This is a genomic window from Salmonella sp. 32010601201800023SM (genome assembly GCF_017572235.1).
Classification (GTDB): Bacteria; Pseudomonadota; Gammaproteobacteria; order Enterobacterales; family Enterobacteriaceae; genus Salmonella; species Salmonella enterica.
The window spans coordinates 1-56,846 of the sequence record NZ_JAGEQS010000010.1 but is presented as its reverse complement, the minus strand read 5'-3'; the positions used below and the strand labels follow the sequence as shown (position 1 = coordinate 56,846).

Sequence of the window (56,846 nt, the reverse complement as noted above, 5' to 3'; positions counted from 1 at the left end):
ACCTGGTCTTTCATCAACGAGATCAAGGGCGAAACGACGACGGTCAATCCATCCAGCAACAACGCGGGGATTTGATAGCACAGAGATTTGCCGCCGCCGGTGGGCATGACGACCAGACAGTCGCGACCGGAGAGCACAGTATCAATAATCGCTTCCTGGCCCGGGCGAAACTGTTGGTAGCCAAAGGTTTCCTGCAAAACCTGTTTGGCCCCTGATTCCAGATTCAACACTTCCGCCTGCGCCACATTAACCCCGTTCACCATAAATCAAAACAGGCGCTATTTTCAGCGCCTGCGAGAGAAACTGCAATGTTTAAAACACAATCCAATCAGAAGATATCGTTAAGCATCACGCCGACGCCGACACGTGTCTGATTAAAATTATAGTCGATCAGCGATTCGCCATAGCCGCTGTACACCTGGGTATAAAGCCGGACATGTTTAGTGACCGGATAGCTTAATCCAACTTCCGCGCCGCCGTAGCCTGTATTCCAGTTGTACTGGCCTTTGGCGCTTAATACCGCCTCGCCCAGGTGATAACCGATTTTAAGCTGGTAATAACCCATATATTTGGTGATGTCCGGATTATCGTCGGTACTGCCAATCACGTACCACGGTTTGACCTCTACCAGCCAGTTACCGTTTTCGGCCATCAGACGGGTATACAGACGGTTCCAGCTACGCGAGGTGGGGTCCGAACGTCCGTTAGAGTCATGGTTGTAGCCCATCTCTACGTCGCGCAGCGTCCAGCCAGCAAAGCGATAATCGGTAGCAAAACCAAGAAAAAGCTGCGGTTCGTAGTTGGTTTCGCGAAACGGCGAAGACTCTTTACTGTTGGAAAGCTGCCACCAGGATTTCTGCGTATAGGAAGCGCCCAGTACCGAGTTCGGCCCCAGTATTCCGCGCCACAGCGGAAACGCCAGGCTCAACTGAAATTTCACTTCATCTTTACGTGCGTTTTCAGACCAGTTGTAGGTACTTATGGCCTCTTTGTTCAGATCGCTGGTGTTCGTGTAGATCAAGTAGTTCGTGTCATAAGGGTAAAGCGTAAAAGGGTTATCATGCTCCTGTAGCATGTTAGCGATGATACTTCCCCGTACTGCAGGCGCATCATGAACCTCTTTTATCGTAGCTTCTTGTGCATATGCCGCTAATGGCAGTAGCGTGGCTGGCAACAACCCTCTCAAAATCGCCCGCATTCTTGACGTTCTCCTGACGAAGTATTTTCAGCTTGAATCATTCTCTGCCAACCATTTTTACATATTTACACACATAGCCGTTAGTTATCCCTTCTTAAAGTAGAAAACAACAATTAAGAAGCATAATATCAACATTTCATTAACCAATGAGGTGTCAGGAATCTATGTCCGCTGTACTTACCGCTGAACAAGCTCTGAAATTAGTGGGTGAAATGTTTGTCTACCACATGCCGTTTAATCGGGCGTTAGGGCTGGAGCTGGAACGCTATGAAAAAGCGTTCGCCCAACTGGCCTTCAACAACCAGCCGATGATGGTCGGCAACTGGGCGCAAAGCATTTTACACGGCGGCGTGATCGCCTCTGCGCTGGATGTCGCCGCCGGACTGGTATGCGTCGGCAGCACGCTAACTCGCCACGAAACCATCAGCGAAGATGAACTACGCCAGCGCCTGTCGCGGATGGGAACGATTGACCTGCGCGTCGATTACCTGCGTCCGGGCAGAGGCAACCGCTTTACGGCCACCAGTAGCCTGCTGCGCGCAGGGAATAAAGTGGCCGTCGCCCGCGTGGAATTACACAATGAAGATCAGCTGTACATCGCCAGCGCCACCGCTACTTATATGGTGGGATAAAAGCAGGTAAACTGTTGTTACACTTCAGATACGAGTTTTCCGGATGGACGCAAAACAAACACGGCAGGGCGTATTACTCGCTCTTGCCGCCTATTTTATTTGGGGGATCGCCCCCGCGTATTTCAAGCTGATCTATTACGTTCCCGCAGATGAGATCCTGACGCACCGCGTGATTTGGTCATTTTTCTTTATGGTGGCGCTGCTTAGCGTCAGCCGGCAGTGGCGACAGGTTAAGCGCTTACTGAAAACGCCAAAGAAGATTTTCCTGCTGGCCCTGTCCGCCGTACTGGTCGGCGGTAACTGGCTATTGTTCATTTGGGCGGTAAATAATCACCATATGCTGGAGGCCAGCCTGGGTTATTTCATTAATCCGCTGGTTAACATCTTGCTGGGGATGATTTTTCTTGGCGAACGCTTCCGTCGAATGCAGTGGCTGGCGGTGATTCTGGCGGTGTGCGGCGTGCTGGTGCAACTCTGGACCTTTGGCTCGCTGCCGATTATCGCGCTGGGGCTGGCGTTTAGTTTTGCGTTTTACGGCCTGGTGCGTAAGAAGATCGCCGTTGAAGCGCAGACGGGTATGCTGGTCGAAACACTATGGCTGTTGCCGGTCGCCGCGATTTATCTGTTTGGCATCGCCGATAGCGCCACCAGCCATATGGGGCAAAACGCACTATCGTTGAACTTGCTGTTAATGGCGGCGGGTGTGGTCACTACGATTCCGCTGCTGTGCTTTACCGGAGCGGCTATGCGTCTGCGTCTTTCTACACTGGGCTTTTTCCAGTATATCGGCCCAACGCTGATGTTTTTACTGGCGGTGACGTTTTATGGCGAAGTGCCGGGCGCGGATAAGATGGTGACATTTGCGTTTATCTGGGTCGCGCTGGCGATTTTCGTGATGGATGCGATTTATACGCAGCGGCGTAAGCATTAAATAATAAAATGGCAGCTATTATCTGGCTGCCATTTTATGTTATTTCTTCTTAGTAAATAGCAATACAATAAATAATATAATATTTGTTACTGGAAACACGCCCAACACACCAATAAACTTATTCCAACCAACAAACGTTAAATAGCGGGCATGGATCTGGCAAAAGCCGAATCCCAACGCTATTCCAATCCCCCTCAAATTTAATGAAGTACAAATCGACAGTACACCGAGCAGGACAATAGCAATCACCCACCATCCAATCCAGGCTTTAATGAATTCGGCTTTAGAAAAAGGGTCTTTACCAAAATAAATTTGCCAGAAATTTTTCTTTTGCATTTTATGAAATCCATTCATTGAAATTGTTAATTACCAGATAATATATTTAATTATTATCGATTGCTGTACAGCGTAATTATCATGACATTAATTACCATTGCTGTCATTAGAAAATTCAGTGTAATATATTTACATGTGAGATCTGAAGTTGGTTATCAATATGGAAAAAATAATATGATTAGGATTATTAAAGATATTTTTCACCCTTCCCCAAGGGATACATTGAAGCGAGCAAAGTTTGTTATTTATACATTATCATCATGGATAATATTATTTACTATAATGCCTAAAAACCAATATCTTAATTTAATATTTATTATTGCCAATACCTATATCCATATTAATATTGGCGCGAAGAGAATCAGAGATTCAGGTTGCAGGGCACTTTATTTCATCGCATTGTCTATAGGTGTAAATGTCTTCTGTACAGTCAGTGTCGCACTCAATGGGGCTGATTGCGATAACATTGGTATACAACTCAATATTGCCTGGGTAATACTCACAACACTACTGCTATCTTTCATCGCTTCTTCAAAACAAGAACTTTCCTCATGATGAAGAACTTCCAACGGACTGGCGGTTAAATCGCCAGTCCGTATATTTTACAGCCAGTTCTTGCGCTTAAAGTACAGATACGGCGCAAGCCCCGCCAGAATCATAAAGATAATCGCGCCTGGATAACCAAAGCTCCACTTCAGTTCCGGCATAAACTCGAAGTTCATCCCATAGCTGGAAGCGACCAGCGTCGGCGGCAGGAACACCACGGAAACCACCGAGAAGATTTTGATAATACGGTTCTGCTCGATGTTGATGAAACCCATCGCCGCCTGCATCAGGAAGTTCACCTTCTGGAACAGCGATTCATTGTGCGGCAGCAGAGATTCGATATCGCGCAGGATCTCACGCGCCTGCTCCAGCTGTCCGCCCGGTAAGCGCGCCTTGCGCACCAGGAAGTTCAGCGCGCGTTGGGTATCCATCAGACACAGGCGTACCTTCCAGCCGATATCTTCCAGTTCCGCCAGCGTGGAGAGCGCTTCGTCGTATTCATCGCCCTGATGCCCTTCCATAATGACGCGGCTCAGTTTTTCCAGATCGCTGTAGATGTTTTCGATTTCATCCGCCAACTGTTCAATTTTAGTTTCGAACAGATCGAGCAGTAATTCATAAGCATTACCGTCGACCATCGCCTGGCTGCGGGCGCGCATACGATACAAACGGAAGGCGGGCAGTTCGCGTTCACGCAGCGTAAACAGACGGCCATCGCGAATAGTGAATGCCACCGTAGAGTTACCGGCATGATCTTCCGCATCTTCGAAGAAGAAGAAGGAGTGGATATGCAGTCCGTCTTCGTCTTCAAAGAAGCGCGCGGATGCTTCGATATCTTCCAGTTCAGGACGCGTCGCCAGACTCTGGCCCAGCTCAGATTGTACGCGCAATCGCTCGTCGTCGTCCGGTTCGACCAAATCGACCCATACGGCATCAATCAGGCTTTGTGACTCCTCGACTTCCAGCCGGGTCAGTCGGTTTTTTTCCAGTTGAAATGCGCTCAGCATGACCGGGACTCCCAATGCGTAAAAATATCGGACAGTTCAGATGGGCACACAGAAACAAATTGGGTTTCAGACCATTAAACAGCCTGACTCAACGCGACGGGAAAAAATGAAAGGTCGCTGACAACCGCTAAGGCTATCAGCAAAAAGGGATAGCCTTAGGAGTTGATCCTGGATGACAGGATAATGAGCCAGTATCTACTGGGTGTGTCCAAGGCGAATGTCCTCTTAGCGTAATCGTGGGCGCATGTTACGCCAGCAAAAATTTGCCGTCAACACGCAACGAAACGCGAAAAAGCAATAATTTCCCCTTATGCAGAAAGGTTAGCAGAGTGAGAGTATTTATCTATGATTTCAGAATATTAACATCAATATATCGCCGGATGGCGGCTTCGCCTTATCCGGCCTACAAATCAAAATGTTAGCCAGCGCGTAGGCCGGATAAGAGGTGCCATCCGGCAATATGAGAGCCGGTCAAACCGTTTCCAGCTTCGCATACGCGGCAACCAGCCATTTGATCCCTTGCCCCTGAAAAGCCACCTGCAACCGGCTATGCTCGCCGCTGCCCTCCAGGTTGACAATAGTTCCCTCGCCGAACTTCGCATGGCGCACGCGTTGGCCGAGTTTGTAGCCTGTGTCGTTTTCCGCCAGCAGCGTTCCCATTCGTTGATGGCTCACCGGACGACTGACGGTGGCGCGCAGACGGACCTCTTCCACGCACTCCTCCGGCAACTCGCCGATGAAACGCGACGGGCGATGGTAGACCTCTTTACCATACAGACGGCGAGTTTCGGCATAGGTTAGCGTCAGTTTCTGCATGGCACGGGTAACGCCGACGTAGGCCAGACGACGCTCCTCTTCCAAACGCCCGCCCTCATCCAGCGACATCTGGCTGGGGAACATGCCCTCTTCCATGCCGACGATAAACACCTGCGGAAACTCCAGCCCTTTGGCCGAGTGCAGCGTCATCAGCTGTACCGCATCCTGCCAGGTATCCGCCTGCCCCTCGCCCGCTTCCAGCGCCGCGTGAGAGAGGAAGGCCTGCAACGGCATCAAATCTTCATCTTCGTCGTTGTAGCTGAACTGCCGCGTCGCCGTCACCAATTCCTCTAAGTTTTCGATGCGCGTCTGGCCTTTCTCGCCTTTTTCTTGCTCATACATGGTGCGCAGGCCGGAATCTTTGATCACCCGGTCAGTCTGCACATGCAGCGGCATGTCGGCGGTTTCCTGCGCCAGAGCGTCAATCAGTTCCATAAAGCGTTGTAGCGCGCTGGCCGCACGCCCGGCCAGGGCTTTTTCCTGTAACAATTCACGGCACGCCTGCCACAATGTTAGCTGGCGATCGCGCGAGGTCTGGCGCACCACGTCCAGCGTGCGGTCGCCGATGCCGCGCGTCGGGGTATTCACCACGCGTTCAAAGGCGGCATCATCGTTGCGATTGGCAATCAAACGCAGATAAGAGAGCGCATCTTTGATCTCCTGGCGTTCGAAGAAGCGCATACCGCCGTAAATGCGGTACGGCATACTGGCCTGTAATAACGCTTCTTCCAGCACGCGCGACTGGGCGTTGCTGCGATAAAGGATGGCGCATTGCGCAAGCGCGCCGCCGTTGTCCTGCCAGGTTTTGATACGGTTAACCACAAAGCGCGCTTCATCCAGTTCGTTGAAAGCGCAGTACAGCGATATCGGTTCGCCGTCAACGCCGTCAGTCCACAGCTTTTTACCCAAACGCCCATTGTTATTCTCAATCAGAGCGTTCGCCGCGCTAAGGATGTTGCTGGTCGAGCGGTAATTCTGCTCCAGACGAATGGTCTGCGCGCCGGGGAAATCATTGAGGAAGCGCTGGATGTTCTCTACCTGGGCCCCGCGCCAGCCGTAGATCGACTGGTCATCGTCACCAACGATCATTACCTTACCAGTGTCGCCCGCCAGCAGACGAACCCAGGCGTACTGAATGTTGTTGGTATCCTGGAATTCGTCCACCAGGATGTTAGTAAACCGCTCGCGATAGTGTTGCAGGATGTGCGGCTTGTTCAGCCATAGTTCATGAGCGCGCAGCAGTAGCTCGGCAAAATCCACCAGACCAGCGCGATCGCACGCTTCCTGATAGGCCTGATACACCTTCTGCCAGGTCTGCTCCACCGGGTTGCCATAGCTTTGGATATGGTGCGGGCGTAGCCCTTCGTCTTTCTGGCTATTGATGTACCACATCGCCTGACGCGGCGGCCACTGCTTCTCATCAAGATTCATCGCCTTAATCAGGCGTTTAAGCAAACGCATCTGATCTTCGCTGTCGAGAATCTGGAAATCCTGCGGCAAATTAGCGTCCATATGATGCGCGCGCAGCAGGCGGTGCGCCAGACCGTGGAACGTCCCTACCCACATTCCGCCCTGGCTGGTCCCCATCAACTGGCCAATACGATGGCGCATTTCCGCCGCCGCTTTGTTGGTAAAGGTCACCGCCATGATGGAGTATGGCGAGTTGTTTTCTACGCTCAGTAACCAGGCGATACGGTGCACCAGCACGCGGGTTTTCCCGCTTCCCGCGCCCGCCAACACCAGCATGTTGCTACGTGGCGCGGCCACCGCTTCGCGCTGTTTATCATTAAGGCTGTCGAGCAGGTAAGAAACGTCCATTGGCACCGCCGCGTAAAAACATGAAAACTAAAAACGCCCGGTGGCGCTTCGCTTACCGGGGCTACTTATCGTAGGGCGGATAAGCATAGCGCCATCCGCCAGAATAACTGGGAATTTATACAGAACTACTGGTGATTATATCAGCGAGGTGAGAGATGCCAACCGCGAAATTTCGATATGCGGCAGTAAACGGCTGTCCTGCGTCCGCATCAGGTCGGCATTTTCAGGTTTAATCCAGCAGGCCTGCATCCCACAGCGAATAGCGCCAGCCACATCGGTAGTCAGATCATCGCCGACATGCAGGATCTCGCCGATCGGCACATGCAGCTTTTCCGCCGCCAGGAAATACATGTCGCTAAACGGCTTGGAACGTCCATCCGGGCCGGCGCGCAGTACAAACTTAAAGTAATCGCCGAGGCCAAACAGTTCCGGCTGGGCATTGCCGTTAGTGATCGCCACCAGCGGCCATTTTTTCGCAAGCTGCTGTAACGTCTCATGGGTAGCCTGCGGAACCTCAATCTGGCTGCGCCATTTGGCAAAATGCATCATCGCCGCATTCGCGCCGGCAATGGCCTCCTGCGCCGATAATCCCGCATCCCGCATGGCCTGCTCTATCGCACGATGGCGCCAGCGGGTAACGTCATGATAGATTTCCGGCTCCGCTTCACGCACCGCCTGCCGTATCCGCTGTAAATCGACGTTTTGAAACGAACGTAGCGACGGGTGATAATTTTGCATAAAAGCGAGCGCTTCCTGCTCAGTACGCAAAATCACCGGACGGTTATCATAAAGGGTATCATCCAGGTCAAAGGTGAGCGCGGCAATACGCCCCAAAGGCCGGTAAAAACGCATTATTTCCCCCGTTTAGCGCGCGGATGCGCCGCGTCGTACACTGAAGCAAGATGTTGAAAATCAAGATGAGTATAAATTTGGGTGGTGGAAAGGTTGGCATGACCCAGCAGCTCTTGCACGCCGCGCAGATCGCCGCTCGATTCCAGCATATGGGTCGCGAACGAATGGCGCAGCTTATGTGGATGCACGTGGCTGTTTAGCCCCTGCTTTATGCCCCATTCGGCGAACCGTTTTTGGACATTGCGCGCGGAGATACGCTTGCCGAGCTTCGACAGGAATAACGCCTCTTCATCGCTGGCGAACAGGCCGCGCAGATCCAGCCAGTGCTCAATCCACGTCACCGCGTTACGGCCAATCGGCAGGCGTCGCTCTTTGCTGCCTTTACCCATTACCCACACTTCGCCGGTATCAAGATCGAGGTGCTTTATATCCAGGCCAACCAGTTCGGATAAACGCAGCCCCGCGCCGTACATGACCTCCAGCATCGCCCGGTCACGTACGGCGAGCGGATCGTTAAGATCGATGTCCAGCAGGCGGTTAACGTCGTCGACATCAATATTTTTCGGCAGATGACGCGGCGCTTTCGGTGCGGAGACGCCCTTCGCCGGGTTAGCTTTCAATTCGCCCTGACTGACTAACCAGTCAAAAAAGCTTCGCAATGCCGAGAGACGTAGCGCCAGACTGGCAGGGCCAAGCCCTTTACGCCGACTGCGCACCGCAAAACTGCGCACAATCGCAGCGTCACATTGTTGCCAGCTTTTCAGCCCGGTTTCTCCGGCTAAAGCGATAATGGCATCAAGCTGACGCTGGTAGTTCTGCAGGGTAATGGGGCTAAGCTGGCGCTCCACGCCTAAATAGCGCAGGAACCGCGAGACATCCTGAGAAAGCGCGACATCCGTCATACGCGTTTAATCCAGCGTTCCAGCAGTTCCGGCAGCATCAGCGCGATCTCCTGTAAAAGCTGCGTCCCCTGCCCCGGCTGATAGTGGTGCGGGTCACGGCTGCTGAAGAGAATCACCCCGAGGTCGCCATCGCTGCCCATCATCGACATAGCTACCGAGCCTACAGCCTTCGCCTCCGGCAAGACCACCAGCAGTTCCGGGCCGTTTAGCGGGCCAAGATAATGCTGCGACTGTCCCAGTCGTTGAATACGCAGCGGCTCGAAGGCCTGACGGTTTAAAGCCAGATGCGTATAGCGCGATGGCGCGCCAAGACGCCACCGATCCGGGAACAAACGCAGCGTCGCGCCGGCAAGCCCCAAATCGCGCGCCCAGCGGTGAAACCGCACCAGCATCTCATCCAGACTATCCGCGGCGACCAGACGGCTTTGCAGATGCAGCAAGCGATAAAACAGGCTTTCATTGGCATGAGCCTGTTCCATCAGCAGCGTCATATTTTCTTCAAGCACATTGATGTGATTACGCGCGCGGGCCATATGCCACTCAACGAGCGAAACCGTTCCCCGCACGGGATGTGGAACACGCATCGCTTCCACGGCATGGGCGTTACGGATAAAAAACTCAGGGTGATGGCGCAGGTAATCGACGACCGCTCGATCGTCCAGTTCCGTGAGCGTTTCCTGTAGTTCTTCCTCTGGTTGCTTCATAAATGGATAAATCCGTCGTAGATATGTGCCGCCGGACCAGTCATGTATAACGGATGACCCGGACCTTTCCAGGCGATATCCAGCCGACCGCCCGGTAATTCCACGCGTACTTCTTCAGCCAGCAGCCCCTGCTGAATCCCCACGGCAACGGCAGCGCACGCGCCGCTGCCGCACGCACGGGTCTCCCCTGCGCCGCGTTCATAGACTCGCAGCCGGATATGCTCACGTCTTACAACCTGCATAAAACCAATGTTGGCACGTTCCGGAAAACGCTCATGGCTTTCCAGAACCGGCCCCAGTGTTTCAACGGCCGCCGTGTCGACGTTATCAACCTGAATGACACAGTGCGGATTACCCATTGAAACCACGCCGCACAATATGGTCTGTTCCGCCGCTCGCATAATATACGTCTTTTCCGCTTTGTTGGCGCGAAAAGGCACCTGCGCGGGTTCAAAGTTTGGCTCCCCCATATTCACCCGCACCAGTTCATCTTCCGTGACGCTCAGTACCATCCGGCCATTCGCGGTACTGACCCGAATGTCGCGTTTATTGGTTAGCCCTTTCAGGCGAACAAATCGCGCGAAACAGCGCGCGCCATTGCCGCACTGCGAGACTTCACTGCCGTCGGCGTTGAAGATGCGGTAATGAAAGTCCAACTCAGGATCATAGGGCGGCTCAACCACCAGCAGCTGATCGAACCCTACGCCCAAGTGTCTGTCGGATAGCCGACGAATCAGTTCCGGCGAAAAAAAGACATTCTGCGTTACCGCGTCGACGACCATAAAATCGTTGCCAAGGCCATGCATTTTAGAGAATTGCATCATTCACTCCGTTCACGCGGGGACAGAAAACTATCCTCATTAATTGACCTGGGACGGGCCATCTCCCGTTGCGCGATCGTTCTTATCGGGCATCGTGGACTGCGTTTGCGAATCGACTTTTTTCGTCGGCGGCGGCGCATTTTTATCGGCTGGCGGGAAATAAAGCGGCCCTTTCAAACCGCAGCCCGTCAGGCTGAACAGAGTCAGAAGTACAGCGAGTGTCTTAAACACGTTTTTCATTATGGATTGCCTGTAAGTTCATGCTTTCTATTTTCTATCATCGCAGGAGAAGGCGTAAAAGCAAGCGTTTAGGGGCTCTTTATAAAATCTGAAAAGCGGCGCGTTGCCATGATTATTGCGCATTTACATCAGGAAACATGCTTTGCTCATCACTTTAGGTTTACGTACCACGTCCGGATGACCTTATGCAATATCGTAATTTGTTTTGCCTTTTTTCGCTTTCACTTCTGCTACCTCCCGCCTGGGGATGCCGGCTGAGTGAATCTCCGCACAATGTTTATCAACGGCAAGGCAGCGGCGTGGTTTATCTCCAGCCAGAAGAGGAGAACAATCTTTCGTTGCCGGAGGTGAATTTCAAACGCCTGCGTCGATTACCCAATTCATTGATTAACCCGGCAACTCAGGGCTGGAACTGGATAGCGCAACCCCCTTCCTGAACCGGGAAATTAACGCCGGAAAAGAGCATGGCTATTTTATGCGTGATAGCCAGCAAGGTCAGGGTATTCAGGTCTTTAGCATCAATGGGCCGCTAAAAGTCACCGAGCGTTTTGCGTATGACAACCGCTAGTTTATACGTGGATTGGCAGCCAGCTTTACCGAACAGCATCCCCCTGCCCGGATAAGACGCATACTCTGAATAGGAACGTCATGTACACCAACAATAAAGACATCATCATCATAACGCAGGCGCAGGAATGCCAAAAATGACGCCGCTAAACCGTTTTGCGCGTTTGAATAAACATCTGAAAAACGCCCTTCGGGGCGTGGGGATCGGTTCATGCATTTACGTCATTGTTGAAAGCGTTATGCACGGCACGATAAACGGTGTTGAAGCTGCCGGAGTCCTGACGATAAGCGCGGTACTCGGTCTGCTTAGCGCTCTTTTGGATATCAAAGCAAAGCCGCGCGCCCCCTTAATCCTGTTGCATTTTCTCCTCTGCGGCGGCTGCGTCGCGCTGATGGTGGCAATGTTGTCGGCTCTGAACCATTTCCCGGTTAACGCGTCCGTCATACTTATCACCAGTGCGCTATTTATCGTCATTTATCTACCGCTGGGTTTTATCCTTTACCGCTCACAACGGTAATTCGTATCGGTTCCAGAAGCTGACGCTTCCCCTTATACTGGCGCTATCACTCAATAGCGGGATAAAACAATGAACGACAGTGAATTTCATCGCCTGGCTGACGCCCTGTGGCTCACCATTGAAGAACGCCTCGATAGCTGGGACGGCGACAGCGATATCGACTGCGAAATCAACGGCGGCGTGCTGACCCTCAGCTTTGAGAACGGCAGTAAGATCATTATTAACCGTCAGGAGCCGCTGCACCAAGTGTGGCTGGCAACCAAACAGGGCGGCTATCACTTTGACCTGAAAGGTGACGAGTGGGTTTGCGATCGCAGCGGCGAAACCTTCTGGGAGCTGCTGGAGCAGGCGGCGACGCAGCAAGCGGGTGAAAAGGTGAGTTTTCGTTGATTTATTTGCCGGATGCGCTTTGCTTATCCGGCTTACTGTAGGCCCGGTAAGGCGTAGCCGCCACCGGGCGAAAATCCTCAGGAGAAATACTGCTGCAATAGCGGCGCGTCATGATCCTGGTTTGCTGGCGGCACGGTGTTGATAGGCTGCGTACGGAATGGGATCACCTGCGCGCGGCCATCGGTTTTCACTATCTGGTAGAACTGCGGCAGGTTGAAGTTGATAAAGCTGGAGCCATACGTGAAGCGATCGTGCGATGACGAATAGAAGCGACTGACGTCGCGCACCAGTTCTTCCTTGCTACCCTCGCAGTGGTGATACACTTCCGCCCGGTTACTTTCATCCAGAATATAAATATTAAAGCCTTTCTCATCGCCCGTTTCTTCAAAGAAGAACTGGATGATCCCTTCGCTGGCGAAGCCATCCACCACTGACGGCAATTTCACCTGGTTGGTTTCCACCTGTACCGACAGCCCGTGCAGCTTGTTATGCGAAATCGCGCCGTAGAATTCGATAGCGTTCTCCAGCTTCTGCACCGAGACATTCAAGCGTTCGAAGAATAGTCCCCACGTCTGCCCGGAAACCCGCAGCGCCTTGAAGCGACCAGTCTCCTGGCGGGTGCTGGAAAGACGTAGCTCGATACATTCGGAGACCAGTTGCTGCACGCGGGTGCGAATCAGACCGCGAAGATGTTGACTGTAGCAGAACACTTCGACGCTATCCGGCGGCGCGGCATCCTGGTGCATTTTCCCCAGAATCGTTTTCAGCGCTTCGATCATCGCCTGCTCGCCGTTAAAGTGCAGAGTACGCACTTCGTTCCACGAGTTGCGATATAACAAGTCGATACTGCCTATCAGACAGTTTTGCTCTTCGCCAAAGCTGAAAACGTCCAGCTTACGGAAGTCAAAATGGACCACTTTATTGCGAAACGCCGCCGTCGGGTCATATTCGAGGTTAACGATAATCGCCAGATGGCGAATTTCACAGGGGCTGTAGAGCGCTTTCGGCGTTGGAGCAGGCAAGCGCAGCGGGAAATGGTGCGAAACATCGGCGACCATCTCCTGCAACTTAGGCAGATCGACAATACCGTTGCCCTTAATAAACAGATGCGTTCGCGACGTCAGCAGGCCGTTGAACCACGCCCACGCGACCAGCTTATTAAGATAACGGTTATATTCCAGCGGCTGATGGCTGATGATGGAATCCATGTTCGGCGCACGGTTGTAGAGATACCAGCCTGAACGGTTGGCGCGTCCCGGCGGCACATGGATAAAGGTTAAATTCGGCTCGGACAGATCCGGCGATATCTGCGGGTTCACCAGCGTGACTTTACCCGGCAACGCTTCAAAAGCCGCGTACAGCTTACGCGTCAGTACGCCGATATCCTGCGGGCTGGCACTCACGCTGAGGTTGTTGCGCCGCGCAAAGCGAATCAGATTACGATAGCTCTGCATCATGGCGTCGAGCAATTCGTTGTGGGCTTCGCGCACCTGATCGATTTTCCAGTTTGCGCGATTATCGAGCATGGTCAGACGCGCGTCGTCCCATCCCCACTCGCTGACTAACTGGCTTAATACTTCCCGACGCCAGCCTACGCAGGCACGCTCGCGACTTAATTTCTCGCACACTTTCAGGTAAAAGCAGCGGCGGACTAAATCCAGCCGCGTCGGATCTTCAATCGCCGTCAGGTATTCAGTGACCCGTTCCAGCATCATGCAGTAGGGATCGAGTCCAAACGATACGATTTCACCGTCATGCAGACGTTGTTTAATATCTTTCGCCAGCAGACGTGGGTTGGGATATTCCCATGAGTAGGCTTCCAGCAGCAGCGTTTTCAGCACCGCTTTGTACGGCGAGTCAATGCTCTTGTATAGCTGCCACAGGCTGGCGCCAAAGTACTCTTCGGCGGAGAGCGAGCTTAAGCCCCCCAGATCCAGCCATTCGTTTGGCGTTAATACGCCCTGCGCGTAGAGCGTCATGACATAGTCGTCGTAATGCTCTTCTTCGTCGCACGGCACCATGCTCCAGAGGATACGCTTCCCGGCCAGGCGCACAGCGGTACGATAAAACTCATCAAGCAACAGGATATGCTGCGTAGAACCACAGTCTTCCCCGCCCAGACTGCCGCTTTCGTTATGGCGGAAACGGTTCTCGTCGATCAGGAAGAAGCTCACCTCAACGCCAAGCGAGGCGGCCCAGCTTTCCAGCAGGCTACACTTACGTTGCAGCAACTGACGCTCTTCGCCGTCGAGCCAGGACTGATGGCACACCCAGATATCCAGGTCGGACGAGCAGCTCTGCCCGACCGAGGAGGTGCTGCCCATGGTGTAAACGCCGGTAATCGGCAACTCGCCCTTCGGCGGATCCTGCGGCGTCATACCGCGGTACAGCTCAAGTTCGTTCAGATAGTGGCGTTGGGTTTCATCAGGCGTGTAGAAGCAAATACCGCTGGGAACGTTACCATCAAGGTAACCCGGCATCAGTGGATGGTGATAGTGCAATAATGTCGGCAGAAGACTGTAAACCTGCTGAAAAGCGGGTCCCATGGCAGCAAGCGCGCGATCCACACGCAGTTGATTTATGGCATCCAGTCTCTGTTTCAGAGTCTCAATATAGAGGTACAAGACGTATCGCCTGATGTTGCTACCCGTCATGGTGCAGGTCAGTACTTGACCGTCGCCATTCGGGATAAACCGTATGTCAAAAATAACCGTTACCCTTTCTCGTCTGCATATTTTTATCTAATACCGACGAAAAAATGGTCTAAAACGTGATCAATTTAACACCTTGCTCATTGACCGTAAAGAAAGATGCGCTACATACAAGTGTAGCACCGTTCGCTGCGTGTAAATTCTTAAATACGGGCTGGCGGTTTCTCGTCATTATTCACTGTCATTGACGACACTGCGCCTTATCCTCTCACTCACGGTGACCGGAAAACTAACATACTCTCTATAAGGATGTTAGGATGGTCAATGATTGATAATGACGGTAACAAGCATGTTAGACAATGTTTTAAGAATTGCCACACGCCAAAGTCCCCTTGCGCTTTGGCAGGCACATTATGTCAAAGACGCATTGATGGCAACCCATCCGGGACTGACGGTAGAACTGGTGCCGATGGTCACACGCGGCGACGTGATTCTCGATACTCCCCTGGCGAAAGTGGGCGGTAAGGGACTGTTTGTTAAAGAGCTTGAAATCGCGCTGCTGGAAAAACGCGCTGATATCGCCGTGCACTCTATGAAAGACGTTCCGGTGGCCTTCCCGGACGGTCTCGGTCTGGTGACCATTTGCGAGCGCGAAGATCCGCGCGACGCGTTTGTCTCGAATAAATATCACAGTCTGGACGATCTGCCCGCGGGTAGTATCGTCGGGACGTCCAGTTTGCGTCGTCAGTGTCAACTGGCGGAACGCCGTCCGGACCTCATTATCCGTTCGTTGCGCGGCAACGTCGGCACACGTCTCGGCAAGCTGGACAACGGCGACTATGACGCCATTATCCTGGCCGTGGCCGGTCTGAAACGCTTAGGTCTGGAGTCGCGCATTCGCACAGCCTTGCCGCCCGACGTTTCGCTTCCTGCCGTAGGCCAGGGCGCCGTCGGGATTGAGTGTCGTCTTGACGACGCGCGAACACAGGCGCTGCTCGCACCGTTGAATCACTCGCAAACCGCGCTACGCGTAACGGCGGAACGCGCTATGAACACCCGCCTGGAAGGCGGATGTCAGGTGCCGATTGGCAGCTATGCAGAAATCATCAACGGTGAAATTTGGTTACGCGCGCTGGTTGGCGCACCGGACGGTTCGGTGATGGTGCGCGGCGAACGTCGTGGTTCTCCCGAGCAGGCGGAGCAAATGGGCATCTCGCTTGCAGAGGAACTGCTGGAAAACGGCGCACGCGCGATTCTGACAGAAGTTTATAACGGCGAGACGCCCGCATGAGTATTCTGATCACCCGCCCCTCTCCCGCAGGGGAAGCATTAGTGAGCCGTCTGCGCGCACTGGGGCAGGTGGCCTGGAGTTTTCCACTGATTGAATTTGTCGCCGGTCGGGAGCTACCCACCCTGGCCGACCGCCTGGCGACGCTGACGGAAAACGATCTGGTTTTTGCCCTTTCACAGCACGCTGTCGCCTTTGCTCACGCCCAGCTCCAGCGGGATGGTCGAAACTGGCCTGCGTCGCCGCGCTATTTCGCGATTGGCCGCACCACGGCGCTCGCCCTTCATACCGTTAGCGGGTTCGATATTCGTTATCCATTGGATCGGGAAATCAGCGAAGCCTTGCTACAATTACCTGAATTACAAAATATTGCGGGCAAACGCGCGCTGATTTTGCGTGGCAATGGCGGCCGCGAACTGCTGGGCGAAACCCTGACAGCTCGCGGAGCCGAAGTCAGTTTTTGTGAATGTTATCAACGATGTGCGAAACATTACGATGGCGCGGAAGAAGCGATGCGCTGGCATACTCGCGGCGTAACAACGCTTGTTGTTACCAGCGGCGAGATGTTGCAACGGCTCTGGTCGCTGACTCCCCAGTGGTATCGTGAGCACTGGTTACTACGCTGTCGGCTATTGGTCGTCAGTGAACGTCTGGCGCACCTCGCCCGGGAGCTGGGCTGGCAAGATATTAAGGTCGCTGATAACGCCGACAACGATGCGCTGTTGCGCGCATTACAATAACTCTCATAATGGGATGCCATAATGACGGAACAAGAAAAATCCTCCGCCGTGGTTGATGAGACCAGGGAGAGCGTGGAAACCACGCCACAGCCAGTTAATACCGAGAAAAAAAGTAAGAACGGCGCCGCGCTGGTATTAAGCGCGGTGGCGATTGCGATTGCCCTGGCGGCAGGTATTGGGCTTTATGGCTGGGGAAAACAGCAGGCAACCGCGCAAACGGAAACCAGCGATGCGCTGGCGACGCAACTAACCGCCTTGCAAAAGGCGCAGGAGAGCCAAAAAGCGGAGCTGGAAGGGATTATCAAAAAACAAGCGGCGCAGTTAGATGACGCGAATCGCCAACAGGCGGCGCTGGCGAAACAGCTTGATGAAGTACAACAAAAAGTCGCCACTATTTCCGGCAGCGATGCTAAAACCTGGCTGCTGGCGCAGGCTGATTTCCTGGTGAAACTCGCCGGACGCAAGCTGTGGAGCGATCAGGACGTCACTACCGCCGCTGCGCTGCTCAAAAGCGCTGACGCCAGTCTGGCGGACATGAATGACCCTAGCCTGATTACTGCACGACGCGCGATTACTGACGATATCGCCAGCCTGTCATCCGTTGCGCAGATCGACTACGACGGAATTATTCTCAAGCTCAATCAGCTCTCTAACCAAATCGATAACCTGCGTCTGGCGGATAACGATACCGATGGTTCGCCGATGGATTCAGACAGCAGCGAGCTGTCCAGCTCGCTAAGCGAATGGCGCGTTAACCTGCAAAAAAGCTGGCAGAACTTTATGGACAGCTTTATTACCATTCGCCGCCGCGATGATACCGCCGTACCGCTGTTGGCGCCCAACCAGGACGTCTATTTACGCGAAAATATTCGCTCCCGCCTGTTAGTCGCCGCGCAGGCCGTGCCACGCCATCAGGAAGAAACATACCGTCAGGCGCTGGATAACGTTTCGACCTGGGTTCGCGCTTATTACGATACTGACGACGCCGCGACAAAAGCCTTCCTGGAGGAGGTCGATAAATTAAGCCAGCAAAATATCACGATGGATCTGCCGGAAACTCTGGGAAGCCAGGCGATTCTTGAAAAACTGATGCAAACCCGCGTGCGTAATCTGCTGGCGCAACCGACAGTCTCTACGGCAGCGCCTGCCACGCAGACAGACGCTCCGGCAGCCGCGCCGCAAGGAGAATAATGATGCTAAAAGTATTATTGCTCTTTGTGTTGTTGCTCGCGGGTATCGTGGTCGGCCCGATGATAGCCGGTCACCAGGGCTATGTGTTAATCCAGACCGATACCTACAACATTGAAACCAGCGTCACCGGCCTGGCGATCATTCTCATCGTCGCTATGGTGGTGCTATTCGCCATTGAGTGGTTACTACGCCGTCTGTTTCGTACCGGCGCGCACACCCGCGGTTGGTTTGCCGGTCGTAAACGCCGTCGCGCTCGCAAGCAGACCGAACAGGCGCTGCTGAAGCTGGCGGAGGGCGACTATCAGCAGGTTGAAAAGCTGATGTCAAAAAATGCCGACCATGCTGAACAACCGGTGGTAAATTATCTGCTGGCGGCAGAAGCGGCGCAGCAGCGCGGCGATGAAGCACGCGCTAATCAGCACCTTGAACGTGCGGCAGAGCTGGCGGGGAACGACACCATCCCGGTCGAGATCACGCGCGTGCGCTTACAGCTGGCGCGCAATGAAAATCACGCAGCGCGTCACGGCGTGGACAAACTGCTGGAGGTCACGCCGCGTCACCCGGAAGTTCTGCGTCTGGCGGAGCAGGCCTATATTCGCACCAGCGCATGGAGTTCGTTACTGGATATCATCCCATCCATGGCGAAAGCGCACGTCGGCGATGAAGCGCATCGCGCCATGCTCGAACAACAGGCGTGGATAGGACTCATGGATCAGGCGCGTGCCGAGCAGGGCAGCGAAGGATTACGCACCTGGTGGAAAAACCAAAGCCGTAAAACCCGCCATCAGGTGGCGCTGCAGGTCGCGATGGCCGAGCATCTAATCGAGTGTGACGATCATGATATGGCGCAGCAGATTATCATCGACGGTCTGAAACGCCAGTATGACGATCGGCTGGTGCTGCCCATTCCTCGCCTCAGAACCAATAATCCGGAACAACTGGAGAAAGTGCTGCGCCAGCAAATCAAGACGGTAGGCGATCGCCCGCTGTTATGGAGCACGCTCGGCCAGTCGCTAATGAAACACGGTGAATGGCAGGAGGCGACCCTGGCTTTCCGCGCCGCGCTGAAACAACGCCCGGACGCGTATGATTATGCCTGGCTTGCCGATGCGCTTGATCGACTGCATCAACCGGAAGAGGCCGCCGCCATGCGGCGCGATGGCTTGATGCTGACATTACAGAACAATCCCCCGCAGTAATTCCCTCTTGCCCGGTGGCGCTTCGCTTACCGGGCCTACCGCCTACACAAAATCATTCGGGATGCATAAAAAAACGCCTGCCCGGTTAAGGGGCAGGCGTCAAAACAGGTCTGTATGACAACATAAAGGGGTGCTTCACTCAACGTTGTGTCCAGGGTGTTTGATGAGGCGTAAGCGACATCTGTCAGTGGACGATAAGCACCGTAAACGGCTCTGCATCATTCCTGAGTTTATGAGGCCAGAAGGCGAACATAAGAGATGGAATGAGCATCTACCCGTACATTATTGCACATAACGTGCCATCTTTGCACCGCTAAAAAACAGGCGCAGGCATTAAAAAAACGTAGAGAATTCACGCGATTGTCATCCCCCCGCCGCTGGCGAGGTTTTAGCGTGTCGCCCGGTGGAGACAGAACAGGATGTTTTTTACAAAGTGATTATAAATCAATAGATTACTCGTCACCGAATAGCGACAAATGAAGCCTGGGATATCGCCAACAAATCATAATGGCAACACGTGCGGGATAAGGGGTTGAAAAGGAACAGAAAACAAAAAACCCCGCCGAAGCGGGGTTCAAAATTGGTCGGCGAGAGAGGATTCGAACCTCCGACCCACTGGTCCCAAACCAGTTGCGCTACCAAGCTGCGCTACTCGCCGATATACTGCTTTTTTGAATTTTTAGTTCAATTCATTGAGTCGTGGTGCGAGGGGGGGGACTTGAACCCCCACGTCCGTAAGGACACTAACACCTGAAGCTAGCGCGTCTACCAATTCCGCCACCTTCGCGTTTCACAACTCTATATTAATGGGGTGGCTAATGGGATTCGAACCCACGACAACTGGAATCACAATCCAGGGCTCTACCAACTGAGCTATAGCCACCACTGAAACTTTTTACGCGGTATTAAACCACCGCAGCTCAAGCACCTAAATAAATGGTACGCCCGACAGGATTCGAACCTGAGACCTCTGCCTCCGGAGGGCAGCGCTCTATCCAGCTGAGCTACGGGCGCTTAGCGCCGTTGCGGGGGTGGATAATACGGACTTCACACCCCGCTGTCCAGTGCCTTTTTAAATAAAATGCGCGTTTGGTTATGCTTTGCGCATTTTGGCGCTTATTCCCCCACCTTGTGGGCGGTTCCGTGACGATTCAGACCGAAAACTTTGTAGACCAGCGTGACGGCCAGCAGGAAGATGACGCCGACAAACAGCGACATGCGCGTATCTTCATTAAAGTACATGCCGATTAAAACGCAAACCAGAAACGCCATCGTCAAATAGTTCGCCCACGGAAACATAATGGAACGAAAAGGATGATCCGCAATCGCTTCTTTATGCGCCCGACGAAAGCGCAGTTGGCTAATCAGAATGACAAACCACGGCACCATCCCCGGCAGTACGCTGGCGCTATAAACGTAAACAAAGACGCGCTGCGGATTGGGGATAATGTAGTTCAGGCAAGAACCTACCAGCAAAATCAAAATAGAGAGCGCCACGCCCGCGACCGGCACGCCGTGGCGAGAGACTTTCGCGACTGCCGCCGGCAGTTGACGGTTTTTCGCCAGCGCGTAAAGCATACGCCCACAGCTATACATTCCGCTGTTACAGCCGGAGAGCGCCGCCGTCAGCACGACAAAGTTGATAATGCCTGCCGCGGCGGTGATGCCGATTTTCGCGAAGGTGAGCACAAAGGGACTGCCGTTACTGCCAATCTCATTCCACGGGAAAATGGTGACGATCACGAAAATCGCGCCAACATAAAAAATCAGGATACGCCACAGCACTTTACCCACCGCGCTACGCAACGTCACCTGCGGATTCTTCGCTTCACCGGCGGTAATACCGATCAACTCAACCCCTTGATAAGAGGCCACCACGATACATAATGCGGTCAGAAAGCCTTTCCAGCCGCCGGCAAAAAAGCCGCCATGCTCGGTCAGATTACCAAAGCCAATCGCCTGGCCGCCGTTACCAAAGCCGAAGAAAATCACCCCCAGGCCGATGATGATCATCACAATAATCGTGGTGACTTTGATCATCGCAAACCAGAACTCGATTTCACCATACAGGCGCACCGCAGCCAGATTCGCCAACGCGACCAGTCCGACGGCAATCAGCGCCGGTATCCACTGCGCCATCTCCGGAAACCAGAACTGGACGTAGACCCCAATGGCGGTAATTTCCGAGATCCCGACCGCCATCCACATAAACCAGTATGACCAGGCGGTAAGATAGCCAAAAAAAGGACTCATATACCGGTGGGCGTACACGGCAAAGGAGCCGGTAACAGGTTCCAGAAAGAGCATCTCCCCCATCGAACGCATGATGAAAAAGACGAACAATCCGGCGATGATATACGCCAGCAGCACTGACGGGCCCGCCCATTTCAGCGTACTGGCGGCGCCCATAAAGAGTCCGACGCCGATGGTGCCCCCGAGGGCAATCAATTCAATATGACGAGCTTCCAGCCCACGCTGTAGCTCCGGTTTTTTCTCTGCCATAAATCCTCATGTCGTGTTTGCAACGGTTCCGGTAGTACCGGTTATTGTTATGGGTACATCGATTGTTGCGAATATTTTCTTAAATTTGGACAAATGGCAAATGGAGCATTAAAAAAATGCACTTATTGTGTAAGAAATCATCGATTATGTTGTAAATGAGCAGCGCCATAAGCACAATCCGCTGCTCAAGTCATCAGAAGGGAGAATTAGAGATCGCCAGTATAGTGCCAGCGAAGGTAGCGCAGCAGACGCATCTGGCGGGTAATACGCTTCGGTTGCGAAAGCAGACGATACAACCACTCCAGCCCCAGGTTCTGCCATATTTTTGGGGCGCGTTTGACGTGACCGGTAAACACATCATAGGTCCCGCCCACCCCCATATATAACGCATGGGGATGCACTTCCCGACAATCGCGCATGAGTAATTCCTGTTTTGGCGATCCCATCGCGACGGTGACAATTTTCGCGCCGCTGACATGGATACGCGCAAATAGCGCCTGACGCTGCTCCGGCGTAAAGTAACCATCCTGGCTACCCACAATATTGACGTTCCACTGCGTCCGCAGTTTTGCTTCCGTCTGCGCCAGCACCTCAGGCTTGCCGCCGACAAGAAATACCGGCGTGCCTTCTTTCCCCGCGCGCGCCATTAACGCTTCCCAAAGGTCGGCGCCAGCCACGCGAGAAACCTGCGCCTGCGGAAATTTTTTACGTATTGAACGCACCACGCTGATGCCATCGGCATATTTAAATTCCGCCGCCGCTATCAACGCGCGGACTTCCGGATTATCTTCCGCCGTCAGCAGCTTTTCGGCGTTGATCGCCACCAACGTGCCTTGCTTCAGTTGACCATCGGCAAACAGATAATTCAGCGCGTGTGACATGTCGCGCCAGCCAATCAGAGGTAATCCACGCAGCGAGTAAAGGGGCGCAGCGGCATTATTGGTCATAGTTTTCCTTCCACCTGTGCCTGAGGGAGCGAAGTTGTACGTTTATGAATCAGTCCGGCGCTATCAAATAACCAGAACAGAAGCTTAGCGACCAGCAGGCTGGCGCCAAAAACCACCAGGAAGAAAACCACGCGCGAAACAAACGAATCCAGCCCTTCTCGCGCCAGCACAATCATATTAAAGATGGCGCCAAAGCAGAAACTGTGCAGAATCGCCGCCTTATAGCGATTGGGCTCCCGGTTACCCAGTTCATACAGCCAGTCGAACCATTTGATAATCAGCCCGACGACGATCGCGCCGAGCGGAATAAACAGCGCCCCGCCCATGACCACCAGCGATCCGATAAGCGTTGGCGATATCGCCAGGCCAGAATGGTTGTTCAGGACTTCCCAGGTGAAGTAATTCGCAGAATTCAGCACGATACTGGGTCGTCCCGGCCATAACCAGGTGGGAATAAAGACGTAGAAATCACGCACGATAGGGGCCAGCCCCTGAAAATCGATATTGTGGTAATTTTGCAACAGCAGCGCCAGATTCTCCCACGGCGAAAAGGTATCGCGCGTCAGATAAAGAAACGTATAGAACGCCTCATCGCCGCTCACATTTAATCCGTAGCGTTTGAGCGCCAGCCAGAACATACCGACAATCCCCAGCACGCCCGCCGCCGCCAGCATCCACAGGCTGATCCAGCCCCGAATAATGCCGATAAACAGGAAGATAGCAAACGCAATAATGATGTTGGCGCGCGTGCCGCCGACAATCATGTAGGTCAACAGGCCAAACGCGACGGTGCTCACCAGAAAAAACAGCCACGCTTTGCTGTCCTGGCGCAGGAAATAGACCACCAGCATCGCCGGAATGAAGAAGTAGAAGAACCGTTTTAACGCCACGCCGGAGACTTCGCTGGAAAATATCTGGCTGTAGGAGTGCAGCCGGAACAGCAAAAAGCCGTTATGCATAAAGAAAATCGCCACGCTCACCAGCGCGATGCCCATCAGGATCACCCAGGTAAGGTGGGTTTCCACCCGGTTCATGGTAAATAGCGGCTTGCGTGGTACATCCACAACGCGTTTGCGTAAACGCGTTTTATAGGTCACGTAATACACGCCGTAGAAACAGGCGGCGGATAATAGAGCCTGCAATAAGATTTCCGGCGGCGCGACGCCAACGTCGAAACGAAATACCAGCACGCTGGTTAGCGGAAAACCAAAAAAGAAGGTCAACAAAAACAGCAACGAAAAGAAAACGTTGAAGTTAAAACGCACGCGGCGGAATTCAAACCAGGTCAGCGTGGCGATAAACAGCGTAGAGAGCAGCCAGACCACCAGCAGCCCGCTGAATTGCATTAAACTCATTCGGCTTCTCCTGCGGCGATTCTCAACGCATTATGCCACGGTTGCAGGTAGTTGGGGCTAAAGAAGGTGATGCCGCTTTTATCTACCGATGCGAGCTGACGCTGCGCCTCGCGCACGACCTGCTCATTAAGATCGTCCGTGGTAAACAGGACGGGCAGATGCTGTTCCGCCATATCCTGCCAGAAAGGATTGTCGCGGTTCAGTACGCACGGGATATCGGCCTGAATTAGCAGACACAACGTCCCGATCCCCTGTTGGCGGGCAAAAATAAAATAACCGAGGTCGCACTGGCGCAACAGCGCAAGATAGGTATCAAATTCCATTTTTTCGCTAAGAATTTGTAGATTTTCGGCGCTAAATAGCGCCAGACCGGCCTGACGAACCTCATCAATATAGTCCTGGTTATTGGCCGGATAGCCCATCGGCACCACCACGTTTACCGTGTCGCCAAACTGCTGATACACCGCCCGTAACGCCGCAATATGTTGGTTACTGCGATCGCCGGAGTTCCCTACCAAAATGGTCAATTTCCCCGCACGTTGGCGCTCTTTTGCCATAGCATTCAGGGAAGGGTCCATGCGCGTCGGGAAATAGAGCAACTCGCCGCGTACGCCCGGGTGCTGGCGCGCAAAATAGCTGAGATCGCCGCGCGTCGCGAATACGCCCCCTACTCGCCCCTGCGCGATACGACGAAGCGGGTAGAAAAGGCGGAATTTCAGCCCGTGGGACACTTCGTAGAGATCCGCGCCCCAGATATGCCAGTAAAACTGAGCAGGCTTAATACCGCCGCTTAACAGCGCCAGCCACAGGCTGGTGTTGAACTGACCGTGAAAGAAGAATCTTTGTCGACGATTTGCTTTCGCTTTGGCGATGACCGCCTGCGCCAGCGCTTTCTTACTGCCATAAAAACGAAGCGAGAGCGCCGGACAGCTTTCCGTGAAGCCGTTATCCTCGCCGGCAACCATAAATTCGCGCGCGTGCTCGCTTGTGGCGGCCAGCGTATCATTGAAAAACCGCAGCACGGTGTGGTTATGGTGAGGGATATCCGATCCCAGGACGTGAATCAGTACAGTCATGCTCGCCTACGCCAGAGTAAAAATACGCCGCAACAAAGTGAAAAATAGACAATATAGGTGGCCATATAAGCCTGTGCCGCACCCAGCGCGCCGTGAGCGGGAATCAGCCAGTGAGCGAACGCCGTTAACAGAATGAACTGGCTAATTTCAGCCAGAATGTAAAATCGCAACGACGCTTTGGCAATCACCAGATAACCGAAAACATAGGCGCCGACTTTCAGCACGTCGCCCACTAACTGCCAGGCGAACAGATCGCGCATCGCGGTGAATTTGGCGGAAAAAAGCAGCCAGATAGCAAAATCGCGCAGTAGCCAGACGGTAAAACTCGCCGCCGCAACCGCCGGTAAAACAAATTTCAGCGCTTTTACCACTTCACGCGTAATGTCCTGTTTTTCCGTCAGGCGTGAGAGCGTGGGTAACAGGTAAACGCTGAAGGAGGCGGTGATAAATTGCAGATAGGCGTCAGAAATGCTGCTTACGCCCTGCCAGATCCCGACATCGCTCCAGCTATAGTGCGCGGCCAGTTGGTTTCGCATCATCACATAGGCAACCGGCATCGTAACGGAGGTAATCAGCGCCATCAGGGTAAATTTACTGAGCTGCCCTGCCAGACCATTGTCCCAGGAGGGCTTGAGATAGCGTAGCGGGACGGTGCCGCGCTTAATCAGTATTATACCGGCTGGCACTACCACTAGCGCCGGCACCAGCGCCAGACCAAGCAGAGCACCTTCATAGCCGCCGACACGGTAGCAGAGATACCAGGCGGCGACGCCCAAAAAGCTGCCGACAATTAACGATAAGGCATTACCCGACGCGTCACGAAAGCCCTTCATTAGCGCCAGCAGCAGGTTCGCCCAGGCGATCCCCATTTGTACCAGCGCAACCAGACGCACCAGCCCTTGATAGTCCGTATGACCGAACAATCCCTGGCTAATCGGCGCCGCCGCCAGCAAGAAGACCAGCGCCAGCAGCGTAGAGAACCCCAATACCATCGCGGAGGAGGTTCCCACCACGGTACGTAACTGCGCCGGGTTATCATGATGTTGTGCGACAAGTTTGGTAACGCCGTTAAATATCCCGGCGCCAGCCAATACGCCCAGCACGGTAATCATCTGGCGGAAGTTACCCGCTTGTCCGACGCCCGCCGGACCAAAAGAGACGGCCAGTAGTTTCACCACCAGCAGTCCGGCGCCAATTTTTACCAGCGTACTGACCGCCGTCCACAGGGAGGCTTTAGCAAGCGACATATCAGGAGAAATAATTTAGCAAGGTAGTAATCACCGTTCGTTGATCGACGGGCGCAAGGTTATAAAACAGCGGCAGACGCAGCAAACGTTCGCTCTCTTTTGTGGTGTAGACATCGTCCCCGATAAACTCGCCGAATTTATCGCCCGCCGGACAATCATGCAGCGGAATGTAATGGAATACCGCCATGATTTCCGCCTCTTTCAGGAAATTAATCAGCGCGCTGCGATCGGCGATATCCCGCAGTTTGATGTAAAACATATGGGCATTATGCCCGCAGTTTTCCGGAATAGAAGGCAGCTCGATACGCCCGGCGCGCGCCAGCGGCGTTAACGCATCGTAGTAAGTCTGCCACAGCGACAGACGCTGTTGATTGATACGATCGGCGGCCTCCAGTTGCGCCCACAGGTAGGCAGCCTGCAGATCGGACATCAAATAACTGGAGCCGATATCCCGCCAGGTGTATTTGTCCACCTGACCACGGAAGAACTGGCTACGGTTGGTGCCTTTTTCGCGGATGATCTCCGCGCGTTCAATCAGCGTACGATCGTTGATCAGCGTCGCGCCGCCTTCGCCGCCAGCGGTGTAATTTTTGGTTTCATGGAAGCTAAAACAGCCGATGTGACCGATCGTCCCTAATGCGCGCCCTTTGTACGTGGACATCACACCCTGGGCGGCATCCTCGACAACGAACAGATTATACTTATCCGCCAGCGCCATGATGACGTCCATTTCACAAGCGACGCCAGCGTAGTGTACCGGCACGATAGCGCGGGTTTTATCAGTAATCGCCGCCTCAATCAGCGTTTCGTCAATATTCATCGTATCCGGACGAATATCGACAAATACAATTTTCGCGCCGCGCAGGACAAAAGCGTTAGCGGTGGAGACAAACGTAAAGCTCGGCATGATCACTTCATCGCCGGGCTGAATATCCAACAACAGGGCCGCCATCTCCAGAGACGCGGTACAGGAAGGCGTCAGCAACACCTTCGCGCTGCCGAAATGTTGCTCCAGCCACTGCTGGCAACGACGCGTAAAGCCGCCGTCGCCGCACAGTTTGCCGCTGCTCATTGCAGACTGCATGTATTCGAGTTCGGTTCCCACCACCGGCGGCGCATTAAAAGGAATCATGTTGTCACCTGTATAACCAGTACGCAGTGCTTTCGATATTGGCACCGCTTTGTATGTAACGTTTAAGCGCGGCGGTGTTGCCCAACTGGGTCGCCACCCGCAATGTTGCTTTGCCGCGACTCTGCGCCCAACAGATCGCCGCCTGCATAAGTTCCGCTCCCGCGCCGCGTCCGGCCAACAGGCCAATGCGCGCGTCGGTATCATTCAATTCCCGCAGCGAGACGTAACCGCGGATAGCGCCTGTCTCCGTGCGAAGCACCAGGCATTGGTGATCAAACGTGCCGCGTACCGCATTCTCAATCCACTGGGCGTAAAAACGGGCGCTGGCGTCGGGCGCATACCACGGCGCGCGAAAACGACTCTGCGTAAACGCCTCTCCGGCCAACTGACGCAAAGCAGGAATGTCCGTAAGGTGTGCAATTTCCGCGCCATGCTGGTCGCGATGCCCTTTTACCGGCAACGCAAAATCCACCTCGCCTTCAACCAAAGAGAATCCCAGCGATTGCAACGCCGACAGCCAGGCGATGTTTTCAGCCGGCACTTTTACCTGCACGCGTTGCCACGCCTGCAGCGCTTCTGGCGTTAATTCGGGCGCTGAGGCATCGATACGCACAATGCCGCTATTCACGCCAAAAAACGTATTTTCCCAGAGTAACGGTTCAATACTGGCGCGGACGGGCACGGAGCAACTCCAGTAAATATTGGCCATAGCCGGTTTTTTCAAGCTGACTGGCGGCGCGTTTCAAACCATCATCATCCAGCCAGCCGTTGCGCCAGGCAATCTCCTCCAGACAGGCAATTTTGAAGCCCTGGCGCTTTTCCACCGTCTGCACAAAAGTGCTCGCCTCAATCAGACTGTCGTGGGTGCCCGTATCCAGCCAGGCGAAGCCGCGGCCCAGCAGTTCAACGGTCAGCTTACCTTCCTCCAGATACATCTGGTTGATAGAAGTGATCTCCAGCTCACCACGCCCGGACGGTTTCACGCGCTTCGCATACTCGACGACCTTGCTGTCATAGAAATAGAGGCCGGTGACCGCCCAGTTAGATTTAGGCTGTTTCGGCTTTTCTTCCAGCGAGAGCGCGCGAAAATCATCGTCAAACTCCACGACGCCAAAGCGTTCCGGGTCCATGACCTGATAGCCAAATACTGTGGCACCTTCGGTACGCGCCGCGACCTGACGGAGTTTGGGGCTAAAGCCCTGACCAAAAAAGATATTGTCGCCCAATACCAGGCATGAGGGTTCACCGTTGAGGAACGTTTCGCCAATGATAAAGGCCTGCGCCAGCCCATCCGGGCTGGGCTGCTCGGCATAATGTAAATCGATACCGAATGCTGCGCCGTCGCCCAACAAACGCTGAAAGTCGCGTTTATCCTCCGGCGTGGTGATGATCAAGATCTCACGAATGCCCGCCAGCATTAGCACCGATAACGGATAGTAAATCATCGGTTTGTCGTAGACGGGCAGAAGCTGCTTTGATACGCCGCGCGTAATGGGATGCAACCGGGTACCGGAACCTCCCGCCAGAATGATGCCTTTCATTCGTTTCTCCTCCAGGAGTAAGAACCTGTCGTTTAGCGTTTCAGTCCTAAGCGTTCGCCCTGATAACTGCCATCCTGCACGGGTTTCCACCAGGCCTCATTGGCGAGATACCACTGAACGGTTTTTCGCATCCCGCTTTCGAAGGTTTCCTGCGGCGTCCAGCCCAGCTCGCGGGCGATTTTCGACGCGTCGATGGCATAGCGTAAGTCATGGCCGGGTCGATCGTCGACGAAGGTAATCAGATCGTGATAATTCGCCACACCCTGCGGTTTTTGCGGGGCCAGTTCCTCCAACAGAGCGCAGATCGTCCTGACCACATCCAGATTTTTACGTTCGTTATGACCGCCGATATTATACGTTTCGCCCACCGCACCGTTCGTCACCACGTGATACAACGCACGGGCATGATCCTCTACATACAGCCAGTCGCGAATTTGCTGACCGTTGCCATAGACCGGCAATGGTTTACCCGCCAGCGCGTTCAGAATCATCAGCGGGATCAGTTTTTCCGGGAAATGGTAGGGCCCGTAGTTATTAGAGCAGTTGGTGACAAGCGTAGGCAGACCGTAGGTACGTAACCAGGCGCGTACCAGATGGTCGCTGCTGGCTTTGGAGGCGGAATAAGGGCTGCTTGGCGCATATGGCGTGGTTTCGGTGAAGAAATCGTCTGCAGTATGCAGATCGCCATACACTTCATCGGTGGAGATATGGTGGAAGCGGAACGCCGCTTTAGCGTCCGCGTCAAGCGCGGACCAGTAAGCGCGAGCGGCTTCCAGCAAGGTGTAAGTACCAACGATATTCGTTTCAATAAACGCCGCCGGGCCGTCGATGGAACGGTCTACATGGCTTTCCGCCGCCAGGTGCATCACGCTATCGGGCTGATACTGCTGGAAAACTCGCTCCAGTGATGCCCGATCGCAGATATCCACCTTCTCAAAGGCGAAACGGTCGCTTTGCGTCACCGATGCCAGAGACATCAGGTTGCCCGCATAGGTGAGTTTATCCACCACCACCACCGCGTCTGCCGTTTCATGGATGATATGCCGCACCACCGCAGATCCGATAAAGCCTGCGCCGCCGGTCACCAGAATGCGTTTCATCAGCGCCAGACTCCTTTGGTATCAACCACATAACGTTGATGAACCGCATCGCCGGGAATCGCTTTAAATTCGTCGTGATCGACCAGCATCACCAGCACATCGGCGGCGGTCAGCGCCGCGTCCAGTTTCGCCAGCGTGCAAAGTCCGTCCAATTTTTTCGGCAACTGACGGATATTCGGTTCGACGACCAGGGTTTCGCCGCTGTGCCAGCGGGCGATACTTTGGGCGATCCCCATCGCCGGGCTTTCGCGCAGATCGTCGATATTCGGCTTAAAGGCCAGCCCAAAACAGGCGATTTTCACTTCGCTGGCGCGTTTATCGGTGGCCGCCAGGCAATCTGCGACCGCGGCTTTTACCTGATCGACCACCCAGTGCGGTTTGCCGTCATTCACTTCACGCGCGGTGCGAATCAGTCTCGCCTGCTGCGGATTTTGCGCCACAATAAACCACGGATCGACCGCAATGCAGTGCCCGCCAACGCCTGGGCCCGGCTGCAAAATATTGACGCGCGGATGGCGGTTCGCCAGACGGATCAATTCCCAGACGTTAATCCCCTGTTCGGCGCAAATCAGCGACAATTCATTCGCAAAGGCGATATTCACATCACGGAAGCTATTTTCTGTCAGCTTGCACATCTCTGCGGTGCGCGAGTTGGTGACAACGCATTCGCCCTCAAGGAAAATTTTGTACAGCGCGCTGGCGCGAGCCGAACATACTGGCGTCATACCGCCAATCACACGGTCATTTTTAATAAGTTCCACCATCACCTGACCCGGCAGCACACGCTCCGGACAATAGGCAATATTCACGTCGGCCTGCTCGCCCGCCTGCTGGGGAAAGGTCAGATCCGGGCGCATCCCGCCCAGCCAGCCAGCCATTTGCTCCGTTGCGCCGACCGGCGATGTTGATTCCAGAATCACCAGTGCCCCTTTTTTTAATACCGGCGCAATGGATTTCGCCGCGGCTTCCACATAGGCCATGTCAGGGTCGTGATCGCCTTTGAATGGCGTCGGCACGGCAATCAGGTACGCATCGGCCTCGACAGGTGTCGTCGTCGCACGCAGAAAGCCGCCTTCCACCGCCATCTTCACCACATTGCCCAACGCCGGCTCCACGATGTGAATTTCACCGCGATTTATGGTGTCTACAGCATGTTGGTTGATATCCACGCCGATAACCTGCTTCTGGCGGGAAGCAAAAGCGGCCGCAGTCGGTAATCCGATATACCCCAGCCCAATAACAGAAATGGTCGTAAAACTCATAACGATACCCGATAACTTTTTAACGCCTGTAAAATGCGCGTGCATGATTGCCCGTCACCATAAGGATTATGGGCGCGGCTCATGGTTTGATATTCATTTTCGTCGTGCAGCAGACGCATAACTTCCGCCACAATGCGCCGGGAGTCCGTGCCGATCAGTCTTACCGTACCAGCGGTAATGGCTTCCGGACGCTCTGTGGTTTCACGCATGACCAATACCGGCTTACCTAATGACGGCGCTTCTTCCTGAATACCGCCGGAATCGGTCAGAATGAGCCAGGCGTGATTCATCAGCCAGACAAAAGGTAAGTAGTCCTGCGGCTCAATCAGTACCACGTTTTCAACATGGCCGAGGATACGGTTGACAGGTTCGCTGACGTTGGGATTGAGATGCACCGGATAGACAATTTGCACATTCTGGTTCGCGGCGGCGATTTCCGCCAGCGCCTGGCAGATATGCTCAAAGCCCTGACCAAAGCTTTCACGCCGATGACCGGTCACCAAAATCATCTTCTTATTCGCGTTGAGGAAAGGATACTGCTCGGCCAGTTCAGCCTGTAATGTATCGCTCGTCAGAACGCGATCGCGTACCCAGATCAGCGCGTCAATAACGGTATTGCCAGTGACAAAAATGCGCTCATCCGGAATGTTCTCCCGCAACAGATTCTGCCGCGAGTTTTCCGTCGGCGCAAAGTGGTACATCGCCAGATGTCCGGTCAGCGTGCGGTTTGCCTCTTCCGGCCAGGGGGAATAGAGATCGCCGGTTCGCAACCCGGCTTCTACGTGCCCTACCGGAATTCGTTGATAGAAAGCCGCCAGACTGGTAGCAATCGTAGTGGTGGTATCGCCATGAACCAGCACCACATCAGGTTTAAAATCTGCCAGGATCGGCTTTAATCCCTCCAGAATTCGGCAGGTAATTTCCGTCAACCCCTGTCCCGGCTGCATAATGTTGAGATCGAAATCAGGCACAATAGAAAAAAGAGTTAATACCTGATCAAGCATCTCCCGATGCTGCGCAGTAACGCATACTTTGGCCTCGAAATGAGGATCTTTTTCCAGCGCATGGACCAGAGGCGCCATCTTAATGGCCTCCGGTCGTGTACCAAATACAGTCAGTACTTTCACATCGATTCTCTTCGAATAGACAGTAGGGGCCCAGCCCCCTACTGCAGAGGTGTTGCTAAATCGTGCGGCGACGGGTTAAGGCAACGCCCGCACCGATTAGCGCCCCAACGATACCCCACATAATCATCAGGAAGGCTCGGCGTGGGCTATCACGTTTTACCGGTTCTTCCGGCGTACGCAAATAACGATAGGTCTGAAAACGAGGGTCCAGGGTCGGCCCCACATTAAGCGTATTCAACATTGCCCGATTTTGAAAGTAGTCCAAATCGAACGCAGGGCCAACCGCTTGCAGATTTTCAAGACGCGCCTGCAACATAGGGCGACCGAGTAAAAAAAGCTCTGAGTCCGGTAATTCATCTGCCGGGACATCCGTCGCGCTACGAGAAATATTATGTTGTTCCGCAATTTTGAGCGCCTGCTCAATACTGTTTACACGACGCGAATAGATCGCTTTCGCAACCTCTTCCTGCCGTTTGACCTGGGCTTTCATCTGCACGGTACGCGCAGCCCAGGCACCTTTTAATTCATCATTCAGATGGCTCGCCGCCCGCTGGCTGGCGAATGCAACATACTGACGCAGCAAATTATTGGCGTCCGGCGCAGTTTCAGCAATCAGCTTCACATTGTCGTTGATGGCGCGTGTAAAATCGCCGGGCGTAAACTGTATGTTATTGATCAGTTCATCAAGCATCGCCGCATCAGCTTTGCTATTCCCGACCATTCGCTGCTTGTAATAGTCCGTCTGTAACCAGAAATCGCGACGCGTATCCCAGGAGGCAAGTTGCATGATGAACTCTTTATACGCTTCATCCATCACCGAGGGCTTATCGGAAGAAGCAGGATCGGTCTTAATATCCAGGTTGCGCAGAAACTGCTGCTGGGAGTAATAACCGCCCAACATATTTACGGTTGGGCGATCGGTGATCGCCGTCGCACTCCACTCCTGACGAGCAAAAAAGGTATAGGCTAACGCGATAAGGGCAAATAGCAGGCCAATGCCGATAATCCAGAATTTGCCAGCCCATAAAGTACGAAACAACCCGCGAATATCCAGTTCATTTTCAGCGCTCACCGCGCGTGCCCCCGGTAATGGTTGTGTCATCGTATCCTCATTTACTTGGTTAAGTTTGGCCGGTTCTTACGGTGCCTGCGCAGGCGACGCTTCACACGCTTAATAAATCTCGCCACCTTCCAGGCCCGCTTAATGCAGTAGCCATAGAGGAAGAATGCTAGCAAAAAGAGCACCAACATAACCCATTCAGGAACAAAATGAGAATATTCTGCCGCTACGCCGACTCCCGCCAGAATGGCGGCGGCAAGCGTAATCAGTACAAACGCCTGACGAGAGGTAAATCCGGCGCGCATGATAAGATGGTGAATGTGCTGACGATCAGGGGAAAAGGGACTCATTCCTTTACGCAGACGGCGATACATAATCGCCACCATATCCATCAGCGGGATAGCGATAATCCATAGCGCGGTAACCGGACTGATAGGGTGAGTTTTCCCCTGCGTCGTTTCCAGTAAGATCCAGATAACGGTAAACCCAATCAGAGTACTACCGGCATCGCCCATAAAGACTTTATAACGCCGCCCCAAAATACCGAGATTAAGCATAATGTAAGGCAGAATCGCGGCGATCATGGCGAAGCACCATATTGCCAGGCTGGTTTGACCGTCAAACCATAAAATCAGCCCCATCGCCGCGAATGAGACGCTGGATAGCCCGCCCAACAGGCCGTCAATACCGTCCACCATATTGAAAGCGTTGATCGCCGCCCATACGGCAAACAGAGTAAGGAAATAACCGAAGGGACCGAGCACCATCTCCCAGGAGCCAAAGATATAGCCGAGGCTGCTAAGATAGAGCTTACCGAATACCATCATAATGATACCGATCGCGGCCTGTATGGTCGCACGGATCTTTACGCTGATATCAAAACGGTCGTCCAGCGCACCGATAAAAACCAGTACGCCCGCACAAGAAAGATAAAGCGACGCATGAGGAATATAGTGATCAACAATTCCGAATGTGAAGCAAATCCCTGCGTAAACCGAAATCCCTCCAACCAACGGTATCAGCCCCTGGTGGCGTTTACGAAAGTTGGGTTTATCCACTAAACCGATTTTTTTTGCAACTTTACGCGCAAAAAACAGGAACAGTGTCGTGAATAAAAAAATACTGATGAGATCAGTACTCACGGTCAGTAAATTCACAATGCGTGCTCTCAGATAAAATTAGTACCAGAAGTATAACCATGAAGACCTTTATTCAGAAGGGAAACCCTGCTCTGAATCAGGCAGAATTGTTTAAATATCAACCACACGATACCGATAACGAATGGATGGCGAAGCCCGGACCCGGTTTATCATCGTTTTGTAAATGTGTCGTTAAGATTACAGATATAAAACAAAAACGCCACGTAAAAACGTGGCGTTTTCAGGTAAAGACCAGGTTATGAGCGCTTCATCATCTCGAAAAAGTCGTCATTAGTTTTGGTCATCGCCAGTTTGTTAATGAGGAATTCCATCGCGTCAATTTCACCCATCGGATGGATGATTTTACGCAGGATCCACATTTTCTGCAGCTCTTCCTGAGTGGTGAGCAGCTCTTCTTTACGGGTACCGGAACGGTTGTAGTCGATAGCCGGGAAGACACGTTTTTCAGCGATCTTACGCGAGAGATGCAGCTCCATGTTACCGGTGCCTTTAAACTCTTCGTAGATAACTTCGTCCATCTTGGAACCGGTATCGATTAGCGCCGTCGCGATGATAGTCAGGCTACCGCCCTCTTCCACGTTACGCGCCGCACCGAAGAAACGCTTCGGACGATGCAGGGCGTTAGCGTCCACACCACCGGTCAGTACTTTACCGGACGCCGGCACCACGGTGTTGTAGGCACGCGCCAGACGGGTGATGGAGTCGAGCAGGATGATAACGTCTTTCTTGTGTTCAACCAGACGTTTCGCCTTCTCGATAACCATTTCGGCAACCTGAACGTGGCGGGATGCCGGTTCGTCAAAGGTAGACGCAACCACTTCGCCTTTCACCAGACGCTGCATCTCGGTTACTTCTTCCGGACGTTCGTCGATCAGCAACACCATCAGCACGCAGTCTGGGTGGTTATACGCGATGCTCTGCGCGATGTTCTGCAGCAGCATGGTTTTACCCGCTTTCGGCGGCGCGACAATCAGACCGCGCTGGCCGCGACCGATCGGCGAAGCCAGATCCAGAACGCGCGCCGTTAAGTCTTCGGTAGAACCGTTACCACGCTCCATACGCAGACGAGAGTTTGCGTGCAGCGGGGTTAAGTTCTCAAAGAGGATTTTGTTACGGGCGTTTTCCGGTTTGTCGTAGTTAACTTCGTTAACTTTCAACAGCGCAAAATAGCGTTCACCTTCTTTCGGCGGGCGAATCTTACCAGAAATGGTATCACCAGTGCGGAGGTTGAAACGGCGGATTTGGCTGGGGGAAACGTAGATATCATCAGGACCGGCGAGGTAGGAGCTGTCTGCAGAACGGAGGAAACCAAATCCATCCTGCAATATCTCCAGCACACCGTCGCCAAAGATATCTTCGCCACTCTTTGCGTGCTGCTTCAGGATGGCAAAAATAATGTCCTGCTTGCGCATACGGGCCAGGTTTTCCAGCCCCATACTTTCGCCGAGAGTGATCAGCTCAGAAACCGGCGTATTCTTTAATTCGGTAAGATTCATAATGGTGTGAGTTCTTAAACTTGGGGTAAATCTCGAACTTAATGTTGTGAATGGTATGGCAGGGTCATCCATGCCTGTTTACGGCTATCAACTCATGTCTGTTCGCTGTCTGGTCACAGGAAAGTACGCAGAACTGAAACGACAAGACGGAATGAGCGAAGAGCCAGGAATCTTTCCACTTCTCGTGCGAGAAAAAACGGGAAGTGACGGATAAAACCAGATTCAAACTTAATAAGGTATGTTTAATTCGAAGTCAATACTAACTTAGCACGACTCAGACCGGGCGTCCAGAGATCCTGACAATTTAAGAATAACGTAAGGACAACAGACGCCACGAAACTGCCTGATACCTTAATCATTCGTCGAATGACAGACGCCTGACCATACAGCGCCTTTGTCATTCGACGTATAAAAGGTATTACGCCAGATTGGCGTCGAGAAACTCTTTCAACTGACCTTTAGACAGTGCGCCTACTTTGGTTGCCGCCACTTCGCCGTTTTTAAACAGCAGCAGAGTCGGAATACCGCGGATGCCATATTTAGGCGCAGTACCTGGGTTCTGGTCAATGTTCAGTTTGGCAACGGTCAATTTGCCCTGATATTCGTCAGCGATTTCATCCAGAATCGGAGCGATCATTTTACACGGCCCGCACCACTCTGCCCAGAAATCAACGAGGATAGCCCCGTCCGCTTTGAGTACATCCGTGTCAAAACTGTCGTCAGTCAGGTGAATAATTTTATCGCTCATATATAACTCCACAGGAATAAGCCTGGCGTGTTGGTGTAGCATTAACCAACGAGGTGCTGATGTTAACTTCGCCAACAAAGGTTGACTTTATTTCACCGGATACGCTTTCGTAAAGCAATAGTAAGCTGATATTCTACCACACTATGAGCAAAACACATTTAACAGAACAGAAGTTTTCCGACTTCGCCCTGCACCCACAGGTGGTTGAAGCCCTTGAAAAAAAAGGGTTTTATAATTGTACGCCCATTCAGGCACTGGCCCTTCCGCTAACGCTGGCGGGTCGTGACGTTGCAGGGCAGGCGCAAACCGGTACCGGGAAAACGATGGCGTTTCTGACGTCAACGTTTCATTATTTACTTTCTCATCCCGCGATCGACGATCGCAAGGTGAACCAGCCGCGCGCGCTGATCATGGCGCCGACGCGTGAATTAGCCGTACAAATTCACGCAGACGCGGAGCCGTTGGCGCAAGCGACAGGCTTAAAATTAGGCCTGGCTTACGGCGGCGATGGTTACGACAAGCAGCTTAAAGTGCTGGAAAGCGGCGTTGATATTCTTATTGGTACGACGGGCCGACTGATCGACTACGCCAAACAAAACCACATTAACCTCGGCGCCATTCAGGTCGTCGTACTCGATGAAGCCGATCGCATGTACGATTTGGGCTTTATTAAAGATATCCGCTGGCTGTTCCGTCGTATGCCGCCGGCTGCGCAGCGTCTGAACATGTTGTTCTCCGCCACCCTGTCTTATCGGGTTCGCGAGCTGGCGTTTGAACAGATGAACAACGCCGAATATGTTGAAGTGGAACCGGAGCAAAAGACCGGCCACCGCATTAAAGAAGAGCTTTTCTACCCCTCTAATGAAGAGAAAATGCGTTTACTGCAAACGCTGATCGAAGAAGAGTGGCCGGATCGCGCCATTATTTTCGCCAACACCAAGCATCGTTGCGAAGATATCTGGGGACATCTGGCGGCAGATGGCCATCGTGTTGGTCTGCTGACCGGCGACGTCGCGCAGAAAAAGCGCCTGCGGATTCTGGATGAGTTCACCCGCGGCGATCTGGATATTCTTGTGGCGACCGATGTCGCGGCGCGCGGGTTGCATATCCCCGCCGTAACGCACGTCTTTAACTACGATCTGCCAGACGATTGTGAAGACTATGTTCACCGTATCGGTCGTACCGGTCGCGCTGGCGCCAGCGGACATTCCATCAGCCTGGCTTGCGAAGAGTATGCGCTGAATCTGCCCGCCATTGAGAGCTATATCGGCCACTCGATTCCGGTCAGCAAATACAATCCGGAAGCGCTCATGAACGATCTGCCCAAGCCGTTGCGTCTGACGCGTTCGCGTCCTGGCAATGGTCCGCGTCGTGCTGGCGCTCCGCGTAATCGTCGTCGTTCAGGTTAAGAAAAGTTATGCCATACACAAAATCATTTAGCCTGTATCAAGGCGGCAAGAAAACAAATCCCGATGAGCGTACTTTAGTAAATGATTCAGGGGAGTGTACGCAGCCAACACGGATACAGGTTGAAGGATGAAGTGTATGAATTCCACCTCGTTGTATGCCGCCATTGATCTCGGTTCCAATAGTTTTCATATGCTGGTCGTGCGCGAGGCGGCGGGAAGCATCCAGACGCTGACCCGAATAAAACGCAAGGTGCGTCTGGCCGCGGGTCTGAACAACGACAACCACCTTTCAGCCGAAGCGATGGAACGCGGCTGGCAATGCCTGCGTCTGTTTGCTGAACGTTTGCAGGATATCCCGCAGCCACAAATCCGCGTGGTTGCCACCGCAACATTGCGTCTCGCCGTCAATGCGGGTGAATTTATCGCGAAAGCTCAGACTATCCTTGGTTGTCCGGTGCAGGTTATCAGCGGCGAAGAAGAGGCGCGGCTGATTTATCAGGGGGTCGCTCATACCACCGGCGGCGCAGATCAGCGACTGGTGGTGGATATCGGCGGCGCCAGCACTGAACTGGTTACCGGCACAGGCGCGCAAACCACGTCGCTATTTAGCCTGTCCATGGGCTGCGTAACGTGGCTTGAACGCTATTTTAGCGATCGTAATCTGGCGCAAGAAAACTTTGATGATGCGGAGAAGGCCGCGCGCGATGTACTGCGTCCGGTCGCCGATGAACTGCGTTTTCATGGCTGGAAGGTCTGCGTGGGTGCCTCCGGCACCGTACAGGCATTGCAGGAAATCATGATGGCGCAGGGGATGGACGAGCGCATTACGCTCGCCAAACTGCAGCAGCTAAAACAACGCGCGATACAGTGCGGGCGTCTGGAAGAGCTGGAAATCGAAGGCCTGACGCTGGAGCGCGCGCTGGTTTTCCCAAGCGGGCTGGCTATTCTGATCGCGATATTTACCGAGCTGAACATCCAGAGCATGACGCTGGCAGGCGGCGCGTTACGCGAAGGGCTGGTGTATGGGATGTTGCATCTGGCGGTAGATCAGGATATCCGCAGCCGCACGCTGCGAAACATTCAGCGTCGGTTCATCGTCGATACCGATCAGGCAAATCGCGTGGCGAAGCTGGCAGATAACTTCCTCAAACAGGTAGAAAATGCCTGGCATATTGAGCCTATTAGTCGTGAACTGTTGCTGAGCGCTTGCCAATTGCATGAGATCGGTCTGAGCGTTGATTTTAAACAGGCGCCCTATCATGCCGCCTATTTAGTACGCCATTTGGATCTGCCTGGCTATACGCCCGCGCAGAAAAAATTGCTCGCCACCCTCTTACTGAATCAGACCAATCCGGTCGATCTCTCTTCGCTTCATCAGCAAAACGCGGTACCGCCCCGTGTTGCGGAACAGCTATGCCGTTTGCTGCGCCTGGCGATTCTTTTTGCCGGTCGCCGTCGTGACGATCTGGTACCAGAAATTACGCTACGGGCGCTAAATGAAAATCTGACGTTAACCTTGCCTGGCGACTGGCTGGCGCATCACCCGCTGGGTAAAGAGTTGATTGATCAGGAAAGCCAGTGGCAAAGCTATGTACACTGGCCGCTGGACGTTCGCTAACCGTAGTCTGATTGCCGGATGACGCTTCGCTTATCCGGCCTACGATTTCGCTCGCTTTGCCGCCATCATGGCTTTCAGATTAGCCAGGTGACTTTGCCCTTTTTGCATTCGCTCCTCAGCGCTTACCACTTTGCGCTCCTGCTCCCAGATTAAATCATCCTGCGGGAGTTCTAACAGGAAGCGGCTGGGTTCCGGGCGCACCAGTTCCCCATACTGACGGCGCTCTTTACATAATGTAAAGGTGAGCTCTTTCTGCGCGCGAGTGATCCCGACATAGGCCAGCCGACGCTCTTCCTCAATATTGTCTTCGTCAATGCTGCTTTGATGCGGCAAAAATCCTTCTTCCATTCCCACCATATAGACATACGGGAATTCCAGTCCTTTCGATGCATGAAGCGTCATCAACTGTACCTGATCCAGCTCTTCTTCGCTCTCGCCACGCTCCATCATATCGCGCAGCGTAAAGCGTGTAACCACCTGGGTCAGCGTCATCGGCTCATCGAGTTCGTTGCCTTCCAGCATCTCAGTCATCCAGCTAAAGAGCTGATTAACGTTTTTCATACGCATTTCCGCCGCTTTGGGGCTCGGCGAGGTTTCGTACAACCAGGATTCATAGTCAATACCGTGGATGAGATCGCGCACAGCGGCGACAGGCTCGCGTTCGGCCAGACGCTGGATTTCCCCCAGCCAGTGGGTAAAACGCGTCAATGAATCGTAACCACGTCCGGTCAGCTTTTGGCTAAGTCCCATATCAAAGCTGGCGGTAAACAGGCTCTTATTACGCGTCATTGCCCATTCACCCAGCTTTTGCAGAGTGGCCGGACCGATTTCGCGTTTTGGCGTATTCACGATGCGCAGGAAAGCGCTGTCATCATCCGGGTTGGTCAACACCCGCAGGTAGGCCAGCAGGTCTTTAATCTCCGGACGGGAGAAAAATGAGGTGCCGCCGGAAATTTTGTACGGAATGCGGTTCTGCATGAGGAATTTTTCAAATACCCGCGACTGATGATTTCCGCGATACAGAATGGCGTAATCCTTGTACTGGGTCTTGTTCACAAAGTGATGGGCAATCAGTTCGCCGGTAACGCGCTCAGCTTCATGCTCTTCATTGTTTGCGCTTAACACTTTGAGTTCCGCGCCGTAACCGAGTTCGGAAAAGAGGCGCTTTTCAAAGACGTGCGGATTGTTGGCGATGAGAATATTTGCCGCTTTCAGGATGCGGCCCGAAGAACGATAGTTTTGCTCCAGCTTAATCACCTGCAGCGCCGGAAAATCCTGGCTCAGTAACACCAGGTTTTGCGGACGCGCCCCGCGCCAGGAGTAGATAGACTGATCGTCATCGCCTACGACCGTAAAGCGCGCGCGTTGCCCGACCAGCAGCTTAACCAACTCATACTGGCTGGTGTTAGTATCCTGATATTCATCCACCAGTAGATAACGAATTTTATTCTGCCAGCGCTCGCGCACCTCGTCATTGCGTTGCAACAGCAGCGTCGGCAGCAAAATCAAATCATCAAAATCGAGAACGTTACATGCCTTCATATGGGCGTCGTAAAGCCCGTAGCAGTGGGCAAAAATACGATCGCGTTCGCCTTTCGCCCCCGCCGCTGCCTGCGCAGGCGTTTTGAGATCGTTTTTCCAGTTGGAGATCGTGGAGATCAGCTGTTGCAACACAACCTTATCGTCTTCGATCAGGCCTTCGGTCAGCTCTTTGAGCAAGGCGACCTGGTCGGTATCGTCAAACAATGAAAAGTTCGATTTCATCCCCAGCGCAGCGTACTCGCGCTTAATAATATCCAGCCCTAGCGTATGAAAGGTGGAGATCATCAAACCGCGCGCTTCCTTACGGCCGAGCGTCTGCCCGACGCGTTCTTTCATCTCACGCGCTGCCTTGTTGGTAAACGTCACCGCCGCAATATGCCGGGCCTGATAGCCGCATCCGCGGATCAGGTGGGCGATTTTATTGGTAATTACGCGAGTTTTACCAGAACCCGCTCCTGCCAGCACCAGGCAGGGTCCGGTGACGAATTCGACAGCGTGTTGTTGGCCGGGATTTAAACGCATGGGAATAGTGCTCAATCTTCGAACGGGGGAGGGATTGTAGCAGAAAGCGAGGCCCAGAGAAGACCAGGCTGCTTTTTCAGGCAGCCTGGAAAAGGTCAATCAGCAGGCTCTGGCGGCAAGCGGCGTATAGCCATTACGCTGTGCGCTCTTGATCCAACTGAAAGAACCCATTAACGCGATCGCCGTCAGCAGAACATACTCAAGCGACATCGCATAAACGCCCTGTACTGCATGATTTCCAACGGGCAGTATTTGAGTAATTCATAGAGCACTGGGTCGCGTACGACCTGGCGTAGCCCTAAAAGCCAGTCGTCTGGAAATTCTGCGTTTTTCATTATGTTCATGGTATCTCGCCCCTTGTCAGAAAGGACAGGACCGCCGTCCCGCACATCCGAAATACGCCTGCTAAAAATGCCGCTTATCTCCCGGTTCATTAAATCAGGCGGGACATCTGTCCTGTAATGGCGAAGAGTATATGTCTGACGGCCTAAGGAGTGATAAAGTGACGGCCAATCTTTGCGACGTGAGAACACAATAATGGCAAAAATGGCAGCAGCACTGCATATCCTTGTAAAAGAAGAGAAACTGGCTTTAGATCTTCTGGAGCAAATTAAAAACGGCGGCGATTTTGAGAAGCTGGCGAAGAAGCATTCTATCTGCCCATCCGGTAAAAAAGGCGGTCATTTAGGCGAATTTCGTCAGGGCCAGATGGTTCCGGCATTCGATAAAGTAGTCTTTTCCTGCCCGGTACTGGAGCCAACCGGCCCGCTGCATACCCAGTTCGGTTACCACATCATTAAGGTATTGTATCGTAAATAAAAAGCCGGGTGGCGGCTACGCCTTACCCGGCCTACATCGTCTGCTTGATTTTGTAGGTCGGGTAAGCGCTAGCGCCCCCCGACAAGGTATATCAACCCGCTACCGCAATACGCTTCATATCCGTCATATAGCCGCGCAGTTTCTTACCTACCTGCTCAATCGCATGACTACGAATCGCGTCGTTCACGTCGCGAAGCTGTGCGTTGTCTACCGCGCCTTCCGGGATAGCACTACCCAGATCGCCCGGTTGCAATTCCGCCATAAACGGTTTCAGCAGCGGTACGCAAGCGTAAGAGAACAGGTAGTTACCGTATTCTGCGGTATCAGAGATAACCACGTTCATTTCGTACAGACGCTTACGGGCGATGGTGTTGGCGATCAGCGGCAGCTCGTGCAGTGATTCGTAGTAAGCGGATTCTTCGATGATGCCGGAATCCACCATAGTTTCGAACGCCAGCTCAACGCCCGCTTTCACCATCGCGATCATCAGCACGCCTTTATCAAAGTACTCCTGCTCGCCGATTTTGCCTTCATACTGCGGCGCGGTTTCGAACGCGGTTTTGCCGGTCTCTTCACGCCAGGTCAGCAGTTTCTTATCGTCGTTAGCCCAGTCAGCCATCATGCCGGAAGAGAATTCGCCGGAGATGATGTCATCCATGTGTTTCTGGAACAGCGGCGCCATGATCTCTTTCAGCTGTTCGGACAGCGCGTAAGCACGCAGTTTCGCCGGGTTAGACAGACGGTCCATCATCAGGGTGATGCCGCCCTGCTTCAGCGCTTCGGTGATGGTTTCCCAGCCGAACTGAATCAGTTTTTCCGCATAAGCCGGGTCGGTGCCTTCTGCCACCAGCTTGTCGAAACACAGCAGAGAACCGGCCTGCAGCATACCGCACAGGATGGTCTGCTCGCCCATCAGGTCGGATTTCACTTCCGCCACGAAAGAAGACTCCAGTACGCCCGCACGGTGACCGCCGGTCGCCGCCGCCCAGGCTTTCGCAATCGCCATGCCTTCGCCTTGCGGATCGTTTTCCGGGTGAACGGCGATCAGCGTCGGCACACCGAAGCCACGCTTGTATTCTTCACGTACTTCGGTGCCCGGACACTTCGGCGCTACCATCACTACGGTGATGTCTTTACGGATCTGCTCGCCCACTTCCACGATGTTGAAGCCGTGTGAATAGCCCAGCGCCGCGCCGTCTTTCATCAGCGGCTGTACGGAGCGCACCACGTCGGAGTGCTGTTTGTCTGGCGTCAGGTTAACCACCAGATCCGCCTGCGGGATCAGCTCTTCGTAGGTACCCACTTTGAAGCCGTTTTCGGTCGCTTTACGCCAGGAGGCACGCTTTTCAGCAATGGCTTCTTTACGCAGGGCGTAGGAAATATCCAGACCGGAGTCACGCATGTTCAGGCCCTGGTTCAGACCCTGAGCGCCACAGCCGACGATGACCACTTTTTTACCCTGAAGGTAGCTCGCGCCGTCGGCGAATTCGTCGCGGCCCATAAAGCGGCATTTACCCAGCTGTGCCAGCTGCTGGCGCAGATTCAGTGTATTAAAGTAGTTAGCCATGATGGTGTACTCCGTGATGTTGTGTGTCGCGCTTATTGTTCGGTTTACAGATTGCTATCTGTGCGAATGAACCCACATTACAACAGGAAATTTATTGCGGAAATTGATATATTCACAACGTTATGTTGCGGTTTATGCAACGTCAAAAACCGGAGGTCTGTCTGTGGATTTACGCGATCTAAAAACCTTCCTGCATCTGGCGGAAAGCCGCCATTTTGGCCGCAGCGCGCGGGCGATGCATGTCAGTCCTTCCACCCTTTCCCGACAGATTCAGCGGCTGGAAGAAGACCTCGGCCAGCCGCTGTTTGTGCGCGATAACCGTACGGTCACGCTGACCGAAGCGGGTGAAGAGCTGCGAGTGTTTGCCCAACAGACGCTTTTGCAGTACCAGCAGCTGCGCCATACCCTCGATCAGCAGGGGCCGTCCCTTTCCGGCGAACTCCATATCTTCTGTTCAGTGACCGCGGCATACAGCCACCTGCCGCCAATCCTCGACCGTTTTCGCGCCGAGCATCCCTCGGTGGAAATTAAGCTCACCACCGGCGACGCCGCCGATGCGATGGAAAAAGTAGTCACCGGCGAGGCCGATCTGGCAATCGCCGGCAAACCAGAAACGCTGCCCGGCGCAGTGGCGTTTTCGATGCTGGAAAATCTGGCGGTGGTGCTGATCGCCCCGGCGCTGCCCTGCCCGGTGCGTAATCAGGTTTCGGTCGACAAGCCAGACTGGTCGACGGTGCCGTTTATCATGGCCGACCAGGGGCCGGTACGCCGTCGCATTGAGCTATGGTTCCGCCGGCATAAAATCAGCAATCCGCAGATTTACGCCACCGTCGGCGGTCACGAAGCGATGGTCTCAATGGTGGCGCTGGGCTGCGGCGTGGCGCTGCTGCCGGAAGTGGTGCTGGAAAACAGCCCGGAGCCAGTGCGCAACCGGGTGATGATTTTAGAACGCAGCGATGAAAAAACGCCGTTTGAACTCGGCGTCTGCGCGCAAAAAAAGCGGCTGCATGAGCCGCTGATTGATGCGTTCTGGAAGATTTTACCGAATTAGTTTTACGGCCCTACCATTACCCGAACAGGCTTCCCAATACGGCTAAGCATATTCACCAGAGCATCAATGGTGAATTTGCTGCATTTCTTGTTGACGACATCCGAAACGCGCGGTCGGGATATATGCAAAACTGTAGCAACCTCGGCTTGCTTCATCTGGTTTCGCGTAATCCAGAGGGTAATTTCTTCCATGAGCTGTTCTTTAATGGCTAACGTGTTTTCGATTTCACTCAGGGAATCAGCGTAAAACTTTTCTGCGTCCTGCTTATCAAACCCCAAATCAGCAAAAACATTACCGCCAGATGGCGTCACATGGCGAATATCACTATCAGTTTTGGCAATCACAAGCTGTTTCTCCGTTGTTGCACCACCCGGTTATAACGCGTTCTGGCGATGTTCTTATCGTGCTGACTGGTTTGTTGCGTCTGTTTTTGGAAACTATGCAAAACGTAGAGTGCTTCTTCAAACTTAGCGACATACATAACGCGATAGATACCATTGTTGTCACGAATCCGAATTTCATTTACCCCAGCCCCAATTTCTGAAAACGGTTTCCAGTCATCGGGTTCAATTCCATACTGAATTTTGTGAAGCTGATAACCGACTGCTTTGCGTACCGTTATGGGAAAAGCCAGGAGATCCTCCAGAGAAGATCCCACCCATCGAATTTCTTTTTCATTGGAGAGAGCTCGGGTGAGTAACATAACATCCTTGTGTATAAAATTTTATACATTGTTTTTAGCAGATGCAAGTGATAGCGGTGCTAACGATATGGTGAGCCGAGTTTCACCACAAGCAGATTGGGCGCCTTCTGGAAAACGTCTCGCAAAATTAAATGAGTGGATGCTCCGGGCTGGCAGAAAAGCCCAATAACTGAGGGAAGATCATATCTGGATATCAGGCCCACTTTACTTTGTGGGCCTGAAAAACTAGACGCTGAATTAACCCGCCAGAAAGAACCGAAACGCCGGGTTATTGCTCTCATCATGGCATTCATAGCCCAGCTCATGCAGCCGGGTTTCGAAATCCGGCTCATGATCGCCTAACTCGAACGCCGCCAGCACGCGGCCATAATCGGTACCGTGGCTACGGTAATGGAATAGCGAAATATTCCAGTGCGTGCCAAGCGTATGCAGGAATTTGAGCAACGCGCCGGGCGACTCCGGAAATTCGAAACTATACAAACGCTCCTGTAATGGCTTGGAGGGGCGCCCGCCGACCATATAGCGCACATGCAGCTTCGCCATTTCATCGTCGGAGAGATCCACTACGCTATAACCGCCGTCGCACAGTTGGGTGATAATCTCTTTTCGTTCCTCCAGCCCCTGACTGACGCGTACGCCGACAAAAATACAGGCATTTTTCGCGTCGGCAAAACGGTAGTTAAATTCGGTGACCATACGCCCGCCAAGCAACTGACAGAATTTGAGGAAGCTCCCCTTTTCTTCCGGAATGGTCACCGCCAGTAGCGCTTCGCGCTGTTCCCCCAACTCGCAGCGTTCAGACACATAGCGCAAGCCGTGGAAGTTGACGTTGGCGCCGGAAAGGACGTGCGCCAGCCGTTCGCCGCGAATATTGTGCTGGGCGATATATTTTTTCATCCCCGCCAGCGCCAGCGCGCCGGACGGTTCCGCCACCGCACGCACATCTTCAAACAGATCTTTCATCGCCGCGCAGATAGCGTCGCTATCGACTGTAATAATGTCGTCGAGATATTCCTGGCACAGGCGGAAGGTTTCGTCGCCGATGCGTTTTACCGCCACGCCTTCAGCAAATAACCCAACGCGCGGGAGATCCACTGGATGACCGGCTTCCAACGCCGCTTTCAGGCAGGCGGAATCCTCCGCTTCGACGGCAATCACTTTGATTTGCGGCATCAATTGTTTGATCAGTACCGCTACGCCCGCCGCCAGGCCGCCGCCGCCAACCGGCACAAAGACACGATCGAGATGCGAATCCTGCTGAAGCAGTTCCAGCGCCAGCGTGCCCTGCCCGGCGATCACCATTGGGTGATCAAACGGCGGCACCCAGGTAAAACCCTGCTGCTGCGCCAGCTCAATAGCTTTCGCTTTCGCTTCATCAAAATTAGCGCCGTGCAACAGCACTTCGCCGCCAAAACCGCGTACCGCATCGACTTTAATATCCGCCGTTGCTTTTGGCATGACGATCAGCGACTTCACGCCAAGCCGCGCGGAGGAGAACGCCACGCCCTGCGCATGATTGCCCGCCGACGCGGTAATCACGCCGTGGGCTTTTTGTTCTTCGGTCAATCCGGCCATCATCGCGTAAGCGCCGCGCAGCTTAAAGCTATGTACCGGCTGCCGGTCTTCGCGTTTGACGAGAATAACGTTATCCAGACGTGACGAGAGCTTTTCCATTTTTTGCAGCGGCGTCACCTGCGCCGCTTCGTATACTGGCGCGCGTAGCACCGCGCGCAGATACTCCGCCCCTTCCGGCGCGACTGACAGTGGTTGAGATTCCGCCATCATCAACCTCCCAGTTTCGATTTATCGCGCACCGCGCCTTTATCGGCGCTGGTCGCCAGGCTGGCGTAGGCACGCAGGGCAAACGAAACCTGACGCTGACGATTTTTAGGCGTCCAGGCTTTGTCGCCACGAGCTTCCTGCGCCTCGCGGCGTGCGGCGATTTCAGCCTCGCTCAACTGCAACTGAATGCTGCGGTTCGGGATATCAATCGCAATAGTGTCGCCATCTTCAATCAGCGCAATAGTGCCGCCGCTGGCCGCTTCCGGCGAGACGTGGCCGATGGAAAGACCCGAAGTACCGCCGGAGAAACGCCCATCGGTGATGAGCGCGCAGGCTTTGCCCAGCCCCATCGACTTCAGGAAACTGGTCGGATAGAGCATTTCCTGCATTCCCGGCCCGCCTTTCGGCCCTTCGTAGCGGATCACAACTACATCGCCTTCCACTACTTTGCCGCCGAGAATCGCCTCTACCGCGTCGTCCTGGCTTTCATACACTTTAGCCGGGCCGGTAAATTTAAGGATGCTGTCATCCACGCCTGCGGTTTTCACAATGCAGCCGTTTTCGGCGAAGTTGCCATACAGCACCGCCAGACCGCCGTCTTTGCTATAGGCATATTCCAGCGAGCGGATGCAACCCGCTGCGCGGTCGTCATCCAGCGAATCCCAGCGACAATCCTGAGAGAACGCCTGGGTAGTACGGATACCGGCAGGGCCAGCACGGAACATTTTTTTAACCGCTTCGTCCTGCGTAACCGTGATGTCGTACTGTTCCAGCGTTTGCGGCAGCGTCAGGCCTAATACGTTTTTCACGTTGCGGTTCAGCAGCCCGGCGCGATCCAGCTCGCCTAAAATACCCAGCACACCGCCGGCACGGTGAACGTCTTCCATATGGTATTTCTGGGTACTTGGCGCCACTTTACACAGCTGCGGCACCTTGCGGGACAGCTTGTCGATATCACTCATGGTGAAGTCGATTTCCGCTTCCTGCGCCGCCGCCAGCAGATGCAGAACGGTATTGGTCGAACCGCCCATCGCAATATCCAGCGTCATGGCGTTTTCAAACGCGGCTTTGCTGGCGATGTTACGCGGCAGTGCACTTTCGTCATCCTGCTCGTAATAGCGTTTAGTCAGTTCAACAATCCGCTTACCGGCATTGAGGAACAACTGCTTCCGGTCAGCATGGGTCGCCAGCAGCGAACCGTTGCCCGGCTGCGACAGGCCCAGTGCTTCGGTCAGGCAATTCATGGAGTTAGCGGTAAACATGCCGGAGCAGGAGCCGCAGGTTGGACAGGCGGAGCGTTCAACCTGGTTACTTTGATCGTCAGAGACTTTCGGGTCCGCTCCCTGAATCATGGCATCAACCAGATCCAGCTTGATAATTTTGTCTGAAAGCTTGGTTTTCCCGGCTTCCATCGGGCCGCCGGAGACAAAGATCACCGGAATATTCAGGCGCAGCGAGGCCATGAGCATCCCTGGGGTGATTTTGTCGCAGTTGGAGATACACACCATCGCGTCAGCGCAGTGAGCGTTCACCATGTACTCCACGGAGTCGGCGATCAGCTCGCGCGACGGCAGTGAATAGAGCATACCCCCGTGCCCCATGGCAATCCCGTCATCCACGGCAATAGTGTTGAACTCTTTCGCCACCCCGCCGGAAGCTTCAATCTGTTCGGCGACCAGCTTACCGAGATCGCGCAGATGAACGTGACCCGGCACAAACTGAGTGAATGAGTTCACCACGGCGATAATCGGTTTGCCAAAATCACTGTCGGTCATTCCGGTGGCGCGCCACAGCGCGCGGGCACCCGCCATATTACGACCATGGGTGGTGGTGGCGGAACGGTACTTAGGCATGCTTTATTTACTCCCCATCTTTTCCCTTCATACTTCACGCCACAGGTGCGTTGGCTGCCTCACTCACCCCAGTCACTTACTACAGTAAGCTTCTGGGGATTCGCTGCGTTGCCGCCTTCCTGTGACGCAAATTATTTTGGGAAAATATTAATTTTATTTATTATGAATTTACCGGATCCAACCAGCCCCATTTATCCTCGGTTTCTCCAGTGAAGAGACCAAAGAAGGCTTGTTGAATACGCTTGGTAACAGGGCCGCAACGGCCTTCACCTACCTGGATACCATCAACGCTGCGTACCGGAGTAATTTCTGCCGCGGTTCCGGACATAAACACTTCGTCGGCCAGATACAGCGATTCACGGGACAGCACCTGCTCACGCACTTCAATACCCAGCTCTTTCGCCAGTTTGATAATCGCGTCGCGAGTAATGCCTGGCAGCGCGGAAGAGGTAAACGGCGGAGTAAACAGCACGCCATCTTTTACCTCAAACAGGTTTTCACCTGCGCCTTCGGAGATATAGCCGTTTACATCCAGGGCGATGCCTTCCTGATAGCCGTGGCGGCGCGCTTCGCTACCCACCAGCAGTGAGGAGAGGTAGTTACCGCCCGCTTTCGCAGCGGTTGGAATGGTGTTCGGCGCAGCGCGATTCCAGGAAGAAACCATCGCATCGATCCCCTGATCCAGCGCTTCGGCGCCCAGGTATGCCCCCCACGGGAACGCGGCGATGATGACGTCAGTGGTGTATCCCGGGGGCGGGTTAACGCCCATACCGACATCGCCGACAAATACCAACGGACGGATATAGGCGCTGGTCAGGTTGTTTTTGCGGATCACTTCGCGGCAGGCTTCCATCAGCTCATCAATACTCTGGGAAACCGGAAAACGATAAATTTTTGCTGAGTCGCGCAGGCGCTGCATATGTTCACGATGACGAAACACTACCGGGCCTTTGTGAGAGTCGTAGCACCGAATCCCTTCAAATACCGACGTACCGTAGTGCAGCGCGTGAGACATTACGTGAACCTTCGCGTCTTCCCAGCGCACCATCTCGCCATTGAACCAAATGTAATCAGCTTTTTTCGTCGTCATTTTTCTTCCTTTTGCGCTCAGGCGCGGATTTGTTGTGATGTGGCAGCGCTCTGGCAGATTGCGACATGCGCAACATCTACCAGTTTACTTAACTGACTAAACAGTAAGTCGACCGACCGGGGACTGGCAACGGTCAATTCAATATTTATATTCTGCGCATCGGTCGCGGCTTCCATATTCATGGAGCACACCTGAAAACCACGATGGCGCACCACGCGTAAAACACGTTCTAAGGTTTCTGGATTAAAGCGTGCCGATACATTGACCTGATGTTGCATCATGATAATTTCTCCAGCATTTCAGAGTTACTGGCGCCAGGCGGCACCAACGGCCAGACATTTTCAAGTTCGTCGATTGAGACGTGAAGCAGGTACGGCCCTTCGCTTGCCAACATAGTGTCGAGTGCCGCTTCAACCTGGTCTTTACGAGTAATGTGCTGGCCTGGAATGCCGAAGGCGCTGGCCAGCATGAGGAAATCGGGGTTATCGGTCAGGGTGGTTTCGCTATATCGCTCCTGGAAAAACAGTTGCTGCCATTGTCGAACCATCCCTAACCGCTGGTTGTCGAGTAAGACTATCTTCAACGGTAACTGCTTGCGTTTTACGGTGCCCAACTCCTGAACATTCATCATGAAGGAGCCGTCACCGGAGATACAGATAACGGTATCATTCGGTCGCGCTACCTGCGCACCAACGGCCGCCGGTAAGCCGAATCCCATCGTCCCCAGACCGCTGGAGGTGATGAAGTTCTCCGGGCGGGTGTAAGTCATATGCTGGGCTGACCACATCTGATGCTGCCCCACATCCGTCGTCACCACGCTGTCTGCGGGTTTGCGTTCCGACAATTGCTTCAACAACAACGGCGCATAGATAGTCTCGCCAGGATGGTCATAGCGCCAGGCGTGTTCTGCGCGCAGCTCTGCACAGGACTGACGCCATGCGTCGATCTTCAGCGGTTGCTGTAATGCCGGCAACAGCGAATTTAAATCGCCCTGCAACGCGACGTGTGCCTGACGCAGTTTGTTCATTTCCGCCGGGTCGATATCCATATGGATTACGCTGGCGTTCGGCGCAAACGTATTCAGCTTACCGGTCACCCGGTCATCAAAACGTGCACCCACTGCGATCAGTAAATCACACTCTTGCACCGCGAAATTAGCCGCTTTAGTACCGTGCATTCCCAGCATGCCCAGATAGTACGGATAATCAGCTTCAACAGCCCCCAGCCCTTTCAGCGTGCAGGTAACTGGCATTTGCGTTACCGCGATAAATTTACGCAGCGCCGGAACTGCCTGCGCCATACCAACACCACCGCCGACGTACAGCATGGGTTTTTTCGCCTGTTCCAGCATCTGGCGCGCCTGTTCAACATCAGCCTGCGGGAAGGTCGCTTCGTTATCAACGGTAGTAAACCAGGGTTCCAGCTCACCGCTGGCCAACTGGATATCTTTCGGGATATCCACCAGAACCGGGCCAGGACGGCCAGCGTTGGCGACTTCAAAAGCCTCCGCCATGATACGAGGCAGCTCTGCCAGCGACTGCACCAGGAAGCTGTGTTTGGTACAGGCCAGCGACAGGCCTAACACATCCACCTCCTGGAACGCATCAGTGCCGATGAACGGGGCAGAAACCTGACCCGTGATCGCGACGACGGGGACCGAATCTAACAACGCATCCGCCAGGCCAGTGATCAGGTTAGTGGCGCCAGGGCCGGAAGTGGCGATACAAACACCGGTTTTGCCGGTAGAACGGGCATAACCGATTGCCGCCATTGCGGCACCCTGCTCGTGTCGGCACAACAAATGCTCCACACCACCGTCATACAACGCGTCGTAAACCGGCATAATTGCGCCGCCAGGATAACCAAATACGGTTTTCACCCCCTGCGCTCGCAAAGCATGTACCACCCACTGTGCCCCGTTCATAGTTACATCCCCGTCGTAAATCTTGAGAAACAGAATTTTATGCTGTTATTCACGCTCTGCTCCTCGCTTAAGTTTTTCAGGCCAAAAAAAACCCCCGGACCTTTCGGTGCGGGGGTCTTAGTTCGTTAAGGCTTGATTTCTAAGCCTTTCCTCGTCCAAGTGCAGCCCCGCACGGTGGGATAATAATCACCACCACGCTAATCACGACCAGGCTAATCACTCGTAGAAGGGCTGTCATTTTTGTCTATTCTTGCATCTTGTTCGAAGGAATACCTAAAGAGTTACCATAGGTTTTGCCAATAGCACAAGATATTTTTTTAACCACGTTTCAGATAATGCAGGTGAATGCCTAAAAGTGCTTTGTTTTTTATAAGAAAAATTAGCAACTGAAAAATTTTCACGTTTTCCTCCCCCTTTTGGCGCACTCTACACCCTGTTTTCCTTCTTTTCGCTTCTGCGAGCGTTCTTCCAGTTTGATGTTTCTTACCTGAAAATGACGCCAAAATTCAGGAATCAGCTACTAAAAAACAAAAAGTCAGTAATTCGATTTTCTCTTCTATTCCGCATAATCCACGTAACAGGAGGGATTATGTCACTGGCGATTGTTCATACCCGCGCCGCACTTGGCGTCAATGCGCCGCCTATCACTATAGAGGTGCATATCAGTAATGGATTACCGGGATTAACCATGGTTGGCCTACCGGAAACCACGGTAAAAGAGGCGCGTGACCGGGTACGTAGTGCGATTATTAATAGCGGATATGAATTTCCGGCTAAAAAAATAACCATTAACCTTGCTCCAGCCGATCTACCGAAAGAGGGCGGAAGGTATGACCTGCCTATTGCTGTTGCGCTTCTGGCCGCGTCTGAGCAGCTTACAGCGTCGAATCTTGAGGCATATGAGCTGGTGGGTGAGTTAGCGCTTACAGGCGCATTACGCGGCGTTCCTGGCGCAATATCAAGTGCAACGGAAGCCATCAAGGCCGGCAGAAATATTATCGTCGCAACAGAGAACGCGGCGGAGGTTGGGCTTATCAGCAAAGAAGGTTGTTTTATCGCCGATCATCTACAAACCGTCTGCGCCTTTCTGGAAGGGAAACACGCCCTGGAAAGACCTTTAGCTCAGGATATGGCATCGCCTACCGCAACTGCCGATCTTCGCGATGTGATCGGTCAGGAGCAGGGTAAACGCGGCCTGGAGATTACAGCGGCAGGGGGACATAATCTGCTATTGATCGGCCCGCCGGGTACGGGTAAAACCATGCTGGCCAGTCGACTGAGCGGGATTCTTCCACCATTAAGCAATGAAGAGGCGTTGGAAAGCGCCGCGATCCTCAGTCTGGTTAATGCCGATACGGTACAAAAACGATGGCAGCAACGCCCCTTTCGCTCACCTCATCATAGCGCCTCACTTACTGCTATGGTCGGCGGCGGCGCAATACCCGCCCCGGGAGAGATATCGCTGGCGCACAACGGAATTTTGTTCCTTGATGAATTGCCTGAATTTGAGCGACGCACACTGGATGCGCTACGTGAACCTATAGAATCCGGTCAAATTCATTTATCCCGTACCAGAGCGAAAATAACGTACCCTGCCAGGTTCCAGTTAATCGCCGCAATGAATCCCAGCCCGACCGGACATTATCAGGGAAACCATAATCGCTGCACGCCAGAACAGACACTACGTTACCTTAATAGGTTGTCAGGCCCGTTTCTTGATCGTTTTGACCTTTCGCTTGAGATACCGCTTCCTCCGCCCGGGATTCTTAGCCAACACGCCTCAAAGGGTGAGAACAGCGCTACGGTAAAAAAGCGGGTCATCGCCGCCCATGAACGGCAGTACCGACGCCAGAAGAAGTTAAACGCGCGTCTGGAGGGTCGCGAAATCCAAAAATACTGTGTTTTGCATCACGATGACGCCCGCTGGCTTGAAGACACGCTGGTGCATCTTGGATTATCCATTCGCGCCTGGCAGCGTTTACTAAAAGTGGCCAGAACCATTGCCGACATAGAACTGGCTGACCAGATCTCGCGTCAGCATTTGCAGGAGGCGGTAAGCTATCGGGCGATAGACAGGTTGTTAATTCATTTGCAAAAGCTGCTGGCGTAAAAAAAGGGCATTACGCCCTTTTTATTAATCATCAGCTTCGGTGTAGTCTTCTGCGCCTTCAACTTGCGGCTTGCCGCCAGACAAGGTGTGGAAGCGTTTTGGACGCTTGATACGCGTCATATACTTGGACCAGACGCGTTCTGCATCCGTTACCGGCTCGCGTTCACCGCGACATACCGCTACAAACAGCTTCTCTTCTTCAGTCACAGGCTCACGCTTGCCAAGATCCAGATCATTAAAGGCATGACCATGACGCTCAAGCAGTTGTGCCTCTTTAATCGTGAAATCACCGTGACGAGAGAATCCACGTGGATAATGTTTATTGTCAAAATATCGATTAGTCGTCGTAAAGCTTTCCGCCATCCTGCACGCTCCTAATTCTTTGTCTGAGCTATTTATGGCGCGGAGTATTAGTTACGCTTGACAGAGTGTAAAACAAAACATTTAAATCATAACGACAAATAATTTTGTGGAGAGCACAGTGGATACGGAATTGTTAAAAACTTTCCTGGAAGTTAGCCGGACACGCCATTTCGGGCGGGCCGCAGAAGCACTTTACCTGACGCAATCCGCGGTGAGCTTTCGTATCAGGCAACTGGAGAATCAACTGGGCGTAAACCTTTTTACGCGGCACAGAAACAATATCCGTTTAACCACGGCTGGCGAAAAACTTTTACCGTATGCGGAAACGCTGATGAATACGTGGCAGGCGGCACGTAAAGAGGTGGCGCATACCTCACGCCATAACGAGTTTTCCATCGGCGCCAGCGCGTCTTTATGGGAGTGTATGCTTAACGCCTGGCTGGGGCGACTGTACCAACTACAGGAGCCGCAAAGCGGCCTGCAGTTCGAAGCCAGAATCGCTCAACGGCAATCGCTTGTGAAGCAACTTCATGAACGCCAGCTTGATCTCCTCATTACTACCGAAGCGCCCAAAATGGATGAGTTCAGCAGTCAGCTGTTAGGGCACTTCACTTTGGCGTTATATTGCAGCAGCCCTGCCCGTAAGAAATCAGAACTCAATTATCTGCGGCTGGAGTGGGGACCAGACTTCCAACAGCATGAAACAGGGCTGATCGCAGCAGATGAAGTGCCGGTATTAACAACCAGCTCAGCCGAACTCGCCCGACAGCAGCTTAGCGCATTAAATGGCTGTAGCTGGCTTCCTGTAAACTGGGCAAATGAAAAGGGCGGATTACATACCGTTGCCGACAGCGCAACGCTTTCACGGCCACTATACGCTATTTGGCTGCAAAACAGCGATAAATACTCGCTGATCTGCGATCTGTTAAAAACGGATGTGCTGGATGAACAATGAAAATGATGAAAAGAAAAAGAAGGGAACTTACGATTACCTGATCAGATAATCAGGTAATTTTAGGCAAAAAAAAATCCTTAGCATCTGCTAAGGATTATTTCTGGCAGGGGCGGAGAGACTCGAACTCCCAACACCCGGTTTTGGAGACCGGTGCTCTACCAATTGAACTACGCCCCTAATTAGGGTGGCGGAACGGACGGGACTCGAACCCGCGACCCCCTGCGTGACAGGCAGGTATTCTAACCAACTGAACTACCGCTCCACCGAATTCTTTTACAACCACTGATTTTTACATCAGTTTACTGCTTAATTTGATGCCTGGCAGTTCCCTACTCTCGCATGGGGAGACCCCACACTACCATCGGCGCTACGGCGTTTCACTTCTGAGTTCGGCATGGGGTCAGGTGGGACCACCGCGCTACGGCCGCCAGGCAAATT

At 53.4% G+C, this 56,846-nt stretch carries 55 protein-coding genes, 6 tRNA genes, 1 rRNA gene and 4 pseudogenes (1 of these 66 running past the window's edge); 17 read left to right on the top strand and 49 right to left on the bottom strand.

Annotated elements, in window-relative coordinates; all coding sequences use genetic code 11:
• Together recQ and pldA are read right to left on the bottom strand one after the other, a co-directional pair.
• Positions 1–245: the start of an ATP-dependent DNA helicase RecQ gene (recQ, locus tag J4617_RS21805; protein ID WP_001661560.1), read on the bottom strand. It extends 1,585 nt beyond the left edge of the window; 245 of the gene's 1,830 nt are visible here — the first part of the coding sequence; its start codon is at positions 243–245; its stop codon lies beyond the left edge, outside the window.
• 83 nt (positions 246–328) lie between these two features.
• On the bottom strand, positions 329–1,198 hold the full coding sequence (gene pldA / locus J4617_RS21800) for a phospholipase A (protein WP_001201692.1): 870 nt from the start codon (positions 1,196–1,198) through the stop codon (positions 329–331).
• Between the two features lie 164 nt (positions 1,199–1,362).
• Here pldA and yigI point away from each other — a divergent pair, with 164 nt between their 5' ends.
• The gene (yigI, locus tag J4617_RS21795) at positions 1,363–1,830 is read left to right on the top strand and encodes an acyl-CoA thioesterase YigI (protein WP_001277136.1); all 468 of its coding nucleotides are present in this window, start codon (positions 1,363–1,365) and stop codon (positions 1,828–1,830) included.
• 43 nt (positions 1,831–1,873) lie between these two features.
• Positions 1,874–2,761, top strand: coding sequence for an EamA family transporter RarD (rarD, locus tag J4617_RS21790; protein ID WP_000339076.1), 888 nt, complete (start codon positions 1,874–1,876; stop codon positions 2,759–2,761).
• Between the two features lie 39 nt (positions 2,762–2,800).
• On the opposite strand, the gene J4617_RS21785 is transcribed toward rarD, so the two are convergent.
• Positions 2,801–3,097, bottom strand: a complete 297-nt coding sequence (locus J4617_RS21785) for a hypothetical protein (protein ID WP_001170054.1) — start codon at positions 3,095–3,097, stop codon at positions 2,801–2,803.
• Between the two features lie 174 nt (positions 3,098–3,271).
• Between J4617_RS21785 and J4617_RS21780 the strand changes: the two genes are divergently transcribed.
• Positions 3,272–3,652: a hypothetical protein gene (locus J4617_RS21780; RefSeq protein ID WP_000619297.1), complete on the top strand. Its 381-nt coding sequence runs from the start codon at positions 3,272–3,274 to the stop codon at positions 3,650–3,652.
• A 47-nt stretch (positions 3,653–3,699) separates the two neighbouring features.
• On the opposite strand, the gene corA is transcribed toward J4617_RS21780, so the two are convergent.
• The 8 genes from corA to J4617_RS21745 all read right to left on the bottom strand — a co-directional run bounded on the left by corA (position 3,700) and on the right by J4617_RS21745 (position 10,803).
• Complete coding sequence (corA, locus tag J4617_RS21775) at positions 3,700–4,650, bottom strand: magnesium/cobalt transporter CorA (RefSeq protein WP_000947139.1); 951 nt, start codon at positions 4,648–4,650, stop codon at positions 3,700–3,702.
• Positions 4,651–4,805: 155 nt separating this feature from the next.
• Entirely contained in the window at positions 4,806–4,862 is a 57-nt protein-coding gene (ysgD, locus tag J4617_RS23115; RefSeq protein ID WP_212723238.1) for a YsgD/CorL family protein, read from the bottom strand.
• Positions 4,863–5,121: 259 nt separating this feature from the next.
• Entirely contained in the window at positions 5,122–7,284 is a 2,163-nt protein-coding gene (gene uvrD / locus J4617_RS21770) for a DNA helicase II (protein ID WP_017465936.1), read from the bottom strand.
• Positions 7,285–7,419: 135 nt separating this feature from the next.
• Positions 7,420–8,136, bottom strand: coding sequence for a 5-amino-6-(5-phospho-D-ribitylamino)uracil phosphatase YigB (yigB, locus tag J4617_RS21765; protein ID WP_001213560.1), 717 nt, complete (start codon positions 8,134–8,136; stop codon positions 7,420–7,422).
• Positions 8,136–9,038 carry a tyrosine recombinase XerC gene (gene xerC, locus J4617_RS21760; protein WP_000132877.1) on the bottom strand — a complete coding sequence of 301 codons (903 nt, stop codon included), beginning with the start codon at positions 9,036–9,038 and terminating at the stop codon, positions 8,136–8,138. The genes yigB and xerC overlap by 1 nt, the downstream gene beginning before the upstream one ends.
• Positions 9,035–9,742 carry a DUF484 domain-containing protein gene (locus J4617_RS21755; protein WP_000812763.1) on the bottom strand — a complete coding sequence of 236 codons (708 nt, stop codon included), beginning with the start codon at positions 9,740–9,742 and terminating at the stop codon, positions 9,035–9,037. Before J4617_RS21755 ends, xerC begins: the two co-directional genes overlap by 4 nt.
• The gene (gene dapF / locus J4617_RS21750; protein WP_001160671.1) at positions 9,739–10,563 is read right to left on the bottom strand and encodes a diaminopimelate epimerase; all 825 of its coding nucleotides are present in this window, start codon (positions 10,561–10,563) and stop codon (positions 9,739–9,741) included. The genes J4617_RS21755 and dapF overlap by 4 nt, the downstream gene beginning before the upstream one ends.
• Before the next feature lie 39 nt (positions 10,564–10,602).
• Positions 10,603–10,803: a lipoprotein gene (locus tag J4617_RS21745; protein ID WP_017465935.1), complete on the bottom strand. Its 201-nt coding sequence runs from the start codon at positions 10,801–10,803 to the stop codon at positions 10,603–10,605.
• Between the two features lie 185 nt (positions 10,804–10,988).
• On the opposite strand from J4617_RS21745, the pseudogene J4617_RS21740 reads away from it, so the two are divergent.
• From J4617_RS21740 to cyaY, 4 genes and pseudogenes are all read left to right on the top strand, one after another.
• Positions 10,989–11,207 (top strand): annotated as a pseudogene (locus tag J4617_RS21740) (hypothetical protein); the annotation flags it as partial.
• A gap of 8 nt (positions 11,208–11,215) precedes the next feature.
• Positions 11,216–11,511 (top strand): annotated as a pseudogene (locus tag J4617_RS21735) (hypothetical protein); the annotation flags it as partial.
• Positions 11,499–11,888, top strand: coding sequence for a DUF3021 family protein (locus tag J4617_RS21730; protein ID WP_001125565.1), 390 nt, complete (start codon positions 11,499–11,501; stop codon positions 11,886–11,888). The pseudogene J4617_RS21735 and the gene J4617_RS21730, both read left to right, overlap by 13 nt.
• Positions 11,889–11,957: 69 nt before the next feature.
• The gene (gene cyaY / locus J4617_RS21725) at positions 11,958–12,278 is read left to right on the top strand and encodes an iron donor protein CyaY (RefSeq protein WP_000999932.1); all 321 of its coding nucleotides are present in this window, start codon (positions 11,958–11,960) and stop codon (positions 12,276–12,278) included.
• Between the two features lie 77 nt (positions 12,279–12,355).
• Here the strand turns inward: cyaY and cyaA are convergent, their stop codons facing one another.
• Complete coding sequence (gene cyaA / locus J4617_RS21720) at positions 12,356–14,902, bottom strand: class I adenylate cyclase (RefSeq protein WP_000281718.1); 2,547 nt, start codon at positions 14,900–14,902, stop codon at positions 12,356–12,358.
• 376 nt (positions 14,903–15,278) lie between these two features.
• Between cyaA and hemC the strand changes: the two genes are divergently transcribed.
• From hemC to hemY, 4 genes are read left to right on the top strand one after another with little or no spacing between them, the layout of a single operon-like run.
• Complete coding sequence (gene hemC / locus J4617_RS21715) at positions 15,279–16,220, top strand: hydroxymethylbilane synthase (protein WP_001521319.1); 942 nt, start codon at positions 15,279–15,281, stop codon at positions 16,218–16,220.
• Positions 16,217–16,957: a uroporphyrinogen-III synthase gene (hemD, locus tag J4617_RS21710; protein ID WP_000025495.1), complete on the top strand. Its 741-nt coding sequence runs from the start codon at positions 16,217–16,219 to the stop codon at positions 16,955–16,957. The genes hemC and hemD overlap by 4 nt, the downstream gene beginning before the upstream one ends.
• A gap of 21 nt (positions 16,958–16,978) precedes the next feature.
• Positions 16,979–18,148, top strand: a complete 1,170-nt coding sequence (gene hemX / locus J4617_RS21705; RefSeq protein ID WP_000138962.1) for a uroporphyrinogen-III C-methyltransferase — start codon at positions 16,979–16,981, stop codon at positions 18,146–18,148.
• Positions 18,149–18,150: 2 nt separating this feature from the next.
• A complete protein-coding gene (gene hemY, locus J4617_RS21700) occupies positions 18,151–19,347 on the top strand; it encodes a protoheme IX biogenesis protein HemY (RefSeq protein WP_023602562.1) in 1,197 nt (398 codons plus the stop codon).
• A gap of 581 nt (positions 19,348–19,928) precedes the next feature.
• Here hemY and J4617_RS21695 read toward each other — a convergent pair.
• From J4617_RS21695 to trxA, 20 genes are all read right to left on the bottom strand, one after another.
• Positions 19,929–20,005, bottom strand: a tRNA-Pro gene (locus tag J4617_RS21695).
• 42 nt (positions 20,006–20,047) lie between these two features.
• Positions 20,048–20,134: transfer RNA gene (locus J4617_RS21690), tRNA-Leu, on the bottom strand.
• 20 nt (positions 20,135–20,154) lie between these two features.
• Positions 20,155–20,230, bottom strand: a tRNA-His gene (locus J4617_RS21685).
• Between the two features lie 54 nt (positions 20,231–20,284).
• Positions 20,285–20,361, bottom strand: a tRNA-Arg gene (locus J4617_RS21680).
• 102 nt (positions 20,362–20,463) lie between these two features.
• The gene (locus tag J4617_RS21675) at positions 20,464–21,849 is read right to left on the bottom strand and encodes an amino acid permease (RefSeq protein WP_000818378.1); all 1,386 of its coding nucleotides are present in this window, start codon (positions 21,847–21,849) and stop codon (positions 20,464–20,466) included.
• A gap of 206 nt (positions 21,850–22,055) precedes the next feature.
• Positions 22,056–22,796, bottom strand: coding sequence for a lipopolysaccharide N-acetylmannosaminouronosyltransferase (gene wecG / locus J4617_RS21670; protein WP_000183623.1), 741 nt, complete (start codon positions 22,794–22,796; stop codon positions 22,056–22,058).
• Positions 22,793–24,151, bottom strand: coding sequence for an ECA oligosaccharide polymerase (gene wzyE / locus J4617_RS21665; protein WP_000055605.1), 1,359 nt, complete (start codon positions 24,149–24,151; stop codon positions 22,793–22,795). The genes wecG and wzyE overlap by 4 nt, the downstream gene beginning before the upstream one ends.
• Entirely contained in the window at positions 24,148–25,227 is a 1,080-nt protein-coding gene (locus J4617_RS21660; RefSeq protein WP_017465934.1) for a TDP-N-acetylfucosamine:lipid II N-acetylfucosaminyltransferase, read from the bottom strand. Before J4617_RS21660 ends, wzyE begins: the two co-directional genes overlap by 4 nt.
• Positions 25,224–26,474, bottom strand: coding sequence for a lipid III flippase WzxE (gene wzxE, locus J4617_RS21655; RefSeq protein ID WP_000050295.1), 1,251 nt, complete (start codon positions 26,472–26,474; stop codon positions 25,224–25,226). Before wzxE ends, J4617_RS21660 begins: the two co-directional genes overlap by 4 nt.
• Before the next feature lies 1 nt (position 26,475).
• Positions 26,476–27,606, bottom strand: a complete 1,131-nt coding sequence (gene rffA, locus J4617_RS21650) for a dTDP-4-amino-4,6-dideoxygalactose transaminase (protein ID WP_000612080.1) — start codon at positions 27,604–27,606, stop codon at positions 26,476–26,478.
• Positions 27,607–27,610: 4 nt separating this feature from the next.
• A complete protein-coding gene (gene rffC / locus J4617_RS21645; RefSeq protein WP_001145156.1) occupies positions 27,611–28,288 on the bottom strand; it encodes a dTDP-4-amino-4,6-dideoxy-D-galactose acyltransferase in 678 nt (225 codons plus the stop codon).
• Positions 28,266–29,147, bottom strand: coding sequence for a glucose-1-phosphate thymidylyltransferase RfbA (gene rfbA / locus J4617_RS21640; protein WP_000676077.1), 882 nt, complete (start codon positions 29,145–29,147; stop codon positions 28,266–28,268). Before rfbA ends, rffC begins: the two co-directional genes overlap by 23 nt.
• Before the next feature lie 32 nt (positions 29,148–29,179).
• Positions 29,180–30,247, bottom strand: coding sequence for a dTDP-glucose 4,6-dehydratase (rffG, locus tag J4617_RS21635; RefSeq protein WP_000822153.1), 1,068 nt, complete (start codon positions 30,245–30,247; stop codon positions 29,180–29,182).
• Positions 30,247–31,509 carry a UDP-N-acetyl-D-mannosamine dehydrogenase gene (gene wecC / locus J4617_RS21630; RefSeq protein WP_017465933.1) on the bottom strand — a complete coding sequence of 421 codons (1,263 nt, stop codon included), beginning with the start codon at positions 31,507–31,509 and terminating at the stop codon, positions 30,247–30,249. The genes rffG and wecC overlap by 1 nt, the downstream gene beginning before the upstream one ends.
• Positions 31,506–32,636 carry a UDP-N-acetylglucosamine 2-epimerase (non-hydrolyzing) gene (gene wecB, locus J4617_RS21625; RefSeq protein WP_017465932.1) on the bottom strand — a complete coding sequence of 377 codons (1,131 nt, stop codon included), beginning with the start codon at positions 32,634–32,636 and terminating at the stop codon, positions 31,506–31,508. The genes wecC and wecB overlap by 4 nt, the downstream gene beginning before the upstream one ends.
• Before the next feature lie 55 nt (positions 32,637–32,691).
• Positions 32,692–33,738, bottom strand: a complete 1,047-nt coding sequence (wzzE, locus tag J4617_RS21620; protein WP_000193413.1) for an ECA polysaccharide chain length modulation protein — start codon at positions 33,736–33,738, stop codon at positions 32,692–32,694.
• An 11-nt stretch (positions 33,739–33,749) separates the two neighbouring features.
• Positions 33,750–34,853 (bottom strand): UDP-N-acetylglucosamine--undecaprenyl-phosphate N-acetylglucosaminephosphotransferase, encoded by a 1,104-nt coding sequence (wecA, locus tag J4617_RS21615; RefSeq protein WP_001050945.1) that lies wholly within the window; start codon positions 34,851–34,853, stop codon positions 33,750–33,752.
• A gap of 239 nt (positions 34,854–35,092) precedes the next feature.
• Entirely contained in the window at positions 35,093–36,352 is a 1,260-nt protein-coding gene (gene rho / locus J4617_RS21610; RefSeq protein ID WP_001054532.1) for a transcription termination factor Rho, read from the bottom strand.
• 87 nt (positions 36,353–36,439) lie between these two features.
• Complete coding sequence (locus J4617_RS21605; RefSeq protein WP_134820045.1) at positions 36,440–36,523, bottom strand: rho operon leader peptide; 84 nt, start codon at positions 36,521–36,523, stop codon at positions 36,440–36,442.
• Between the two features lie 247 nt (positions 36,524–36,770).
• Positions 36,771–37,100: a thioredoxin TrxA gene (trxA, locus tag J4617_RS21600; RefSeq protein ID WP_001280776.1), complete on the bottom strand. Its 330-nt coding sequence runs from the start codon at positions 37,098–37,100 to the stop codon at positions 36,771–36,773.
• 143 nt (positions 37,101–37,243) lie between these two features.
• Here trxA and rhlB point away from each other — a divergent pair, with 143 nt between their 5' ends.
• Both rhlB and gppA read left to right on the top strand, forming a co-directional pair.
• The gene (gene rhlB / locus J4617_RS21595) at positions 37,244–38,509 is read left to right on the top strand and encodes an ATP-dependent RNA helicase RhlB (RefSeq protein ID WP_000047525.1); all 1,266 of its coding nucleotides are present in this window, start codon (positions 37,244–37,246) and stop codon (positions 38,507–38,509) included.
• A 136-nt stretch (positions 38,510–38,645) separates the two neighbouring features.
• Positions 38,646–40,127: a guanosine-5'-triphosphate,3'-diphosphate diphosphatase gene (gene gppA / locus J4617_RS21590; protein ID WP_001089450.1), complete on the top strand. Its 1,482-nt coding sequence runs from the start codon at positions 38,646–38,648 to the stop codon at positions 40,125–40,127.
• 39 nt (positions 40,128–40,166) lie between these two features.
• Here the strand turns inward: gppA and rep are convergent, their stop codons facing one another.
• The 3 genes and pseudogenes from rep to J4617_RS23215 form a co-directional block, all read right to left on the bottom strand.
• A complete protein-coding gene (gene rep, locus J4617_RS21585; protein ID WP_001726999.1) occupies positions 40,167–42,191 on the bottom strand; it encodes a DNA helicase Rep in 2,025 nt (674 codons plus the stop codon).
• Positions 42,192–42,290: 99 nt separating this feature from the next.
• A pseudogene (locus J4617_RS21580) lies at positions 42,291–42,443 on the bottom strand (nicotinamide riboside transporter PnuC); the annotation flags it as partial.
• Positions 42,419–42,535, bottom strand: a pseudogene (locus J4617_RS23215) (Crp/Fnr family transcriptional regulator); the annotation flags it as partial. The pseudogenes J4617_RS21580 and J4617_RS23215, both read right to left, overlap by 25 nt.
• A 193-nt stretch (positions 42,536–42,728) precedes the next feature.
• Between J4617_RS23215 and ppiC the strand changes: the two are divergent.
• Positions 42,729–43,010 carry a peptidylprolyl isomerase PpiC gene (gene ppiC, locus J4617_RS21575; protein ID WP_001096806.1) on the top strand — a complete coding sequence of 94 codons (282 nt, stop codon included), beginning with the start codon at positions 42,729–42,731 and terminating at the stop codon, positions 43,008–43,010.
• 91 nt (positions 43,011–43,101) lie between these two features.
• On the opposite strand, the gene ilvC is transcribed toward ppiC, so the two are convergent.
• Positions 43,102–44,577 carry a ketol-acid reductoisomerase gene (gene ilvC / locus J4617_RS21570; protein WP_000024948.1) on the bottom strand — a complete coding sequence of 492 codons (1,476 nt, stop codon included), beginning with the start codon at positions 44,575–44,577 and terminating at the stop codon, positions 43,102–43,104.
• 163 nt (positions 44,578–44,740) lie between these two features.
• Between ilvC and ilvY the strand changes: the two genes are divergently transcribed.
• Positions 44,741–45,628, top strand: coding sequence for an HTH-type transcriptional activator IlvY (gene ilvY / locus J4617_RS21565; protein WP_000365798.1), 888 nt, complete (start codon positions 44,741–44,743; stop codon positions 45,626–45,628).
• A 2-nt stretch (positions 45,629–45,630) separates the two neighbouring features.
• Here ilvY and J4617_RS21560 read toward each other — a convergent pair whose 3' ends face one another.
• The 9 genes from J4617_RS21560 to ilvL form a co-directional block, all read right to left on the bottom strand.
• Positions 45,631–45,972: a helix-turn-helix domain-containing protein gene (locus J4617_RS21560; RefSeq protein WP_000560822.1), complete on the bottom strand. Its 342-nt coding sequence runs from the start codon at positions 45,970–45,972 to the stop codon at positions 45,631–45,633.
• Positions 45,969–46,286 carry a type II toxin-antitoxin system RelE/ParE family toxin gene (locus J4617_RS21555; protein WP_000535852.1) on the bottom strand — a complete coding sequence of 106 codons (318 nt, stop codon included), beginning with the start codon at positions 46,284–46,286 and terminating at the stop codon, positions 45,969–45,971. The genes J4617_RS21560 and J4617_RS21555 overlap by 4 nt, the downstream gene beginning before the upstream one ends.
• A gap of 282 nt (positions 46,287–46,568) precedes the next feature.
• Complete coding sequence (gene ilvA, locus J4617_RS21550) at positions 46,569–48,113, bottom strand: threonine ammonia-lyase, biosynthetic (protein WP_001518457.1); 1,545 nt, start codon at positions 48,111–48,113, stop codon at positions 46,569–46,571.
• A gap of 2 nt (positions 48,114–48,115) precedes the next feature.
• Positions 48,116–49,966, bottom strand: coding sequence for a dihydroxy-acid dehydratase (gene ilvD, locus J4617_RS21545; protein ID WP_001127429.1), 1,851 nt, complete (start codon positions 49,964–49,966; stop codon positions 48,116–48,118).
• A gap of 160 nt (positions 49,967–50,126) precedes the next feature.
• Positions 50,127–51,056 carry a branched-chain-amino-acid transaminase gene (ilvE, locus tag J4617_RS21540; RefSeq protein WP_000208532.1) on the bottom strand — a complete coding sequence of 310 codons (930 nt, stop codon included), beginning with the start codon at positions 51,054–51,056 and terminating at the stop codon, positions 50,127–50,129.
• Between the two features lie 17 nt (positions 51,057–51,073).
• Entirely contained in the window at positions 51,074–51,337 is a 264-nt protein-coding gene (gene ilvM / locus J4617_RS21535; protein ID WP_000983260.1) for an acetolactate synthase 2 small subunit, read from the bottom strand.
• Positions 51,334–52,980: an acetolactate synthase 2 catalytic subunit gene (gene ilvG, locus J4617_RS21530; protein ID WP_001012564.1), complete on the bottom strand. Its 1,647-nt coding sequence runs from the start codon at positions 52,978–52,980 to the stop codon at positions 51,334–51,336. The genes ilvM and ilvG overlap by 4 nt, the downstream gene beginning before the upstream one ends.
• A gap of 2 nt (positions 52,981–52,982) precedes the next feature.
• Positions 52,983–53,033, bottom strand: a complete 51-nt coding sequence (gene ilvX / locus J4617_RS21525; protein WP_192930503.1) for a peptide IlvX — start codon at positions 53,031–53,033, stop codon at positions 52,983–52,985.
• A gap of 86 nt (positions 53,034–53,119) precedes the next feature.
• Complete coding sequence (ilvL, locus tag J4617_RS21520; protein ID WP_001311244.1) at positions 53,120–53,218, bottom strand: ilv operon leader peptide; 99 nt, start codon at positions 53,216–53,218, stop codon at positions 53,120–53,122.
• Between the two features lie 351 nt (positions 53,219–53,569).
• Here ilvL and J4617_RS21515 point away from each other — a divergent pair, with 351 nt between their 5' ends.
• Positions 53,570–55,090 carry a YifB family Mg chelatase-like AAA ATPase gene (locus J4617_RS21515; RefSeq protein ID WP_000050209.1) on the top strand — a complete coding sequence of 507 codons (1,521 nt, stop codon included), beginning with the start codon at positions 53,570–53,572 and terminating at the stop codon, positions 55,088–55,090.
• 24 nt (positions 55,091–55,114) lie between these two features.
• On the opposite strand, the gene maoP is transcribed toward J4617_RS21515, so the two are convergent.
• The gene (gene maoP / locus J4617_RS21510; RefSeq protein ID WP_000840996.1) at positions 55,115–55,453 is read right to left on the bottom strand and encodes a macrodomain Ori organization protein MaoP; all 339 of its coding nucleotides are present in this window, start codon (positions 55,451–55,453) and stop codon (positions 55,115–55,117) included.
• Positions 55,454–55,559: 106 nt separating this feature from the next.
• Between maoP and hdfR the strand changes: the two genes are divergently transcribed.
• Positions 55,560–56,408, top strand: coding sequence for an HTH-type transcriptional regulator HdfR (hdfR, locus tag J4617_RS21505; RefSeq protein WP_001541181.1), 849 nt, complete (start codon positions 55,560–55,562; stop codon positions 56,406–56,408).
• A gap of 101 nt (positions 56,409–56,509) precedes the next feature.
• Here the strand turns inward: hdfR and J4617_RS21500 are convergent.
• The 3 genes from J4617_RS21500 to rrf form a co-directional block, all read right to left on the bottom strand.
• Positions 56,510–56,585: transfer RNA gene (locus J4617_RS21500), tRNA-Trp, on the bottom strand.
• 8 nt (positions 56,586–56,593) lie between these two features.
• Positions 56,594–56,670, bottom strand: a tRNA-Asp gene (locus J4617_RS21495).
• 54 nt (positions 56,671–56,724) lie between these two features.
• Positions 56,725–56,840: ribosomal RNA gene (gene rrf / locus J4617_RS21490) — 5S ribosomal RNA — on the bottom strand.
• Positions 56,841–56,846: the final 6 nt, after the last annotated feature.

Bases quoted from the DNA above. Each gene is read 5' to 3' on its own strand.
- ilvL (WP_001311244.1), bottom strand. From the start codon at position 53,218: ATGACAGCCCTTCTACGAGTGATTAGCCTGGTCGTGATTAGCGTGGTG.
- J4617_RS21745 (WP_017465935.1), bottom strand. From the start codon at position 10,803: ATGAAAAACGTGTTTAAGACACTCGCTGTACTTCTGACTCTGTTCAGC.
- rfbA (WP_000676077.1), bottom strand. From the start codon at position 29,147: ATGAAAGGCATCATTCTGGCGGGAGGTTCCGGTACCCGGTTGCATCCC.
- hemC (WP_001521319.1), top strand. From the start codon at position 15,279: ATGTTAGACAATGTTTTAAGAATTGCCACACGCCAAAGTCCCCTTGCG.
- corA (WP_000947139.1), bottom strand. From the start codon at position 4,650: ATGCTGAGCGCATTTCAACTGGAAAAAAACCGACTGACCCGGCTGGAA.
- wzzE (WP_000193413.1), bottom strand. From the start codon at position 33,738: ATGACACAACCATTACCGGGGGCACGCGCGGTGAGCGCTGAAAATGAA.
- ilvA (WP_001518457.1), bottom strand. From the start codon at position 48,113: ATGGCGGAATCTCAACCACTGTCAGTCGCGCCGGAAGGGGCGGAGTAT.
- ilvM (WP_000983260.1), bottom strand. From the start codon at position 51,337: ATGATGCAACATCAGGTCAATGTATCGGCACGCTTTAATCCAGAAACC.
- rarD (WP_000339076.1), top strand. From the start codon at position 1,874: ATGGACGCAAAACAAACACGGCAGGGCGTATTACTCGCTCTTGCCGCC.
- hemX (WP_000138962.1), top strand. From the start codon at position 16,979: ATGACGGAACAAGAAAAATCCTCCGCCGTGGTTGATGAGACCAGGGAG.
- wzxE (WP_000050295.1), bottom strand. From the start codon at position 26,474: ATGTCGCTTGCTAAAGCCTCCCTGTGGACGGCGGTCAGTACGCTGGTA.
- maoP (WP_000840996.1), bottom strand. From the start codon at position 55,453: ATGGCGGAAAGCTTTACGACGACTAATCGATATTTTGACAATAAACAT.
- J4617_RS21780 (WP_000619297.1), top strand. From the start codon at position 3,272: ATGATTAGGATTATTAAAGATATTTTTCACCCTTCCCCAAGGGATACA.
- J4617_RS21660 (WP_017465934.1), bottom strand. From the start codon at position 25,227: ATGACTGTACTGATTCACGTCCTGGGATCGGATATCCCTCACCATAAC.
- trxA (WP_001280776.1), bottom strand. From the start codon at position 37,100: ATGAGCGATAAAATTATTCACCTGACTGACGACAGTTTTGACACGGAT.
- ilvE (WP_000208532.1), bottom strand. From the start codon at position 51,056: ATGACGACGAAAAAAGCTGATTACATTTGGTTCAATGGCGAGATGGTG.
- ilvG (WP_001012564.1), bottom strand. From the start codon at position 52,980: ATGAACGGGGCACAGTGGGTGGTACATGCTTTGCGAGCGCAGGGGGTG.
- J4617_RS21675 (WP_000818378.1), bottom strand. From the start codon at position 21,849: ATGGCAGAGAAAAAACCGGAGCTACAGCGTGGGCTGGAAGCTCGTCAT.
- yigI (WP_001277136.1), top strand. From the start codon at position 1,363: ATGTCCGCTGTACTTACCGCTGAACAAGCTCTGAAATTAGTGGGTGAA.
- xerC (WP_000132877.1), bottom strand. From the start codon at position 9,038: ATGACGGATGTCGCGCTTTCTCAGGATGTCTCGCGGTTCCTGCGCTAT.
- ilvC (WP_000024948.1), bottom strand. From the start codon at position 44,577: ATGGCTAACTACTTTAATACACTGAATCTGCGCCAGCAGCTGGCACAG.
- hemY (WP_023602562.1), top strand. From the start codon at position 18,151: ATGCTAAAAGTATTATTGCTCTTTGTGTTGTTGCTCGCGGGTATCGTG.
- wecC (WP_017465933.1), bottom strand. From the start codon at position 31,509: ATGAGTTTTACGACCATTTCTGTTATTGGGCTGGGGTATATCGGATTA.
- cyaY (WP_000999932.1), top strand. From the start codon at position 11,958: ATGAACGACAGTGAATTTCATCGCCTGGCTGACGCCCTGTGGCTCACC.
- gppA (WP_001089450.1), top strand. From the start codon at position 38,646: ATGAATTCCACCTCGTTGTATGCCGCCATTGATCTCGGTTCCAATAGT.
- rep (WP_001726999.1), bottom strand. From the start codon at position 42,191: ATGCGTTTAAATCCCGGCCAACAACACGCTGTCGAATTCGTCACCGGA.
- J4617_RS21755 (WP_000812763.1), bottom strand. From the start codon at position 9,742: ATGAAGCAACCAGAGGAAGAACTACAGGAAACGCTCACGGAACTGGAC.
- rhlB (WP_000047525.1), top strand. From the start codon at position 37,244: ATGAGCAAAACACATTTAACAGAACAGAAGTTTTCCGACTTCGCCCTG.
- uvrD (WP_017465936.1), bottom strand. From the start codon at position 7,284: ATGGACGTTTCTTACCTGCTCGACAGCCTTAATGATAAACAGCGCGAA.
- yigB (WP_001213560.1), bottom strand. From the start codon at position 8,136: ATGCGTTTTTACCGGCCTTTGGGGCGTATTGCCGCGCTCACCTTTGAC.
- wecG (WP_000183623.1), bottom strand. From the start codon at position 22,796: ATGACCAATAATGCCGCTGCGCCCCTTTACTCGCTGCGTGGATTACCT.
- J4617_RS21515 (WP_000050209.1), top strand. From the start codon at position 53,570: ATGTCACTGGCGATTGTTCATACCCGCGCCGCACTTGGCGTCAATGCG.
- J4617_RS21730 (WP_001125565.1), top strand. From the start codon at position 11,499: ATGCCAAAAATGACGCCGCTAAACCGTTTTGCGCGTTTGAATAAACAT.
- ppiC (WP_001096806.1), top strand. From the start codon at position 42,729: ATGGCAAAAATGGCAGCAGCACTGCATATCCTTGTAAAAGAAGAGAAA.
- J4617_RS21785 (WP_001170054.1), bottom strand. From the start codon at position 3,097: ATGCAAAAGAAAAATTTCTGGCAAATTTATTTTGGTAAAGACCCTTTT.
- rffA (WP_000612080.1), bottom strand. From the start codon at position 27,606: ATGATTCCTTTTAATGCGCCGCCGGTGGTGGGAACCGAACTCGAATAC.
- rho (WP_001054532.1), bottom strand. From the start codon at position 36,352: ATGAATCTTACCGAATTAAAGAATACGCCGGTTTCTGAGCTGATCACT.
- wzyE (WP_000055605.1), bottom strand. From the start codon at position 24,151: ATGAGTTTAATGCAATTCAGCGGGCTGCTGGTGGTCTGGCTGCTCTCT.
- rffG (WP_000822153.1), bottom strand. From the start codon at position 30,247: ATGAAACGCATTCTGGTGACCGGCGGCGCAGGCTTTATCGGATCTGCG.
- dapF (WP_001160671.1), bottom strand. From the start codon at position 10,563: ATGCAATTCTCTAAAATGCATGGCCTTGGCAACGATTTTATGGTCGTC.
- pldA (WP_001201692.1), bottom strand. From the start codon at position 1,198: ATGCGGGCGATTTTGAGAGGGTTGTTGCCAGCCACGCTACTGCCATTA.
- ilvD (WP_001127429.1), bottom strand. From the start codon at position 49,966: ATGCCTAAGTACCGTTCCGCCACCACCACCCATGGTCGTAATATGGCG.
- hemD (WP_000025495.1), top strand. From the start codon at position 16,217: ATGAGTATTCTGATCACCCGCCCCTCTCCCGCAGGGGAAGCATTAGTG.